This window comes from Thermococcus sp. MAR1 (genome assembly GCF_012027305.1).
In the GTDB taxonomy this organism is placed as follows: Archaea; Methanobacteriota_B; Thermococci; order Thermococcales; family Thermococcaceae; genus Thermococcus.
On sequence record NZ_SNUF01000001.1, the window covers coordinates 219,672 to 274,554 of the forward strand.

The 54,883-nt window shown below is 53.1% G+C and carries 60 protein-coding genes (1 of these 60 running past the window's edge); 28 read left to right on the top strand and 32 right to left on the bottom strand.

The features are described from left to right. Positions 1 to 2,613, top strand: partial view of a DNA polymerase domain-containing protein gene (locus tag E3E25_RS01240; RefSeq protein WP_167892568.1) — the 3' portion only. Its footprint begins 1,323 nt before the window's first position; 2,613 of the gene's 3,936 nt are visible here — the last part of the coding sequence; the start codon falls outside the window, past its left edge; the stop codon is at positions 2,611 to 2,613. 1 nt (position 2,614) lies between these two features. Here E3E25_RS01240 and E3E25_RS01245 read toward each other — a convergent pair whose 3' ends face one another. From E3E25_RS01245 to E3E25_RS01255, 3 genes are read right to left on the bottom strand one after another with little or no spacing between them, the layout of a single operon-like run. Then, positions 2,615 to 3,754, bottom strand: a complete 1,140-nt coding sequence (locus E3E25_RS01245) for a hypothetical protein (protein WP_167891518.1) — start codon at positions 3,752 to 3,754, stop codon at positions 2,615 to 2,617. Then, positions 3,672 to 3,935 carry a hypothetical protein gene (locus tag E3E25_RS01250; protein ID WP_167891519.1) on the bottom strand — a complete coding sequence of 88 codons (264 nt, stop codon included), beginning with the start codon at positions 3,933 to 3,935 and terminating at the stop codon, positions 3,672 to 3,674. The genes E3E25_RS01245 and E3E25_RS01250 overlap by 83 nt, the downstream gene beginning before the upstream one ends. Continuing rightward, entirely contained in the window at positions 3,936 to 5,264 is a 1,329-nt protein-coding gene (locus E3E25_RS01255; protein WP_167891520.1) for a hypothetical protein, read from the bottom strand. A 288-nt stretch (positions 5,265 to 5,552) separates the two neighbouring features. Between E3E25_RS01255 and E3E25_RS01260 the strand changes: the two genes are divergently transcribed. After that, positions 5,553 to 5,693, top strand: coding sequence for a type II toxin-antitoxin system RelE/ParE family toxin (locus E3E25_RS01260; RefSeq protein WP_167891521.1), 141 nt, complete (start codon positions 5,553 to 5,555; stop codon positions 5,691 to 5,693). 3 nt (positions 5,694 to 5,696) lie between these two features. Here E3E25_RS01260 and E3E25_RS01265 read toward each other — a convergent pair whose 3' ends face one another. The 6 genes from E3E25_RS01265 to E3E25_RS01290 all read right to left on the bottom strand — a co-directional run bounded on the left by E3E25_RS01265 (position 5,697) and on the right by E3E25_RS01290 (position 8,846). Then, positions 5,697 to 5,945 carry an addiction module protein gene (locus E3E25_RS01265; protein WP_206204597.1) on the bottom strand — a complete coding sequence of 83 codons (249 nt, stop codon included), beginning with the start codon at positions 5,943 to 5,945 and terminating at the stop codon, positions 5,697 to 5,699. Positions 5,946 to 6,061: 116 nt separating this feature from the next. Continuing rightward, positions 6,062 to 6,316, bottom strand: a complete 255-nt coding sequence (locus E3E25_RS01270) for a type II toxin-antitoxin system RelE/ParE family toxin (protein ID WP_167891522.1) — start codon at positions 6,314 to 6,316, stop codon at positions 6,062 to 6,064. Between the two features lie 3 nt (positions 6,317 to 6,319). Further along, positions 6,320 to 6,502, bottom strand: coding sequence for a hypothetical protein (locus E3E25_RS01275; RefSeq protein WP_167891523.1), 183 nt, complete (start codon positions 6,500 to 6,502; stop codon positions 6,320 to 6,322). A gap of 31 nt (positions 6,503 to 6,533) precedes the next feature. After that, on the bottom strand, positions 6,534 to 7,238 hold the full coding sequence (locus E3E25_RS01280; RefSeq protein WP_167892570.1) for an HAD family hydrolase: 705 nt from the start codon (positions 7,236 to 7,238) through the stop codon (positions 6,534 to 6,536). Between the two features lie 39 nt (positions 7,239 to 7,277). Then, on the bottom strand, positions 7,278 to 8,306 hold the full coding sequence (locus E3E25_RS01285; RefSeq protein ID WP_167891524.1) for a DUF3226 domain-containing protein: 1,029 nt from the start codon (positions 8,304 to 8,306) through the stop codon (positions 7,278 to 7,280). Continuing rightward, positions 8,307 to 8,846 (bottom strand): DUF2391 family protein, encoded by a 540-nt coding sequence (locus E3E25_RS01290; protein ID WP_167891525.1) that lies wholly within the window; start codon positions 8,844 to 8,846, stop codon positions 8,307 to 8,309. It abuts the gene before it with no gap. Positions 8,847 to 8,910: 64 nt separating this feature from the next. Between E3E25_RS01290 and E3E25_RS01295 the strand changes: the two genes are divergently transcribed. From E3E25_RS01295 to E3E25_RS01305, 3 genes are all read left to right on the top strand, one after another. After that, positions 8,911 to 10,377: an S-layer protein gene (locus E3E25_RS01295; RefSeq protein WP_167891526.1), complete on the top strand. Its 1,467-nt coding sequence runs from the start codon at positions 8,911 to 8,913 to the stop codon at positions 10,375 to 10,377. Positions 10,378 to 10,549: 172 nt separating this feature from the next. Further along, entirely contained in the window at positions 10,550 to 11,728 is a 1,179-nt protein-coding gene (locus E3E25_RS01300; RefSeq protein ID WP_167891527.1) for an MFS transporter, read from the top strand. Positions 11,729 to 11,762: 34 nt separating this feature from the next. Next, on the top strand, positions 11,763 to 13,988 hold the full coding sequence (locus E3E25_RS01305) for a DHH family phosphoesterase (protein WP_167892571.1): 2,226 nt from the start codon (positions 11,763 to 11,765) through the stop codon (positions 13,986 to 13,988). 2 nt (positions 13,989 to 13,990) lie between these two features. Here the strand turns inward: E3E25_RS01305 and E3E25_RS01310 are convergent, their stop codons facing one another. Further along, complete coding sequence (locus E3E25_RS01310) at positions 13,991 to 20,329, bottom strand: NosD domain-containing protein (protein WP_167891528.1); 6,339 nt, start codon at positions 20,327 to 20,329, stop codon at positions 13,991 to 13,993. A gap of 230 nt (positions 20,330 to 20,559) precedes the next feature. Between E3E25_RS01310 and E3E25_RS01315 the strand changes: the two genes are divergently transcribed. Next, a complete protein-coding gene (locus E3E25_RS01315; protein ID WP_167891529.1) occupies positions 20,560 to 20,814 on the top strand; it encodes a hypothetical protein in 255 nt (84 codons plus the stop codon). Positions 20,815 to 20,853: 39 nt separating this feature from the next. After that, positions 20,854 to 21,069, top strand: coding sequence for a hypothetical protein (locus E3E25_RS01320; protein WP_167892572.1), 216 nt, complete (start codon positions 20,854 to 20,856; stop codon positions 21,067 to 21,069). 46 nt (positions 21,070 to 21,115) lie between these two features. Here E3E25_RS01320 and E3E25_RS01325 read toward each other — a convergent pair whose 3' ends face one another. From E3E25_RS01325 to E3E25_RS01335, 3 genes are read right to left on the bottom strand one after another with little or no spacing between them, the layout of a single operon-like run. Next, a complete protein-coding gene (locus E3E25_RS01325) occupies positions 21,116 to 22,294 on the bottom strand; it encodes an MFS transporter (RefSeq protein WP_167891530.1) in 1,179 nt (392 codons plus the stop codon). Positions 22,295 to 22,297: 3 nt separating this feature from the next. Further along, on the bottom strand, positions 22,298 to 22,585 hold the full coding sequence (locus E3E25_RS01330) for a PadR family transcriptional regulator (RefSeq protein WP_167891531.1): 288 nt from the start codon (positions 22,583 to 22,585) through the stop codon (positions 22,298 to 22,300). 49 nt (positions 22,586 to 22,634) lie between these two features. Beyond that, a complete protein-coding gene (locus E3E25_RS01335; protein WP_167892573.1) occupies positions 22,635 to 23,051 on the bottom strand; it encodes a PaaI family thioesterase in 417 nt (138 codons plus the stop codon). A gap of 98 nt (positions 23,052 to 23,149) precedes the next feature. Here E3E25_RS01335 and E3E25_RS01340 point away from each other — a divergent pair, with 98 nt between their 5' ends. Next, positions 23,150 to 23,548 carry a DUF2240 family protein gene (locus E3E25_RS01340; RefSeq protein ID WP_167891532.1) on the top strand — a complete coding sequence of 133 codons (399 nt, stop codon included), beginning with the start codon at positions 23,150 to 23,152 and terminating at the stop codon, positions 23,546 to 23,548. Here E3E25_RS01340 and E3E25_RS01345 read toward each other — a convergent pair. Next, positions 23,545 to 23,982, bottom strand: a complete 438-nt coding sequence (locus E3E25_RS01345) for a type II toxin-antitoxin system VapC family toxin (protein ID WP_167891533.1) — start codon at positions 23,980 to 23,982, stop codon at positions 23,545 to 23,547. The two genes, E3E25_RS01340 and E3E25_RS01345, sit on opposite strands and share 4 nt — an antisense overlap. After that, positions 23,960 to 24,136 carry a hypothetical protein gene (locus E3E25_RS01350; protein ID WP_167891534.1) on the bottom strand — a complete coding sequence of 59 codons (177 nt, stop codon included), beginning with the start codon at positions 24,134 to 24,136 and terminating at the stop codon, positions 23,960 to 23,962. The genes E3E25_RS01345 and E3E25_RS01350 overlap by 23 nt, the downstream gene beginning before the upstream one ends. Before the next feature lie 83 nt (positions 24,137 to 24,219). Between E3E25_RS01350 and E3E25_RS01355 the strand changes: the two genes are divergently transcribed. After that, the gene (locus E3E25_RS01355) at positions 24,220 to 24,756 is read left to right on the top strand and encodes a nicotinamidase (protein ID WP_167892574.1); all 537 of its coding nucleotides are present in this window, start codon (positions 24,220 to 24,222) and stop codon (positions 24,754 to 24,756) included. Here the strand turns inward: E3E25_RS01355 and E3E25_RS01360 are convergent. Then, positions 24,692 to 25,735 (bottom strand): AI-2E family transporter, encoded by a 1,044-nt coding sequence (locus E3E25_RS01360; protein WP_167891535.1) that lies wholly within the window; start codon positions 25,733 to 25,735, stop codon positions 24,692 to 24,694. The two genes, E3E25_RS01355 and E3E25_RS01360, sit on opposite strands and share 65 nt — an antisense overlap. A gap of 54 nt (positions 25,736 to 25,789) precedes the next feature. Between E3E25_RS01360 and E3E25_RS01365 the strand changes: the two genes are divergently transcribed. Continuing rightward, positions 25,790 to 26,110, top strand: a complete 321-nt coding sequence (locus E3E25_RS01365; RefSeq protein ID WP_167891536.1) for a hypothetical protein — start codon at positions 25,790 to 25,792, stop codon at positions 26,108 to 26,110. Here the strand turns inward: E3E25_RS01365 and E3E25_RS01370 are convergent. Beyond that, positions 26,076 to 26,555, bottom strand: coding sequence for a hypothetical protein (locus tag E3E25_RS01370; protein ID WP_370456631.1), 480 nt, complete (start codon positions 26,553 to 26,555; stop codon positions 26,076 to 26,078). The two genes, E3E25_RS01365 and E3E25_RS01370, sit on opposite strands and share 35 nt — an antisense overlap. A 57-nt stretch (positions 26,556 to 26,612) precedes the next feature. Between E3E25_RS01370 and E3E25_RS01375 the strand changes: the two genes are divergently transcribed. Together E3E25_RS01375 and E3E25_RS01380 are read left to right on the top strand one after the other, a co-directional pair. Then, complete coding sequence (locus E3E25_RS01375; RefSeq protein ID WP_167891537.1) at positions 26,613 to 27,296, top strand: DUF4152 family protein; 684 nt, start codon at positions 26,613 to 26,615, stop codon at positions 27,294 to 27,296. A 37-nt stretch (positions 27,297 to 27,333) separates the two neighbouring features. After that, on the top strand, positions 27,334 to 27,696 hold the full coding sequence (locus E3E25_RS01380) for a hypothetical protein (RefSeq protein WP_167891538.1): 363 nt from the start codon (positions 27,334 to 27,336) through the stop codon (positions 27,694 to 27,696). On the opposite strand, the gene iorA is transcribed toward E3E25_RS01380, so the two are convergent. The 3 genes from iorA to E3E25_RS01395 form a co-directional block, all read right to left on the bottom strand. Next, positions 27,693 to 29,591 carry an indolepyruvate ferredoxin oxidoreductase subunit alpha gene (gene iorA, locus E3E25_RS01385; RefSeq protein ID WP_167892576.1) on the bottom strand — a complete coding sequence of 633 codons (1,899 nt, stop codon included), beginning with the start codon at positions 29,589 to 29,591 and terminating at the stop codon, positions 27,693 to 27,695. The two genes, E3E25_RS01380 and iorA, sit on opposite strands and share 4 nt — an antisense overlap. 85 nt (positions 29,592 to 29,676) lie before the next feature. After that, positions 29,677 to 29,955, bottom strand: a complete 279-nt coding sequence (locus E3E25_RS01390; RefSeq protein ID WP_167891539.1) for a hypothetical protein — start codon at positions 29,953 to 29,955, stop codon at positions 29,677 to 29,679. 5 nt (positions 29,956 to 29,960) lie between these two features. Further along, positions 29,961 to 30,212, bottom strand: a complete 252-nt coding sequence (locus E3E25_RS01395; protein WP_055429830.1) for a hypothetical protein — start codon at positions 30,210 to 30,212, stop codon at positions 29,961 to 29,963. Between the two features lie 91 nt (positions 30,213 to 30,303). Between E3E25_RS01395 and E3E25_RS01400 the strand changes: the two genes are divergently transcribed. Genes E3E25_RS01400 through E3E25_RS01410 form a run of 3 tightly spaced genes read left to right on the top strand, consistent with a single transcriptional unit; the run spans position 30,304 to position 33,387 of the window. Further along, positions 30,304 to 30,591, top strand: a complete 288-nt coding sequence (locus tag E3E25_RS01400) for a hypothetical protein (RefSeq protein WP_167892577.1) — start codon at positions 30,304 to 30,306, stop codon at positions 30,589 to 30,591. A 14-nt stretch (positions 30,592 to 30,605) separates the two neighbouring features. Further along, entirely contained in the window at positions 30,606 to 30,938 is a 333-nt protein-coding gene (locus E3E25_RS01405) for a nucleotide pyrophosphohydrolase (RefSeq protein ID WP_167891540.1), read from the top strand. Positions 30,939 to 30,969: 31 nt separating this feature from the next. Beyond that, positions 30,970 to 33,387 carry a glycoside hydrolase family 38 C-terminal domain-containing protein gene (locus E3E25_RS01410; protein ID WP_240910769.1) on the top strand — a complete coding sequence of 806 codons (2,418 nt, stop codon included), beginning with the start codon at positions 30,970 to 30,972 and terminating at the stop codon, positions 33,385 to 33,387. A gap of 26 nt (positions 33,388 to 33,413) precedes the next feature. Here E3E25_RS01410 and E3E25_RS01415 read toward each other — a convergent pair whose 3' ends face one another. Next, a complete protein-coding gene (locus tag E3E25_RS01415; RefSeq protein WP_167892578.1) occupies positions 33,414 to 33,863 on the bottom strand; it encodes an HIT family protein in 450 nt (149 codons plus the stop codon). A gap of 55 nt (positions 33,864 to 33,918) precedes the next feature. On the opposite strand from E3E25_RS01415, the gene E3E25_RS01420 reads away from it, so the two are divergent. The 9 genes from E3E25_RS01420 (at position 33,919) to E3E25_RS01460 (ending at position 39,513) form a co-directional block, all read left to right on the top strand. Further along, the gene (locus E3E25_RS01420; protein ID WP_167892579.1) at positions 33,919 to 34,140 is read left to right on the top strand and encodes a hypothetical protein; all 222 of its coding nucleotides are present in this window, start codon (positions 33,919 to 33,921) and stop codon (positions 34,138 to 34,140) included. 78 nt (positions 34,141 to 34,218) lie between these two features. Next, a complete protein-coding gene (gene psmA, locus E3E25_RS01425) occupies positions 34,219 to 35,001 on the top strand; it encodes an archaeal proteasome endopeptidase complex subunit alpha (protein WP_167891542.1) in 783 nt (260 codons plus the stop codon). Positions 35,002 to 35,012: 11 nt separating this feature from the next. Beyond that, positions 35,013 to 35,723, top strand: coding sequence for a ribosome assembly factor SBDS (locus E3E25_RS01430; RefSeq protein ID WP_167891543.1), 711 nt, complete (start codon positions 35,013 to 35,015; stop codon positions 35,721 to 35,723). Then, positions 35,720 to 36,490: an exosome complex RNA-binding protein Rrp4 gene (gene rrp4 / locus E3E25_RS01435; protein WP_167891544.1), complete on the top strand. Its 771-nt coding sequence runs from the start codon at positions 35,720 to 35,722 to the stop codon at positions 36,488 to 36,490. The genes E3E25_RS01430 and rrp4 overlap by 4 nt, the downstream gene beginning before the upstream one ends. Continuing rightward, positions 36,487 to 37,236 carry an exosome complex exonuclease Rrp41 gene (gene rrp41, locus E3E25_RS01440; protein WP_088179804.1) on the top strand — a complete coding sequence of 250 codons (750 nt, stop codon included), beginning with the start codon at positions 36,487 to 36,489 and terminating at the stop codon, positions 37,234 to 37,236. The genes rrp4 and rrp41 overlap by 4 nt, the downstream gene beginning before the upstream one ends. Before the next feature lies 1 nt (position 37,237). After that, a complete protein-coding gene (rrp42, locus tag E3E25_RS01445; RefSeq protein WP_167891545.1) occupies positions 37,238 to 38,047 on the top strand; it encodes an exosome complex protein Rrp42 in 810 nt (269 codons plus the stop codon). A 30-nt stretch (positions 38,048 to 38,077) separates the two neighbouring features. Continuing rightward, positions 38,078 to 38,374 (top strand): hypothetical protein, encoded by a 297-nt coding sequence (locus tag E3E25_RS01450; RefSeq protein WP_167891546.1) that lies wholly within the window; start codon positions 38,078 to 38,080, stop codon positions 38,372 to 38,374. Between the two features lie 51 nt (positions 38,375 to 38,425). Next, the gene (locus tag E3E25_RS01455) at positions 38,426 to 38,821 is read left to right on the top strand and encodes a cell division protein SepF (RefSeq protein WP_088179807.1); all 396 of its coding nucleotides are present in this window, start codon (positions 38,426 to 38,428) and stop codon (positions 38,819 to 38,821) included. Positions 38,822 to 38,886: 65 nt separating this feature from the next. Further along, positions 38,887 to 39,513, top strand: a complete 627-nt coding sequence (locus E3E25_RS01460) for a ZPR1 zinc finger domain-containing protein (protein WP_167891547.1) — start codon at positions 38,887 to 38,889, stop codon at positions 39,511 to 39,513. Here the strand turns inward: E3E25_RS01460 and E3E25_RS01465 are convergent. Further along, a complete protein-coding gene (locus tag E3E25_RS01465; RefSeq protein WP_167891548.1) occupies positions 39,510 to 40,034 on the bottom strand; it encodes an ASCH domain-containing protein in 525 nt (174 codons plus the stop codon). The two genes, E3E25_RS01460 and E3E25_RS01465, sit on opposite strands and share 4 nt — an antisense overlap. A gap of 71 nt (positions 40,035 to 40,105) precedes the next feature. On the opposite strand from E3E25_RS01465, the gene E3E25_RS01470 reads away from it, so the two are divergent. Both E3E25_RS01470 and E3E25_RS01475 read left to right on the top strand, forming a co-directional pair. After that, positions 40,106 to 40,480: a hypothetical protein gene (locus E3E25_RS01470; RefSeq protein WP_167891549.1), complete on the top strand. Its 375-nt coding sequence runs from the start codon at positions 40,106 to 40,108 to the stop codon at positions 40,478 to 40,480. Then, the gene (locus E3E25_RS01475) at positions 40,477 to 40,890 is read left to right on the top strand and encodes a hypothetical protein (RefSeq protein WP_167891550.1); all 414 of its coding nucleotides are present in this window, start codon (positions 40,477 to 40,479) and stop codon (positions 40,888 to 40,890) included. The genes E3E25_RS01470 and E3E25_RS01475 overlap by 4 nt, the downstream gene beginning before the upstream one ends. Here the strand turns inward: E3E25_RS01475 and E3E25_RS01480 are convergent. The 9 genes from E3E25_RS01480 to E3E25_RS01520 all read right to left on the bottom strand — a co-directional run bounded on the left by E3E25_RS01480 (position 40,877) and on the right by E3E25_RS01520 (position 52,691). Then, positions 40,877 to 41,887 carry a homoserine dehydrogenase gene (locus tag E3E25_RS01480; protein ID WP_167892580.1) on the bottom strand — a complete coding sequence of 337 codons (1,011 nt, stop codon included), beginning with the start codon at positions 41,885 to 41,887 and terminating at the stop codon, positions 40,877 to 40,879. The two genes, E3E25_RS01475 and E3E25_RS01480, sit on opposite strands and share 14 nt — an antisense overlap. 40 nt (positions 41,888 to 41,927) lie before the next feature. Continuing rightward, positions 41,928 to 42,773, bottom strand: a complete 846-nt coding sequence (locus tag E3E25_RS01485; protein ID WP_167892581.1) for a CBS domain-containing protein — start codon at positions 42,771 to 42,773, stop codon at positions 41,928 to 41,930. An 80-nt stretch (positions 42,774 to 42,853) separates the two neighbouring features. After that, complete coding sequence (locus tag E3E25_RS01490; protein WP_167891551.1) at positions 42,854 to 44,059, bottom strand: sodium ion-translocating decarboxylase subunit beta; 1,206 nt, start codon at positions 44,057 to 44,059, stop codon at positions 42,854 to 42,856. 6 nt (positions 44,060 to 44,065) lie between these two features. After that, entirely contained in the window at positions 44,066 to 44,530 is a 465-nt protein-coding gene (locus E3E25_RS01495) for an acetyl-CoA carboxylase biotin carboxyl carrier protein subunit (protein ID WP_167892582.1), read from the bottom strand. A 2-nt stretch (positions 44,531 to 44,532) separates the two neighbouring features. Continuing rightward, positions 44,533 to 44,901, bottom strand: a complete 369-nt coding sequence (locus tag E3E25_RS01500; protein ID WP_167892583.1) for an OadG family protein — start codon at positions 44,899 to 44,901, stop codon at positions 44,533 to 44,535. 18 nt (positions 44,902 to 44,919) lie between these two features. Continuing rightward, complete coding sequence (locus tag E3E25_RS01505; RefSeq protein WP_167891552.1) at positions 44,920 to 46,488, bottom strand: carboxyl transferase domain-containing protein; 1,569 nt, start codon at positions 46,486 to 46,488, stop codon at positions 44,920 to 44,922. A 139-nt stretch (positions 46,489 to 46,627) separates the two neighbouring features. Next, positions 46,628 to 47,059 (bottom strand): translation initiation factor IF-2 subunit beta, encoded by a 432-nt coding sequence (locus E3E25_RS01510; RefSeq protein ID WP_167892584.1) that lies wholly within the window; start codon positions 47,057 to 47,059, stop codon positions 46,628 to 46,630. A 68-nt stretch (positions 47,060 to 47,127) separates the two neighbouring features. After that, positions 47,128 to 52,197 (bottom strand): LAGLIDADG family homing endonuclease, encoded by a 5,070-nt coding sequence (locus E3E25_RS01515; protein WP_240910737.1) that lies wholly within the window; start codon positions 52,195 to 52,197, stop codon positions 47,128 to 47,130. Next, positions 52,197 to 52,691, bottom strand: coding sequence for a hypothetical protein (locus tag E3E25_RS01520; protein WP_055429612.1), 495 nt, complete (start codon positions 52,689 to 52,691; stop codon positions 52,197 to 52,199). The genes E3E25_RS01515 and E3E25_RS01520 overlap by 1 nt, the downstream gene beginning before the upstream one ends. Positions 52,692 to 52,811: 120 nt before the next feature. Here E3E25_RS01520 and E3E25_RS01525 point away from each other — a divergent pair, with 120 nt between their 5' ends. Together E3E25_RS01525 and E3E25_RS01530 are read left to right on the top strand one after the other, a co-directional pair. Next, the gene (locus E3E25_RS01525) at positions 52,812 to 53,324 is read left to right on the top strand and encodes a metallophosphoesterase (RefSeq protein WP_167891553.1); all 513 of its coding nucleotides are present in this window, start codon (positions 52,812 to 52,814) and stop codon (positions 53,322 to 53,324) included. A gap of 111 nt (positions 53,325 to 53,435) precedes the next feature. After that, the gene (locus tag E3E25_RS01530; protein WP_370456632.1) at positions 53,436 to 54,284 is read left to right on the top strand and encodes a hypothetical protein; all 849 of its coding nucleotides are present in this window, start codon (positions 53,436 to 53,438) and stop codon (positions 54,282 to 54,284) included. Here the strand turns inward: E3E25_RS01530 and E3E25_RS01535 are convergent. After that, positions 54,265 to 54,882, bottom strand: a complete 618-nt coding sequence (locus tag E3E25_RS01535) for a hypothetical protein (protein ID WP_370456633.1) — start codon at positions 54,880 to 54,882, stop codon at positions 54,265 to 54,267. The genes E3E25_RS01530 and E3E25_RS01535 overlap by 20 nt on opposite strands. Position 54,883: the final 1 nt, after the last annotated feature.

Sequence of the window (54,883 nt, forward strand, 5' to 3'; positions counted from 1 at the left end):
TGTAAAGACGTCCCGGGGTTCATCCCGAGCCTTTTGGGTTCCCTTCTCGACGAGAGGCAGAAGATAAAGAGGAAGATGAAGGCCACGATAGACCCAATAGAGAAGAAGCTCCTCGATTACAGGCAAAAAGCTATCAAGATCCTGGCGAACAGCCTGCTTCCAGAGGAGTGGGTTCCAATACTCGAAAACGGTAAAATCAAACTGGTCCGCATAGGGGAGTTTGTTGATTCACTTATGGAGACTAATTCGGAGTTGGTGAGGAGGGAGAGTGACACGGAAGTTCTCGAAGTTGAGGGTATCAAAGCCCTGTCCTTCGACAGGAAGTCCAAGAAAGCGCACACGATGCCTGTGGAGGCCGTAATCAGACACAGCTATTCCGGGGACGTTTACGAGATAGTCCTTAGCTCTGGGAGGAGGATACGGGTAACGAGAGGCCACAGCCTCTTCGCGTACCGGAACGGCGAACTCGTGGAGGTAACAGGTGGTGAAGTCAAACCCGGGGATCTCCTGGCGGTGCCGAAGATAGTAAACCTCCCAGAAAGGAAAGAAAGGCTCAACATCGTTGAACTGCTCCTTGAACTCCCGGAAGAGGAAACAAAGGACATCGTCATGACGATTCCGGTGAAAGGCAGAAAGAACTTCTTCAAGGGGATGCTGAGAACCCTCCGCTGGATTTTTGGGGAAGAGAAAAGGTTAAGGACCGCCAGACGCTACTTGGAGCACCTTGAAAGGCTCGGCTACGTAAAGCTCAGGAAAATCGGCTACGAGGTCATTGATGGAGAGGGACTCGAAAGTTACAAGAAACTGTATGAAAAGCTCGTCCAAACGGTTCGCTACAACGGCAACAGGAGGGAATACATAGTTAATTTCAACGCCATCCGCGACGTTATCCACATGATGCCCGGGGAGGAACTTAGGGAGTGGCTGATTGGAACCAGAAACGGATTCAAGATGAAACCGTTCATAGCGGTTGACGAGAACTTTGCGAGGCTCCTTGGCTACTACGTGAGCGAGGGGAACGCGAGAAAGTGGAAAAACCATACTGAGGGCTGGAGCTACACGGTAAAGCTTTACAACGAGGAGGAGAGCGTTCTCAACGATATGGAGCGCCTCGCAAGAGAGCTCTTTGGAAGCGCAAGGCGTGGAAAGAACTACGTTGAAATCCCGAGGAAGATGGCTTACATCATCTTCGAGGGACTCTGCGGGGTGCTGGCTGAAAATAAGAAGGTTCCAGAGGTTATTTTCACATCGCCGGAGAATGTGCGCTGGGCCTTCCTTGAGGGATACTTCATCGGCGACGGTGACGTTCATCCGGGCAAGAGGGTTCGGCTCTCAACGAAGAGCGAGCTTTTGGCAAACGGCCTCGTCCTGCTCCTCAACTCGCTGGGCGTTTCGGCAGTTAAGCTCCGCCACGATAGTGGGGTCTACAGGGTCTACGTGAACGAAGAGCTCCCGTTCACAGAATACCGGAAGAAAAAGAACGTCTACTACTCCCACGTCATACCCAAGGAAATACTCAAAGAAACCTTCGGAAAGGCCTTCCAGAAAAACATGAGCCATGAAAAGTTCAGGGAGCTCGTTGAGAGCGGGAAGCTTGACGAAGAAAGGGCCGAGAGAATAGAGTGGCTTCTCGATGGGGACATAGTTCTTGACAGAGTTGTTGATGTTAAGAAGGAACACTACGATGGCCACGTCTACGACCTGAGCGTTGAAGGTGATGAGAACTTCCTGGCCGGCTTTGGGCTCCTCTACGCCCACAACAGCTACTACGGCTACTACGGCTACGCCAGGGCGAGATGGTACTGCAGGGAGTGCGCCGAGAGCGTTACGGCGTGGGGCAGGGAGTACATCGAGATGGTGATCAGAGAGCTTGAGGAAAAATTCGGATTTAAAGTCCTCTATGCCGACACCGATGGTCTCCACGCCACTATTCCCGGAGCAGACGCCGAGACGGTCAAGAAAAAGGCAATGGAGTTCTTGAAGTACATCAATCCCAAACTCCCGGGACTTCTCGAACTCGAATACGAAGGCTTCTATCTCAGGGGGTTCTTCGTTACCAAGAAGAAGTACGCCGTCATAGACGAGGAGGGCAAGATAACCACGCGCGGGCTTGAAATAGTCAGGCGCGACTGGAGCGAGATAGCGAAGGAGACCCAGGCAAGGGTTCTGGAGGCTATTCTCAGGCACGGTGATGTTGAGGAGGCGGTGAGGATAGTCAAGGAAGTAACGGAAAAGCTGAGCAAATACGAGGTTCCGCCGGAGAAGCTGGTCATCCACGAGCAGATAACCAGAGAGCTGAAGGACTACAAGGCCACAGGCCCGCACGTGGCCATAGCGAAGCGCCTGGCAAAGCGGGGAATAAAGATACGCCCCGGCACGGTGATAAGCTACATCGTCCTCAAGGGCTCCGGGCGGATAGGCGACAGGGCGATTCCCTTCGACGAGTTCGATCCGACGAAGCACAAATACGACGCGGAATACTACATAGAGAACCAGGTTCTGCCGGCTGTGGAGAGGATTCTAAGAGCTTTTGGCTACAAGAAGGAGGAGCTCAGGTATCAGAAGACAAGGCAGGTTGGACTTGGCGCGTGGCTGAAGGTGAAAAAGGGGTGAATCACCGGAGGTAAATTCTCAGTGTTCCTCTGAGCTTTTCGTGGATTTTTCTCACCTTATCGAGCGTGACCACGTACCTGTCGCTCACTCCGAGGGGGCGGGGGTTCGGGGCTAAGTATTCGGGGGTCCCTGTGAGCTCCCCGATGGACTCAAGTGCCTTGGATATAACAAAGAGCTCGGCGTGGAGCCTCAGAAGTGCCTCTTCCACGCTCATCTTCCCTTCCTTCACCGCCTTCCTGATGTTCTCCAGGTCCTCGAACATCTCTGGAGTATGCTCCCTCACCAGCGGCAGCATCTTCCCCTCCACGTGCCTTTCCCCAATCTTCACGTGGTTGTTCCTCGTCCAGTGTTCCTCCATGACCTTCGCTGCGTTCTCTAAGAGATGCTTCTTCGCCAGTATCATGTTCCTCAGGTTCTTGATCTCGTCCAGCGGAACCCCACCGAGCTTCTTGTACGTGTAGGACTTTACAGCGTTCTCAAACCACTTATCTAACCACACCGCCGTCGCCAGCCGAGGAGCAACGACCTTCACCTTCTCCTCAGGTATTCCTGCCTTTCTCAGTTCCTCCTCGACGGCCTTTTTCGTTTCGGGGAATTTTGGTTTCTTCGGTTCTATCTTCTTCCCGCTGATCCCCGCCAGGAACTGCCGGAACTCTTCAAGTTCTGGCTCTATGTCGATGCCTGCGTTTCGGAGAATCTGGAAAGGATCTTCAGCATCATTGGCAATTGCTCGAGATGTTGCGTCGAGGTGTCTAACGCTTGATACATCTGGAATGAGTTTGTCAGCTATCTTTATTGACTTTTCTAGTGCTTCTCTGATAGTTTTCTTTACATTATCATCAACGTACATACCTCTGTCCTGTAGAATTTTTGCCAACAAGTCAACGAATTTATCTGGGTTTTTCTTGATGTCGGGATATCCCCCTCGGGTGAGCCACATGCTCAGTGCTTCTGCAACACCATGCCCGATTGTGTGGTTCGTGTTCCCAAGCTTCCTAGCGATTGCTAAGGTCAGAAATCCGTGAACTATGGGGTAGTGGACGCCATGCGGAGGGTTTTCATCTAGCCCCTTTTTGAAGTAATGGGAGTTCTTGATGCTCCTTATATATATAATCTCCTCTATCCTCCACGTCCAGGGCATTCCAGGCGTACTTCTCCGTGTGCTCTGGATCTACACTCTTTAGTATTTTTATCAGGCCCATTCCAGCACTTGCGTAAACGTATCCGATTTTTTTTACGGCCTCCTTCGGTAAACCCCACTTCCTTGAAAGATCTTCATACACATCTCGCTTGGGTTTTTCCTTCTTTTTCCGAAAGAACATCTACTTCGCCTCCACATACGTGTTTCTCGCAGGCGCGTGATTATCCCATATCAATCCCTTTCCCGTATTTATTACTACTGCAGGGCGACTATATACCTTCACGTCCAATGTCTGCGGGTGCGCAACCTGTGCCATTACATATAAGGACCCGGATACGGCACCGACTGCATTTGCCAGCGGAGCGCAGATCGACGACTTCTTAAGTCTGCTTATTTTGTTTTTCAGGGCCTCTGGAAGGTTCTTTATCTGCTGGGCGCTGTTTTTCAGGAGATTTTCCGCCTTTGTAAGAGCATCCATTATCTTGTCTGGTTTTTGTGAACTGATCGCGCTGTCAAGCACCTTTGCAACGTCATCTAACTGGTCTGCCAGCTCGTCGTCCCCCGCAGCCCGCGCAACCTTTGCCAGATTGCTGAGCCTGTTTCGTAAATTCTCCGAATACTTCAATACCGCTTCACTTTCACAGGATTGCGGCGATCCGCTTACGCAGCTGTGGACTAGTTCGCCCACCGTTCGTGTACCCGTGTCTAAGCCACGTGCTACTGATGTAAGAGTATCCCATCTAAATTTGTCTGCTTTTTCAAACCACGGCACAGCAGCTGCAAACTCCTGGGCAATGCCTTCTCCGCTTTTAGCCGCGAATCTAACAGCTTGCCAGTATTTATATGATCGGTACCCATAGTATCCTGCGGTAAGTCCGAGTAGCCCAGCACCTGCTGCCGCGTATTCTGGCTCAATCAATTTGTCTTTAGTAAGATACGCGAGCCCTATTGATAGTGACGGGCCCAGCACACAGCTGAACACACCCTTTCCCGCATCACCAAGACCTCCACCGATACCCCCAGTAAGGTATGCACATCCAATATATGTGGCGATACATGCTGATGCCCACGCGCCGCCTGTGCTGAGTAACCTGGGGCCCTCTAACGCCCTGCTCAGCTCCGTCTTCTCTGCTATCCCATAGCTCTTCTTGCAGTCATTCCCGTTGATTATCAGGTGCAGGTTGTAGGACGTGTATAGACTCTCTTCCGGCAGGTTCACCACATCACAGCTCGCCTTCTCCGCATCCTCCACCCACACCCTCGGCTCTCCACCATCAAACTCTATCATGAAATCATAGTCCCTCGGTCCTGCCGGCCCTCCCTTCTTGGCGTAGTAGACGAGTTTCTGACCGATCGTGTAGTTACAGTCGTATTCTTTCGTCTCGAATCCCCCGTTCTCTGCACCGACGCCATCACAGGGATCCTCTGCACCGAGCGCCGCCTGCATCACGGACTTCGCCACGCCCTTGCCAAGTCCATCGCCTTGCGGAGGGGTGAAGACTGGTATCACCCTTTTCTATACTCTCACAAATCCTAAAAAAGCTTTCCCGGTGTTGTGGGTTTTCGATGGAAGACCGTTAAGCTTGAGAGCACCTGTTTTCTGGTTTAGAGACTCAATTTATTTAAACTCAAGTTGTCATAGAATAGTAGCAGGTGGGAGATGTGTTCAGGGTTGATGTTGATAAGAGGGTTTTTAGAGAGGCTAAGAGGTGGCTAAAACCGGCTCACCGCAAAAGGTTGATAAATTTATTGAGGCTCTAAAGGTGGATCCCGATTCCCCGTTCCGTCGGGTTTCGACGTGAGGAAAGTTAAAGACATGACCATAAAGGGTTTTCCGGCCTACGCGTTGAGACTTGGAGATTACAGGGTCCTTTATGGGGTTGATTGGGAGAATAAGGTTATTTATCTAGCCGAAATAGAGCCAAGAGATGGCATATAAGCGTTAATCTTCCAGCATCTCCGAGAGTATCTTAATGGCATCATCCCCACTAACTACCCCAGCTTTCCCGCTCTTATACTCCTCGAACCTCTTTTCGAGCTCCTTCAGGGTTTCTTCGTCAACCTCTTCCACCGGAAGGCTTTCGGCCTTCATCTTCAGGACTTCAATCTTCAACCTCTCCAGCTCATTCTCCATCTCATTGATCCTTTGGAGAATTGAGTTAACGTTCTGAATCGCCTCGCTCATACCCATCGTTTAAGGAATGAGCCTATAGGTTAATTGGGTTTTCGGTGGTGCTTCATCGCAATGAAGATGCTCCTTTGTGCGGAATAGTGGAAACCCCGAGTATGTAGCCAAACCCATCGGAGCTAACGGTAGGCTCGCTCCCTTCTCTCAATCTTGAAGATTGTGACCCTGAAGTTCTCATCGTCGACCTCGTAAAGAATTCTGAACGAACCCACCCGGATTCTGTAGGTATGCTCTTCTCCTCGAATCTTCTTATAGGGGTATGAGAAAGGGTTTTCAGACAACCGGAGGATTATCTCCTTCAGCTTTCTTTTATGGGCAGGTTGTAATGACCTTACCTGCTTGGCGGCTTTCTTGGTAAAGACTACCTCGTACATATTTCACTCCTCAAAAAGCTCCTCAAAGCGAACGAACTCTCCTCCCTTGACTTCCTCGCGCATTTTTTTGAGTTCGTCTCTTTCTTTTTCCGTCAGATCTTCATAGCCAAGAAAGTTGTCTATCTTGGCGTTTAGCGTTACAAGTAGTCGCTCAATGCGCTCCAACCTTTCAACTACCTCGCTCATGATCTCACCAATCATACTTTTCCTACCAACCTTAAATACTTCCCGCTTCTATCATCTCCAGCACCTCTAAAATCCCCTCAACGTTTGGCACCTCAAAGCCCCTCTCGTGGATCTTCCTTATTTCCTCGGCTTCGGGGTTTATCCAGACCGCCCAGAGACCGGCCCTTAAAGCACCCTCGAAGTCCTCCGCATAGGTATCGCCTATGTGGATTGCCTCGTCCGGAGAAACATTGAAAACCCTGAGCAGCTTCTCGAACATCTCCGGCATCGGCTTGTAAGCTAAGACCTCGTCGGCGAAGAAGGTTTTGTCAATGTAGTCTGTAAGCCCGAACCTTTCGAGCAAAAGCCTCGTGTAGGAGCCGGGCCAGAACATCACGTTTCCTGTGAGGGTGACCTTCAGGCCCTTTCTCTTAACGCCTTCAAGGGCTTCCTTTGCCCCGGGGAGGACTATCCCCTCATCGACTCTCAGAAGGGCCCTCGCTCCAGCCCTCTTGACGAGTTCCACATCTATCCCCAAAAGTTCCGCCAGCATCTCCTGGCTCTCTTCGAGTGCCCTGGCCGGATTTCCTGCGGTTTTCGCGCGTATTCGCTTTATCCTCTCACGGGTGAGCATCATTCCCTCGACGACGTCTATTATGCACGCTCCCATCAGCTTGGAGAGCTCAACGGCCATAGAATCCAGCATGACGTTGATGTCCAACAGCGTGTTCCAGACGTCGAATGAAACGAGCTTCATGCTCATCACCGGTTTGGATTCCCTTCGGAGGATAAAAACTCAACGGTCATTCTCCCTGCCCGCGAGATAAATGAGGCCCTTCATGAGGCCCGCCTCCCTGAGAACCGTTTTTAGATTCCTGAACCTGGAACGCATGACGAAGAGCTCGTAGAAGCCCTCCAGATTGCCCCAGTGGCCGTAGGCACTCAAGGCTAAGTACATAACCTCCTTGGGCTTGAGCTTTCTCCCAAGGCTTTCGTTCAGGGCTTTAAGTCCCGGCTTTATCCTCTCAAGAAGTCCCTCCCTCGTTATGAGGTGGAGCATGAGGTCTTCAACCGTGGGCTTCTTCCACTCTATTGTCTCGTCCTCGAAGGGCAGGCCGATTATCAGAGGAACCACCTCGGTTTTCCCCACGATGTAGCCAACGGATGTTCTCCTGTGTTTAAAACCCGAGAGCTTTCCGGCTATCGAGGCCAGAGCAATCTCTCTGCCCTCATCGACGTCGATAGCCACTCCGATCCTCTCAACGGTGAAGTCGAATACATCCATGGCTTTAATGAAGTTCCCGAGGTTCCTTATGACGCCGGAGTTTCCTTCGCTCGGAATTATTGCTAGGTAATAGCCATCCTCCCGCTTCAGCAGGTCGAAGTTGTCGCGCTCAAAGACCCTCTCTATAAACCTCAGGCTGTAAGGTGCCTTCCTACTCTCCTTGAACTCAAAGAGCTTCTTGAAGACTGCCTTGAAGAATTTGGCGTCGGTTTTCCCCTCGACGAAGAGGACGCTTGTCCTTGCTTCTTCCCCTGAAAAGTTCCCCCTCACATCGAAGTCGAGGTACTTCCTCAGCTCATAGGTCTCCTTGAGGGTGAGGCTCTTCCCCGTGTCGGAATATATCAGGACGTTCTCCTCGCCCCGCCTGAACTTCCAGGTTATCAAGTCGATAAGCTCAAGGCTCGCCGTAACGACGGTCTCCTCCCCCCTTAGGGAATCCACGAAATCGATGAGTTCATCTCGGTTTTTCCTGTATTCGGGAAATAGGATGGCCTTCTCGTCGGCGAAGGCCTCGAAGCGGTTTCCAGTTATGAGCTTCATTCACTTCACCATGTCAACGGTTATGGCACCTATCACCGCGAACGTGCTTATAAGTATGGTCGCGTTGACGTACTGGCCGGGTGTGAAGTCGGCCAGGCTGTTGATTCCGTACACGTATATCAGAACGGCCGATATTAGGTAGGCTATAGCAGTTACTGTCAGGAGTCTCTTCGGGATATGGAAGAGCTCCTCCCTCTTTAGGTTCCCTATCCTGGATTTGGTTATGAACAGGTACGCAACCCCTAACGTCATGAGGAGTACCGCGATTGAACGTTCAACTGAGATGTCCTTGGCTATCTCCCACAGCTCCTCCGTGAAGAGAAATGGAAGGGCGAAGGTGACCGCTCCAATGATTTCCTGGGCTATGTCATCCCAGCCGAGTTTGTCGGGGGTTTTCCTGGCCCTGCTCTCTTTCCGCAGCTCTTCTATACTCTCGTATATCTCTTTCAGCTTCTCTTCCATCCCGGTTCGCCTTTCGTTTTCAACCCGGTGCTCAGGTTCGGGGTTCATCATCCGGTCAGCATTGGATTCACTCATCATCGCAGAAGTAACTTTCGGGGAAAGGTTATAAAGGTTGAGATGCACTTTAAATCGGTGATAGACGATGAAAAGGGCTTTGGTTCTGTTTATGGGCCTGGTGGTTCTGGGCCTGCTCCTTACGCCGATTAACGCAGCGGTTACTGGCATCAATTCCTCGAACACAGTGATAGTCCTTCCAACAACTAAGATAGTTAACGGCGTGCCGCTTCACATAGGTGAGGATGCCATAACGGGTTCGAGGCTCGGTGCATTCCTGGTTCTCCAGGGGGTTTCTCAGGGTACGTACACGAAAACTGTTTCCGTGCCGGTTGAGTACCACAGCGTGCTCATTCCCGATGAAAACCAGACCTACAAGCTCAACCCCACCGACATGCCCGACGTCGGTGTTAACGTCAGCGACGAGCCGGTGGGGCATGGCATAGTCATCCAAGTAGACTTCTCGAGGATCGGGTTTAACTCCACTAAAAAAGCCGCCGAGTTTACAGACAGGAGCGTGGAGATAATCTTCAACGAGAACACCACCCCACTCAACATCGGCGGGGATTACAAGGTCATCTCAACAACGGTTGATGGGAAGGACACGATGTACTTTTATTCATACTTGGAGATGACGGGGATTTCGAGTTCCCTCGGGGATACCCTTAGTGTTGGAGAGTGGAGCATAAAGTTCGTGGACATAAACGTTAACCAGGAAGAGATGCTCATCGACCTTACATATCCAAGCGGCCTTCTAAAGCAAAAGACCATGGAAAAGGACTATTACTACCTGATGTACGTCGATGCTGAAGGAAACGAGGACTTTGAGCCATTCAGCACCTATCCCGAGAGCAGGATAAACGAACTTCTCGAAAGTGGTGTTAGGAATCTATTTGTCTTTACACCAACCAGCTTCTTTATAGGTGTGGGCGGCACAAAGAGTGTCATCTATGACTACTGGTACTATGAGAAGGTCAGACAGTACCAGGACGGGGATGTATACAATGGCCAGTGGGTCTGGGATATTGATCCTGACAACAACCTTTACATACTCTACCTCCACGTCAACGAGAGTGCGGGCTTCAAGAGGGTTTTCATCGGCGAGGGCTCCTCCTTAAAACTGCCCACCGACTGGGGCCTGGAGATAACACCGACCTTCACAAAGAACAACGACGGTGAGATAGCCGGTGTGGAGGGCTACCGCTTCGTCCGCGTTGCCTCTGTTACAAAGAAAGTCTCCATAACCGCGCCAAAGATCGAGGCCACCGATGACGTCTACGACTTCATAGTCGAGGACACTCAGCTCAAGGACTTCCCAGCTGACAAGAACGTCATCATCGTCGGCGGCTGGGTCAGCAATAAAGCGTGGGAACTGCTGGAGCAGGCCTATGGCAAGGACACGGTCAACGCGATCAAGGACGAGATTAACCAGAAGGGCTACATTATAAAGGAGCTCCCCAATCCGAACAACGGGAACTACAAGGTTATCATCCTCGCAGGAAAGACGTACGCCGAGACAAGGCTCGCAGTGGAGAAGTTCATGAAGAGCCTGTGAAAAGAAAATCCATGCCTTATTTTATCTCGTTTTCCCGATTTTACGCTCTTAAATTTGAGCCAGGAATAAGCTGTATTTTTGATTTAAACGCTGAGTAATTGCCCGTTTTTTTAATAAACTTTTCGGTTGTGTGAGGGGTAAGTTTATATACTCGACAGCGGTCTGAACGTTCATGTCGTTGCAGAACTACAGGGGATTCAGTAAGGACGCATGGCTGCTCGTGGGTTACTCTTTCATCTCCTGGCTTGGGGGCAACATTGCGTGGTTCATCCTCCCGTTTTACCTGAAATCCCTCGGCTTCAGCTACACCGACATAGGGATAGTCTTCTCCGTGTCAACAATGGCTCAGGCTGCAGTTCTGTTGTTTTCCGGTCCCCTCGGTACGAAAATGGGCTACAAAAGGGCGGTTCTCATGGGCGTTTCCCTGATGTTTCTCGGGAGACTGATCCAGGTGGCATACCCCACTATAGCCCTTCTGACGCTCGGTAGCGTTCTTGTGGGAACGGGGATGGCCTTTGAGGGGCCATCATATATGGCACTGCTGAGCGGCGAGGTGAGTGATGAAAAAAGGCACTACCTCTTTAGCCTCTCTTCAGCAATGGGAACGATTGGTTCAGCCGTTGGTCTGATCCTGGCTGGTTTCATGCCTCGATATCTTTCGTACAGAGAAGTTTTCGCTTTGGTTCTTGTGATAATCCCCATAAGGTTTGCATTAGTGCTGTTCGTCAGGTCCGTTCTGGCTGAGACTGAGAAGAGGCTCAAGCTCAGCAAAACCCTCCTCGTCCGCATAGGGCGCTTTGCTCTCCCCAGTGCACTCATCGGCCTGGGCGCGGGGGTGACGATACCCTACATGGGGCTCTGGTTCAGCCAGCGCTTTGGAACCGGTCTGGAGAGCATCGGATGGCTGTTCGCCTTTCAGCAGTTCATCATGGGCCTGGGGACCTTCCTGCTCCCTATGATAGCCGACAGGTTCGGCAGTGTTAAGACCATAGTATCCTTCAACGGGAGTGCCAGTGTCCTTATAGCGGCGATGCCTCTCTCCCCAACCTTCCCCATAGCCGCGGTGATTTACACCGTCAGGACGGTTCTGATGAACATAGTCAATCCCATCTGGAACTCCTTTATGGTAGGCTTTTTCAAGAAAGAGGAGCGCTCAACGGTCATGGCCCTCAACAACCTCTCATGGACGGCTACATTTGGGGTGGGACAGTACCTGGGCGGCAGGCTCTTTGATTTCTCCCTCACCTGGCCGTTCCTGATAACTGCCCTCCTGTATGGCCTCTCCATGGTGGCCTTCTGGGGCTTCTTCGGTAAGGCGGAGACAAAAGGTTATAAGCCGGAGCAGGCCTAGGTCTCTCAGACGAGAGATTTCTAGGGTGATGCTCATGGTGGTTAAGGACTGTCCCGAGTGCCACGGAACCGGGAAGGTTAAGGTTGGCGAGAAGGAGTGCCCCGTTTGTGAGGGCTGGGGCTACGTTCCTGCCGACTTCAAGATAGGAGACAAGCTCAAAGGGTACAGAAACCTCGATTACATAGGAGTCGAGGATGAGGTTGACGAGATACCCTGTCCGGAGTGCCACGGCAAGGGTGTAGTGCCGGTTTACGATACCTGCCCGACCTGCGGTGGGACCGGCCGCGTTCTGGCCTGTGACATCTGCGGCAAGGTGAAAGAACCCTGGGAACCGGGTATGGAGACCACCTGGGTCTGTCCGGACTGTATGCGCAAGTACAAGGTCGTCTACGTTCTCGACAAGACCTGCGACGTCGAGGACATAGAAGTTGGGAACATCTACAAGGGGATCATAGACCGAGTGGAGCGCTTCGGCGTCTTCGTCAGACTCAACCCGCACGTTAGAGGGTTGATACGCAGGAAGGATCTCCTCGGCGGCAGGGAGTACAAGCCAGGCGAAGAAATCCTCGTCCAGGTTCTCGACGTCAGGCCCGACAAGGGCGAGGTGGACTTCATCGAGTCGGCACTCAAACACTACAAGACCGTAACCGTCCGGAAGGAGCTCCCGGTGACGCTCATCGGCGAGCTGAGCAAGGATATGGCCGGTCAGACGGTCAGGCTTCGCGGTAAGGTGACCCAGATACAGGTGACCGGCGGTCCAACGGTCTTCACGATAACGGATGGAACCGGAATAACGTGGGCCGCCGCCTTTGAGGCCCCCGGCGTCAGGGCATATCCCAATATCAACGTGGGTGACGTCGTCGAGGTAATAGGCAAGGTCGCCTTCCACTCGGGCGAGATACAGATTGAGGTCAGCGACATGGCCAGGCTGTGGGGGCCCGAGGCGGCGGAGGTGAAGAGGCGTATAGAGGAGGAGCTTGACAGGCGCGCCCAGCCACAGGACGTCGGCTTCCTGGTGGAGAGCGAGGTTTTGGAGAAGCTCAAGCCCAAGATAATGAAGGCGGCATTCATGATACGCAGGGCGATATACGAGGGCAGGCCCATCCTCCTGAGGCACCACGCAGATGCCGACGGCTATACCTCCGGTCTGGCGCTTGAGTACGCGATAGTCCCGCTCATCGAGGAAGTCTCTCCGGATTCGGGGGCCAGATGGAAGCTCTTCAAGAGAAGGCCGAGCAGGGCGCCCTTCTACGAGCTGGAGGATGTGCTCAAGGACATTATCTTCATGGTCGAGGATCACGAGAAGTTTGGCGACCCTCTTCCACTTTTGGTCATAGTTGACAACGGCGGAACGAGCGAGGATATTCCGGCGTACAGGCGTATAAGGGCCTACGGCGTGCCCATAGTCGTGATAGACCACCATGACCCGCGTGAATGGGTGAGCGAGGACAGGGCAAAGGTGGACGACTACGTTGACGTCCACGTCAATCCCCACCATATAAAGCGCGGCTACTACGAGCTAACCGCGGGAATGCTGGCAACGGAGGTGGCGCGCTTCATCAACCCTGAGGTTGAGGACAGGATAAAGCACCTGCCGGCCATAGCCGGAACGGGCGACAGAAGCAAGGCCCCGGAGTTCTACAGGTACCTTGAGATAGCGAAGAAAGCGAAGGGCCTCAACGAGGAGGATCTCAAGAAGATAGCCGAGGTGATAGACCACGAGGCCTTCTACTGGAAGTTCATGGATGGTCACGGCGTAATAGACGAAATACTTCTCCTCACCGGCAACCTCCAGAGACACAGGGAGCTCATCAATGCGATATATCCAGAGGTAAAGGAGAAGCAGGAGAAGGCTCTAAAGGCCTCACTGCCCCACGTCAAGAGCGTAGTCCTGCCCAACGGCATAAGGTTCAACACGATAGACATCGAGCTCTTTGCCCCGAAGTTCTCCTATCCAAGCCCCGGCAAGCTCTCCGGCCTGATACACGACCACTTCAAGGAGAAGTACGGCGAGGACGCGCCGATACTGACTTTAGCTTACGGCCCGGACTTCGCAGTTGTGAGAGCCGCCGACGGCATGGCAGCTTACGGCTTCGACCTCAACGAGATAATCCCGAAGCTCCAGGAGGCCCTGCCGAGCGCCGGCATAGAGGGCGGCGGCCACAGCTACGCTGGCTCGATAAAGTTCTTCGAGGGCATGCGCAAGGAGGTTTTGGAGGAGTTTGCAAAGCAGGTGCTAAAATTGAAAAAAGCGGGGTGATGCTACCCCTTTCCTCTCAGGCCCAGGCATGCGAGGAGAATAAGCAACAGCATTCCAGTTCCACATATCTTTCCTTCTTCAGGAGCTCCTGTTGGGATCTTCTCAGTTTCCTCTGGGCTGCTGGTCGTTGTTTCAGATGGGGATGTAAAGGTGGGTTTCTCCTCAGATTCGGGTTCTTTGGCTTTCACCGTAATCATCATCTTAGTTTCCGAGCTCAGTCCGTCCGAGTCAACAACTTTGAGCCGGACGATGTAGGTCCCTGCGTTCTGATATTTGTGGGTTGGATTTCTTTTCCTTGATATGTACCCGTCTCCGAAGTCCCACTCCCATGAGACTATTTCCCCGTCGGAATCTGAGGACATATCCATGAACCTAACTTCCGTGCCTACATTTGGATTTTCAGGGGAATGTGCAAATCTTGCCTTCGGTGGTGAAGCAAAGGAGAACCTCAGCACAGCGGGCTTGCTCATTTTTCCATCGTAGAGGACATAACCTTTAACCTCCGCCCCAGATTTTCCAGCATGAAAAGTTCCCTCAATTGTGACGTCTTCCTTTGGATTGAGAGTTACGTTCTTGATTATTTCTTTTCCTCCTGATGTTAGATGAACTTCACCCTTTACGGGCAGGTCTCCAGTGTTGATGACCCTCAAAACTGCGGTAAATTCCTTCCCGGGAGTGGGAGTTTCTGGGACGGTCAGAACATTCTCCACGTGTCTGATGCCAAGCTGGAAGTGCAGGAGCTTTCTGTCGAGCAGGTTGCCATCCATATCATTAGCAAGAAGTTCAACGTAGTAGTTCCCTGCTCTCAGGTTTTCCGTTGAAAACTCAAATGAGAATCGTCCTACTCCAGTGAGGTCATTAAGGAGGATGGGCTTGAGTCCTCTAACAGCTTTTCCGTTGGCTCCATTCCTGAGGACAGCTGTCAGAACAACGTCAGCCTTTTCTCCTTCGCTGGTTACTATCCCCGCTACCCTGACCCGTTCTCCAATATGATAACCACTTTTATCGAGCCTCGCCCTCGATATTTCGACGCTTGTTTTCACGTAACTTATGCTGAACTTATGGCGTCCATAAACGACTGCCTTCTTCGTGAGGTTGTTGTATTCCACCGGGAAGATCCTTATGAAGAGTGTGCTGCTTCCGTCGAAGTTCTCGATAACCCGCCACTGGTAGGGTATGAAGGTGAAGTTGACCACAGTCCAGTTCTCCTTTTCTTCACCTAGTTTCCCTACCCTGAATGGGGCCATTTCTATGTCCATAGTCTCCAGAACTTCCCTTTCTGTGAGTTCGACGTTTTGGACGCGCGTACCCTTCGGAATCCGGATACTGTATGTGTAGTACGGAATGGGAGATTGTCCCGGCAAGAGAAGAACGCCTCCGTCTTCGAGTTCTATAAGAGAACCCTCGTCGGTTTTTTGAATGCTGTAAGTTGGAGTATCCAGTTCGAGACTTTGCGGGGTTCCTTCCGGCTCCCCCGAGGGCGTGCCAATCCCAAGACCGAGCTTAGGATCGCCGTAGAGGTGCATGGAGATGACCCACAGCATATCCATATCGTCCTCGAGCTCCCAGGCCATACCTATCCCCATGTCTCTCTTGAGCTTCCTGAGCGCCTCCCCAATGGACATTCCTGATTCCCAGCGGTTGTAGAGCCTCTTTGCCCTTGCCGTCCATGGGGCGGAGTACGTGCTTTCTGTCGACCCGAGATATACTACAGCCCCCGCCTGCAAGAAGGCTTCCGCCATGCTCTTTCCCTTCGTGTAATCCCCTGTCAGACAGGATTCGGCATAGACGAGGGGGCATGTGTTTCCAAAGGGATTCCTCCTGCTGCTCACATCGCTCGCGTATATATCATCGATAACATTGGTATTCCCGTGGCCCTCAAAGTGGATTATGTCCTTTTCGGGGGTGTTGTTAAAGAACGCCTCAACTGCTAGTCTTCTGCCGTTCACAACTATTCTGTCCCCCTCTTTCACGTCCGGGTAGTCTGTGGTGTAGATAAGGGTCACCGCCGTACCCTGCCTCTCCAGGGCTCTCTTGACCGACCTGCTGCGTTCTCCAAAATCTTGGTCAGCACAGCCTCCACCTCTGCACTCAGACCATCCGGAAAGTATAAGTGCGTGGGAGCGGTCAAAGGAACATTCTCCCCTCAAGTGTCTTATAGCATTCCTTATAGCTATCTCAAGGTCACTCGCTGTGTCCCCAACTATCCTTCCAACCATGAGCTCTGGATCAAGGACATCACCTTCAGTGTTTGCGTACGGGAGGTCTGTCACTCTGACATGCATGACATCTCCTCCCTCCAGCCACAGGGGATCAAAGCTCATCTGTTGGGCAGGGACTATTTCTGTCTCTCCAACTATGAGGAGATATCCTTTAGAGAGCCAGCCGGGCTTCATCATCTGGCCCCAGCGCTTTATCAGCGTTGTTGAGAAAACGCTACCTTCCTTGAGCTCATTCCAGGTGAGGAACTCAAAGTTCTCGCCGTTGGTCACTACAACCTCATCTTCAGAACCCCCTATGATGTCTTCAAGCATTGCTTTGCCGGAATAGAAAAATAGGTGAGTCTCTCTAAGCCCATTGGTGTCGTACAATTCCACGGTGCCGGTGCCTTTCTTGAAGACCACCAGCTCCCCGATGCCGTCCCCATCCACATCTCCCCAGTCGACATCGTCTCCCTGCTGGTAGGATGTCTGGACGCTCCCGAGAAGGTTAATTTCCCCTCCTACAGTGAGCTCGTAGAACTCCAGCGTGCCGTTTGGCCTTAGGATTATTACCTCTTCTGGTTCTCCAGGATAAGCCTCGCCCATAAAGAGAATGCTGTCTCTCGGAATGGGTAGGGGATGTATGGTCCACCCCATTTCACCTGAAACCGGGTTGTAGCCAAATTCCATAATGCCACCATTCGTGGGATACAGGCACACTGGATAGTCGTACTCCTCCAGAACGCCCGCATATGGAAAACCGCAGTCGAGACATTTTTCTACAGGCGGTATGCCAGAGAGCTCGAACTCCTTTACGTACTCCTCCCGTGGATTCCCTCTTTTATCTGTAATCGTATTCCTTCCATAGATGGCTACCGTCCTGTTTTCAAAGACTAAAATGACTTCATCCTTGCCATCTTTATCGAAATCCACGAGCGCCATACTCTTTGCCGGCCCGATATTTAGTAGTGAGGGTCCGAACTTCTGGATGGGCTCATAAGTCCTCATTCCGTACGTAATGTTGAAAGGACTACCGTCCCTAACTATCTTGGCATAGTAGGCCACAACTTCCCTACTTCCATCCCCATTGGTGTCTCCTGTGGAAACGAGACGGGGATTTCGGTCTCTCATCCTTATCGATCCGCTGAAATCCACGTATCCAATGATGCCATTCCTGTACACCGCGAGCTCCGCCATTGCTGATAGCAGGTTGTGAACGCTTTCTTCGTTGTTCAGGACGTATAGGTTTGAGGGGTCAGTAACTATCAGGTAGTCACTCTCCCTAATTGCGTTTCTCCGTGCCTCTGCTATATCCTCAACTCTCCAGACTCCGTTCTCAAGAACCGTGGCATAATATCCCCTGTAGAACCTTTTCATGCTGGACTCGGTCTCGACGGTTATTCCTCCGCATCCCATACACACATATATTGGATGGGGATACATGACAGGAACCGCAAGATAGCTCACCTCAAGACGTTCTTCGGGTTGGAGTGTTACCGAATCAAAGTCTAAGTAAACCGTGGCTACTTCCGTTTCAGAGTCAAAAAGTGATTCCATGTTGTAATTACTGCCGTCGCTCTCAACGGGCTGGAATCCTTTGAGGCGTTGTGTTATCCGTTTCAGATCGATTGGAACATCCCCTGTGTTATGAACCCTGAGGGTAACGTTGAAGTAATTTCCATGGCGCACTGTTCTTATGTCGAGAGAGTAGTCCTCTTCCATCTCCTGCACTTCTACTGTTACCGCCCTCGAATAGTGGACACATCCATCGGTTGAATTTGCCACTGCAGCTATCAGGTATAAGCCAACGGGCAGGCCGCTCATGTCCCAGCTGTAGGAGAAGCTTAGGTCATCGTCAGTTCTTGGCCTAAATGTCTCGGAAACATTGTAGTCCCCGGGGCCCCAGATGTAAAGGGTGACCTCTCCGATGGCGTGAGGGATAAGCTCTGAGGGGTTGTTCATGCACGCCAACTGTCCCAGCTCTGAGCCCGGACAGTCCCTTATCGCGAGCTCGTACTCGGCGGCGTACACCTCTATATCTAATGTGGTTCCTGAAGGCACTCCATCCCGCCCAGCCTTTAGTGAGTAACGGTCCGGGGGCGAGGTTATCCTAACCTCTGCACTGTGAACCTCATACTCCGGTCTCCACAGTTCGCCACCGATTTCACAGACACCGGTCATGTCACAGACCTTTACCGTTATCTCGTGGTCTCGGAAGAAGGACGGACCGCTCATCCCCAGTGTCCTTGGGTTAAAAGAGGCAACCGCCAAGTTTTCGGGGCCGTAGTCAATTCCAATCAGTTTCCCGTCCAAGTAAAACTCTACCCGTGAGATGCCACTCTCATCATTAACCGGAACTCTAATTTCATAGTAGTTGCCCGAGCCTATAACCAGAACGTCTCCAACATCAGGCTTCTGTCCGTCTGGAACAGATTTCGTCTCAAAGAACATCTCTGCACTTATTGCTGTGTTGCCGCTTTCGTCCGTGACTGTGACCACGTAGCGATATAGAGCCGAAGGGGTGAGTCCTTCCACTCTGATAAGATGCTCCGCTGATGGAGTACTGACCCTTACCATACCCTCTAAGCTTAGGCTGTTTCTCCCATACCTGAGCTCCACCTTTACTGGTTCGTTTGTAGTTACTCTAATATCCGCGTAATCCTCTCCAACGTCCTCCACCTCTACGCTCAATATTCTCGGTGCCTCCTCGTCGCACTTCCATTCTTCCTCTCTGATGTTGTTGTTCTCTTGGATCTCCCTAATATCGTCTCCTGAATCGGCCCATATCCCTATCGTAAACGTCAGCCATAGACATTCCGAAAGTTCAAAGCTGCTCTCTTCTCTCTCTCCAGGTTTTAGCCTCTCAAAGGACGTTTCCTTCACGGGCTCGCCGTTTATCATCAGAGCCACTCTGAACTTCCCTGATGCCTCGTCTCCGGAGTTTATTACCTGGAAGTACACTCGGCTACCCTCTCTCCAGATGTCAGTTACCCTTAAATCAGGACCGCTGGCAGGCTTTGGAAGAACCAAGGGAAGCCAGTCTCCATTCTTCAGGTTTCCTCTGGACGTGTGAGGCACATCTGTATTTCCGATACCATCTCCATCGGTGTCTTTGCCGTAATAGTCGCTCCAGTAGTTGCCCCCTATGTAATACCCTCCAACTATGTTTCTTCCACTCTTTTTGGTTGTGTTCCAGTAATTTTTACCAAGATCGATAGCGTTCTGGACGTTAGAGAGGTAGTTATTGTAGATGAGATTTCCGGATGTGTCTGCAATGTATATACCAACACCATTATCCGTGATGATGTTGTCCTTTACAGTGTTGTTCGAGCTCGAACCTATAATCATAATTCCCCTTCCGTTTTCAGAGATAACGCTGTCCTCGAGTACATTTCCATCGCTTGACTGGATTGCAATGCCAATTTCTCTTCCATCCTTCAGTGTGTTATTGGGAAGTACATTGAAGTTTGAGGCGTCTTTCAGCAGGATGCCTGTGTATATTGGTGATATAATTGTGTTGTTGGAAACAATGTTCCTGGATGCAGAGTTCAAAAACACTCCCCTTTCCGGACCATTCATCTCGTTGAACAAAACTCTGACATTCGATGCCCTGTAAATCATCACCGGAATAGCAACGCTCTCAAAGTGATTAAGGGAAACTTCATGCCCAGTTCCCTTCTCTCCAATATAGACTCCCCCATAGTCGGAGACAATTCTGTTTCCCAATATCTTGCATCCTGAGGTGCCCTTCTCTATGACCACAGCATAAATGCCCTCTTTCTTGACCCCGGTTATTGTTAGCGCTTTAATGACCACCCCGTCGCTTCTAATCCTGAAAACGGGCATCCCCGGTTCAGGAGTTTCTACAACGACATCCTCTGGGTTACCTGAGGCGGAGCTTATCACTAAGGGCTTTGTCACATTGACACTTTCCCTGTAGTATCCAGGATCCAGAAGGAGCACATGCCCGGCTTTTGTATCCGGATCATCTATGGCCTCTTGTATCTTAGAGAAGAGTTCTCCCGTGTTTAGGTTTCTCACAACGGGCACAGCACCAGCGCGGGCATATCTTGGGATTCCCAAGGCTGAAATAATCAATAATAGAAGAATGAGAAGGGAAACAACCTTTTCCAATCTCATCTCATTCCCCTCTCAGACCTTTTTAGATTATTGAAGAAGTTTTGTTTCTCTGAGGAACTTAACAAAACAAGTAGAAACTTCCCCAGAGGCGATAATTTTACCTTGCTATACTATGCAATTTTTCTATAAATAATTTTTGAATTATCCTTCATCAATTTGACAAAATTCTAGAGATGACTTTTTAAAGGATTATGGATAAGGTTCTTGAAAATAAAAAGGGAGGAATGTTGATGAGAATAGTTCTTGAGGTTACCTTCAGAATGGGCGGCGTTTCTTACCGCAGTTATCGCTGGGAAGATGATGTCCTTGTTTTCGAGTTCGAGCGCCTTGGGGATGCATTCATTCAGGTCCTCAGCACTCGGAAGGTTGAGGAGGAAGTTGAGAAAAGGCCATCAGCCGTGATCGTCGAACTGAAGACGAAGGAAGGCGGGAAAATCTTCGAAGCTAGGGAGGAGGGAGGAATCTACCGGGCGATGGAGCCTTAGGTTTTTATACTTCCTTTCCAATCCCCTACGGTGATGCCCATGTACATGGCGGAGTTCAAGCTTCGCTTTGGTGACATGAAATGGTACGTCAGGAGGATCGTCGAGGCTTCCTCACTTGAGGAGGCGGAGGAAATCGCCGAGCGCTACGCAAAGGCGATGAACAAGGGCGAAGTTAGGTGGGAGCTCAGCTACGTCATTGAGGCTGAGAGACCCCTGCTCATTGGAAAGAAAGAGCTTGAGAAGATGGGCGCATGATCTTCAGTCTGCCCTTACCTTTTCTCTCAAAAATTTGAGAGAGAGGTCACTCCCTCACGAAGGCCATTAGGAGCATGGCAACGAAGTTCATCAGAGCTGCGAAGGTGAAGGCGTAGGCCAGTGAGTAGCTCCCCCAGAGCCAGCCCGCTATCACTGACGCCGGAAGGACAAAGATTCCGAAGACCGTGTGGTATGCCCCGATTATCGTGCCCTTCTCGTATTCCCTCGCCAGGTCCGCCATGTACGCCCTTGGGACCGTGTCCTCGATGGCGATGTAGATTCCATAGAGCACGAAAGCCGCTATGAGCGTGTAGAAGTCCCTCGCGTAGGCGAAAGCCAGAGCCGCCAAAGCCGCAACGCCGAAGCCCAGGGTTATCATCCTCTTCTTTCCGAAGGTATCGGAGTAGGTTCCAAGGGGATAGGCCGAGAGGGCGTAGATGAGGTTGAAGAGTGCGTAGAATGCCATGCTCTGAACCACGGAGTAGCCGAGCTCTTGAGCTTTCCACATCGTGAAGGCGTAGCTGTACCTTCCGAGTGCACCTATAGCCACCACCGCGAGGAAGAGCTGCAGGTTCCTGTTCCTCAGCGTGGATATGCCCTTTATCTTCTTCTTGACTTCACCTCCCCGGTCCTTCACTAGGAGGATTATCACGAGGAGCGATATCGCGCCAGGAACCGCGGAGAGCAGGAAGATGTAGCGGTAGGCCGTTTCAGCTGGCAGGCTTTTGAGAAGCTCTATCAGGCCGATTGCAACGAGCGGTCCGGCGACGGCTCCGAGGGTGTCCATCATCCTGTGGAAGCCGAAGGACTTTCCGGTCTTCCCTTTTTCGCTCGATTCCGCTATAAGTGCATCTCTGGGGGCTGTTCTTACCCCCTTTCCTATCCTGTCCACCGCGCGCAAGAGGAGGAAGTCCCACCAGTAGCGGGTGAAAGCTAAGGCTCCTTTGGCGAGGGTTGAGAGGGCGTAACCGGCGAAGACAAAGGCCTTTCTCTTTCTAAAGCGGTCGCTCACGTAGCCAAAGGCAACCTTGAACAGCGAGCTCATGCTCTCTATCGCGCCCATAACGGAACCGCCGAGCAACTTCCCGGTACCGAGGACCTCCATCAGGTAGCTCGGCATTATCGGCATTATCATCTCGCTGCTCATGTCGTTGAGGAAGCTGACGATTCCAAGTAAGAAGACGTTCCAGCTTATTCCGAATATCTTCTTCTCCCTTTCCTCCATCCCTTATTCCCCCAGCAGTTCCGTGCAGAGCTCCTTCAACCTTTCCCTGCCCTCGTCTAGGGTTTTCCGGCCGATTTTCGTTATCTCGTAGACCCTAACCCGTCTCCCGCCCCGGACCTCCCAGTGGCTCTTAAGGAGGCCTTCCTTCTCAAGGGCGTGGAGGAGGGGATATATGGTTCCAGGGCTGACGTGGTAACCGTGTCGCTCAAGTTCTTTCATCAGAAACGAGCCGGTAACCCCTTCGCTCGCGTGGTGGAGTATGTGCAGGGTGAGAAAATCTCGGTACTTCATATCTAACACCGATATCGAAATACGATATTTTGGTTTAAAAAATTTTGGCTCATTCGAGCACGTGCTTCTCTAGGACGTAGCAGTGGAAAATGCCTTCAAAGACCTTCTCGCTCCTCTCGTTGAAGACCTCTGCATTTACGATTTTCTTCCTCCGGGGGGACGTTCCGTCCCTCACACCCCCTCCAGACTCTTCTATAACCTCTGCTTTGGCTATCAGCTTTTCACCGACCTTAACTGGCTTCAGGAACTTCACTTCAGCCTTCCCGAGCACGACCGTTGGCTCGTTCACAGCGAGCATTGCCGCGTAGTCGGCTAAGCCGAAGGTGAAGCCCCCGTGAACCAGCCCGTACTCATCGACGGCCATCTCTTCAGTCGTCTCCAGAAGGACTTCCGCGTAGTTCTTCTCGATTTTCACGGGCTTTCCAACCAATCTTTTGGAGGCCAGCCTGTGAGTCCTCTGCTCCATCGGCATCACCGTTTAGGGTTCTCGCGGGTGCTTAAACATCTAACGGAGTTATGCAAAGGTTTATTTATTCCAGCACCCTAAAAAAGTTAGGTGATAGCTTGCACCCGATAAAACGCGCGGTTGAGTACAAGGGTTCAGTTGAGTTCACCCGGAGCGAGCTCGTTGGGATACTGGCCTTCAGCCTCCGCCTGATGGATGTAAAGACCGCGAAGGAGCTTATAGCGAAGTCCCTGGAGGAGGGCCTCCTTGAGGAAAAAGATGGGCTTCTGGTGGTCAACAAAAGCCTGCTCGCGGAGGAAGAGGCCGAGGAGGACCTCTTCAACGAGATGGTGACTCATATCGCAGATTCCCTAGGCTGGGAGCGGGAGGAGGTTCTTGAGGGAATAAAAGCCCTCCGCGAGCGCTACGGCGACCTCGACGAGAAGGTTCTCGCCTATCTCCTCGGCATGGACAAGGGGGTGGATATGTCGAGGTTTAAAGAAAAGCTTGGGGTTTAGGGCGAATAAAGGGGAACACCCTCCTCTTTGGCAGGCCCTCCAAAATCGGAATCAAGGGTTGCAAGAGTCATATCGTAAATCTTGGCAGTGGCAAGGATTATGGCGTCGTTTGGGAGAAGGCCATGTCTTGTTATTATCTCTGATGCCGTCTGAAGAACCACCTCGTTTATCTCTGCAATCTTAAATTGCTGAAGGAGGGCAAGAACCTTTTCTACGCCGCTATTAACAACCGCAGGGGGTTTCTTCTTGAGGGCAAATGCCGAGAGACCCGTTGTCTTTGAAATGAAGAGAAAAACTACCTCGGAGTAGACGATTGCGTTTATAAAAATCTCGTATTCGCTGGAGAGGAGTGAAGAGAGAACTTTCATAGCCTTGGGATTTCCTTTGAGGTACTCAACAAAAACGTTTGAGTCAATAAGCACTCGCTTGGTCATAAGTTTCCCCCTCTAGTTCTTCCCACGATTCTTTTCCTTTGAGCACTCCATAAAGCTCGCTTAAAAGGACTTCAAGCTCTATAATCCTTCGGAGCTTTTTTTTGAATAGTTCCTCATCGACACCGGGGGGAAGTTTTACAGTAATCTCTGACATGTTATCTGGTTGGTATTCTCTTCTATTAAGCTTTGTGGGCAAGGATTTAAACCCTAAACCTAAGACGTTTAATGGTGGTGGCCATGCCCGAGGAGGCGCTCATAGTTGTGGATATGCAGAGGGATTTCATGCCCGGGGGCGCTTTGCCGGTTCCGGAGGGGGACAAAATAATCCCCCGGTGCAACGAGTACATCAGGGAGTTCAGAAAAAGGGGGGCTTTAATAGTCGCCACCCGTGACTGGCATCCCGAGAACCACGTCAGCTTTAGGGAGCATGGAGGAATATGGCCGAAGCACTGCGTTCAAAACACTCCCGGGGCGGAGTTCGTCGTTGAACTGCCCGCCGACGCGGTGATAATCTCGAAAGCTACGGAACCGGATAAGGAGGCCTATTCGGGATTTGAGGGAACGGACCTGGCCGAGATACTGAAGAGAAACGGGGTAAGGAAGGTTTACATCTGCGGCGTCGCCACGGAGTACTGCGTTAGAGCCACCGCCCTCGACGCTTTAAAGCACGGCTTCGAAGTTTACCTGCTTCGCGATGCGGTGAAGGGAATCAAACCCCAGGATGAGGAACGGGCTTTGAAGGAGCTTGAGAATGCCGGCGTGAAGGTTCTTTAGAGACCACCCTCTTCCATTCTTTGAGGAGGACGAGGAGAAGATTGAGCACTATCGGACCTATTATGAGGCCCTTCACTCCCATGGCCCACGTTCCGCCTATCATTCCGATGAATACGAGGGTCTCGTCGAGGTTCGCGTCTTTGGCGACCATCATGGGCCTTATCGTGTAGTCCGGCATCGGGGAAACAAGGAGGAAGCCGTAGATCGCTATCCCAATTGCGTGGAGGTACATGGCATCCTTGGCGAAGTACGCGGCTGCGATTAGCCATATCATCCAGCCCTCAAAGAGGGGAACAAAGGAGAAGATGAAGGTCAGGAAGCCCGCCACTATAGCTGTGTAGAGGTCGGAGACCCCGAACAGGAGAAAGCCAAGGCTCATCAGAACACCTTTTATGACGTTTAAGACCAGCCAGGCCCTCACCAGCGCTCCCAGGGTCTTATTGAGGCTTTCGAGTATTTCCTCGCCCAGGCGGCGGTTTCTATCAGGAATCGCCAGCCGTATCTCTTCCGCTATCTCATGAGCGTTCGACAGTGCGTAGTAGAATGTGAAAAGGAAGACGACGAGCTGGAGGAGGTACATGGGAAGGGAGAAGGCCTGCTTCGATATGTACTCCGACAACCGTGGGATGAGCTGATTGAAGAAGTTCTGGAGGAAATCTAGGACCTCTGGAGGCAGAGGCTGGCTTATGAGCCACCGGAAGAAATCAACGACGCTCTGGTAGAAAGAAGCCGCAACCTGGACGGATATCATCAGAAGCTCGAAGGTTACTACACCGCCGAGCCCCAGCATCCCCACCGTGAGGAGCATCGCGGAGTGCATCTCACCAAGCTTGGGAGCGAGTCGCCTCTGTATGGGATAGGCTGCATAGGCCAGAATCAGGCCAAAGAATATCGGCGTTATCAGTGGGCTGATAGCCTTCCACGTTATGTACGCTATGATGAGCACGACAGCGATCCAGGCGAGTCTCTCCGCCTTCATATCCCTCGACAGATTTATTAGGTCTCCCCTTATAAACCATGCGTGCTGTCGGGGATGGAAACTGCTCTGAGGGAAAAAGCTCTGGCATATATAAGCCGCGCAGAGTATTATCTGGAGGAAAAACGCTTTGAAATGGCATACAACGCCTATATGGATGCCCTACATACCATTGGGGCCTATCTAGTTCACCGAGACACAGGGATTCTCATGTCCGCGAACGAGATGATGGGGATCCTTAAGAGCCGGCATCCGAAAATCCACGAGGTTATAGTCCGATATTCCCGACTGACTAGTTTTGATGAAGGAACGATAAAGGCCATGGGAAAAGATGTGGAAAAGCTCAGAGATGTGATGTTTCCCACTGTGGGGGAATAATCGATATAACCCCCAACATTGAGGACATAATCTTCTCTTCTTCCCTGCTCTTCCCTCTGCAGTCCCTAACCGCGCTTTCGAGAGTCTTCGCCAGCCCCCCGTTCCCGTAGAGGGTGACCAACACTATACCGCCCTCCGAGGGGTGGAAGGTTATGTAGACGATGTCCCCGTCCCTCACCTCTATTCCGGAGGGAACCATCTTCAGCAGAAACGCCCCACTCTTGCCGTCACGGTTCCATATTCCGGTTATCTCAAGCATCCCACGGGAGTAGAAGACGTTGAGGAACGGTAGGGGCTCCCCTGGGGGTGTTAGCGGATACGTTCCCATCCTGTATAGGACGACCTTCCCCCTAGCGGTTCCCAGAAATGCCGAACCACAGAGGTCATCTATGTAATGACCCAAAGCTTCATAAACAATATCGCCTGACCCATCCAACGCTATCACCACTGTATATGTTGGCTTCCGTCCTATATTGGTAATTGGTCCTTAACGGTGGTCGCGATGAGAATAGTCGCCGCTGACACGGGTGGTGCCCTGCTGGATGAGGAGTACAATCCAATAGGTCTAATAGCCACGGCGGCCGTTCTTGTGGAGAAGCCATATAAGACGGCAACGACAAGCATGGTTAGATACGCGAATCCCTTCGACTACGACATGAGCGGAAGACAGGCCGTTCGGGAGGAGGCTTTTCTGGCCGTTGAACTCGCGAGAGGGGTAAAGCCCAATGTGATACACCTCGACTCGACGATAGGTGGAATCGAGGTGCGGAAGCTCGACGAGCCGACGATAGAGGCACTCACGATAACAGACAGGGGCAAGGAAGTGTGGAAGGACCTCGCTAAAGACCTTCAACCCTTGGCGAAGAAGTTCTGGGAGGAGACTGGCATTGAAATAATTGCCATCGGCAAGTCCAGCGTCCCAGTGAGGATAGCGGAGATCTACTCGGGCCTCTACACGGCCAGGTGGGCGATTGACTACGCTAAGGAGCACGGCAAGGCCATCGTCGGCCTGCCTAGGTATATGGAAGTTGAAATCCGACCCGGAAAAATTTACGGGGAAAGCTTAGACCCGCGCGAGGGTGGCCTCTTCGGGGAAATTGAGGCAAACACTGAAGGGATCGGCTGGGAGCTGTATCCAAACCCCCTTGTGAGGCGCTTCATGGTGCTGGAGGTATGGAGGGAGTGATATAAAGTTTTTAACCGATTATTCATTACTTCTTTTGATGGCTGGGCTGGAAGTTCCCTTGTTGTATACTTTCGTGATACTTTTGAACGTTGTCTTGGTCTGGATTAGAGCCACGGAGTTCTTCTACTACTTTCATGACTGGTTTGCTACTGAAAATCTTGGGGGGCTAGATTACATGGATCCAGAAAACTGGAGGGCCGTTCTCAGGGGGGCTTTACTTCTCGCGATTCCTGTGATACTCGTTATCTGGTTGTTCAATTCCGTAGATAATGTAATTGGCATCGTGGGGGGATTTGGAGCCGTTGTTTTGTATCAGCTTCTTCTCGGCGCCATGGTCTCCGACGAAATAGAAAAATCAAGAAGGGAAAGGAAAGATGGCTGGCGCTACGGCTGGTATTAGTCCAGCTCGCTCGGGAACTTTATCGCATCGAAGGGACACGTCTGGTTGCAGACGCCGCAGCCGGTGCAGAGCAGGGAATCTATGCGCACCTTGTTCGTCTCCGGGTCATAAACGAGCGCCGGACAGCCGGTTAAGAGTATGCACGCCTTGCAGCCGGTGCACTTCTCCTCGATAACCAGGGGTATCTCCCCTATCTCGCCGCGCCTTATGACCGGAATGACGCACTCCTGCTTGGCTATTATCACCGCCGGCCCCTCAACCTGCATGGCCTCCTTGATGGCTTCCCTTGTTGCTTTGAGGTCGTAGGGGTCAACTGTCTTAACGTACTTCACCCCGAGAGCTTTGACGAGGGCTTCAATGTCAATCTCGTTGAACTTCCTGCCGGTTTCACTTCCGCCCGTCCCGGGGTGGGGCTGGTGGCCGGTCATCGCCGTCGTCCTGTTGTCGAGTATCATGACGAGAACGTTCAGGTTCTTGTAGACGGCATCGACCAGCGGCTGGATTCCGTTGTGGAAGAACGTTGAGTCGCCGATGGTGGCTATCACCTTCTTGTTCAGCGCCACGCTCTGGCCGTTGGCAAGGCTTATGCTCGCGCCCATAACGTATTCCGTCCATATCGCCTCAAGCGGCGGAAGGAGCGACAGTGCATAGCAGCCTATGTCGCCGTGAATCGGGAGGGAATAGCGGCCCAGCTTGAGGTCTCTCAATGCGTCCAGCGCGGCGCGGTAGCTCCCCCTGTGCGGACAGCCGGGACACATCACCGGCGGCCTCTTTGGGGCGAGGCTTTCGGCGTATTTGACTTCCTCCGGCTTCTTGTAGGTCTCCCCCTCCTCGCCGATAAGTCTTAAGAGTGCGTTCCTGACGAGGCTCGGCGTCAGTTCGCCCTCGAGCGGGAAGTGGCCGGTTCTCTTGCCGTAGACTGGGACGCTTAATCCTGCCTCGTAGGCCGCTATCTTGACCTCCTCCTCGAGGAAGGGCGCGCCGTCCTCAATCACTATCGCGAAGTCCACTCCCTTTAGGAACTCAACGACGAGCTTCCTCGGGAGCGGGTGGGGAGTTGAGAGCTTGAGAACCTTGAAATCTCCGCCGATCTTCGGGAGAATTTCCCTCACGTAGTTGTAGGGCGCGCCCTCGACGATGATTCCGATTCTTCCCTCGCCCTCGACCCAGTTGAAGGGCATCGAGCTGAACTCCTCCTCTATCTTCGCGAGGGTCTCGTTCAGCCAGCGGTGCCTCCTCCTGTTGCCCTCCATGCTGGCTCTGACATAGCGCTCTATGTCTTTCTTGAAGACTGGCTTCCTGTCAAGCTCGATGAACTCGCCGACCTCCACGTCAGCTGTGGTGTGGTTAACCCTGGTAGTCGTCCTGAAGATTACCGGGACTTTGTATTTCTCGCTCAGCTCGTAGGCGTAGATGATTAAATCGTGGGCCTCCTGAGGACCGGCGGGCTCAAGAACCGGGAGGAGTGAGATTTTTCCATAATAACGGTCATCCTGCTCGGTCTGGCTGGTGTGCGGACCGGGGTCATCTGCAACGAGGATGACCAAGCCACCCTCAACACCGGAATACGCCAAACTCATGAGCGGGTCGGCGGCAACGTTCAGGCCCACGCACTTCATCGTGACTAGCGCCCGGAGGCCAGTGTATGCAACGCCTGCCGCTTCCTCTAAAGCCACTTTCTCGTTGGGTGCCCACTCCGCAAAAACCTCGGGCTTCAGATGGGCTATCGTCTCGATGACCTCAGTTGATGGAGTTCCCGGATAACCTGTCGCAAAGACAACACCGCTTTCGAGGGCACCATAAGCAATGGCCTCGTTGCCCATGAGAAGCTTTTTTTCACGTTTTCTGGACTTGGACTCAACCGAATCAGAAGGATAAGCCTTAACCGCTTCCATGATAACCACCGTAGTTTCTTTGCGAAGGGGGTTAAAACTCTACCTTCAGAAAAGTGTCAATGAAAATTGAAAAATTTTCGAAAAACTACTTCCTCTTTTTCTCGTTCTTTTCGTAGTAGACCTCGTTGTGTGTCCGGAACCAGGTTCTTGTTATGGTCTCCGAGCGCCATTCCTTGGGGGCCATTATGAAGAGAACCCCGAGGGTGAACGCCACCACGGTGATAACACCGGCAACCGGTGCATAGCCTGAAAAGCCCCAGAACATAATGAGAAACGGAACACTGATAATCCCGACCACGATGGAGGCGAAGAGCACCGTGAGGATCTTGTATCCGTACCTCTCCATAAACAGACCCAAATCCATCTTCTTCACCTCTTGGGCCGGTCATCGTAAAAGTACTTTGCGTGAGCCTGCGCTTGGGCGTCCATGACGCGTCTCTTTACTGTGAAGGCGTAGAGGATTCCAAACAGCAGGAGCAGCCCCCCGGCGAATAGGCCAAAGAGCTTGAGAACTGCATAGACAGAGAACGCCAGAACTCCAAGTATCATTAAAAGGACGAGCCCAAATATGCCGAAGAGGATTTTGTACCCGTACCTCTCCATGAAGAGGTCGAAGTCCATCTCTGCCACCGGGTAAAATTTTACCCCTTCGGTGTAAAAAGCTTTTGGGGAAGCTTAAATACCCCGGTGCATAGGTTATGACGTGGTGATTATGAAGGTCAGAGAGCTTATTGAGATGGTCGATGAGACCATAGCCAACCTGAAGATAGCGATAATCGCGAACCAGAACAGGGCCTTTGAGAGCCCACACACGAGCTACGAGTTCACGCAGAGGGCGATTGAGCTCCAGGAGGATTTGAATGACCTAATGAAGGCGAGAGAGATGCTCGTCAAGCTCGACCCCGAGAGCGAAGTCGAGGGGCACTTCTCCAGGGAGGAGCTTGAGGAGTTTTTAAAGCTCCTGGAACTTCTTAGGAAAGCCGATGCGCACGCCTTCTAAGCCGGGGTGGTGGCATGGACTTCCGAGAGCTTGAGGAGAAGCTCGTGGCATTCCGCGATGCACGTGGCTGGGGGAAATATCACACACCGAAGAACCTGGCGGTATCTGCCGCGGTGGAGCTGGGCGAGCTTTTGGAGCACTTCCAGTGGGAAAGTGATTGGGAGATACTTGAGGCTGTGAAGGACCCGGCCAAGAAGGAAGCCATAGCGGATGAAATAGCCGACGTCGTGATATACCTAACCCTCCTCGCCCACGAGCTGGGCATAGACCTCGGCGAAGCTGTTGAGAGGAAGCTGAGGAAGAACGAGAGGAAGTACCCTGGAAAATCCGTAAAAGCCGGGGATTGAATGGTCTTCCTGAGTTGTGAGAGTGATAATCATGACCTTGGAAAAGAAACTTCGCAGGAGCCTCGGTATACCCGATGACGCGGAGAAGGTTCTGATCTTCACTGAATCGAGCCACTGGGACCCAAACTGGCTCTACACGTCGAAGGAATACTTCAAAAGGTTCGTTCAGAAAAACCTTGACATGGCAATAGGCGAGCTCCAGAAAGAGCCCCGGCGGGTTTATTCAGTTGAGAACGTCTTCTTTTTGAAGATGTACTGGGACCACAACCCGGGAAAGAGGGACGCCCCGAGGGACCTAATTAACGAGGGGCGCCTTCGCCTCATGAGCAGCGCCGTTACTTCGGCGGATACGATTCTCCCGAGGGTGGAAGCTATTTTGAGGGACATGCTGATAGGACAGGAGTGGCTTCGCTCGAACGGCATTGCCCGGGAGCCCAAACTCGCCTATTTCCCGGACAGCTTCGGTTCGTCCCCGTTCCTTCCCTCACTCCTGAACGCCGCTGGATTTGACCGCACGGCAATCACGCGCCTGGACGGGATGTACTTCCCTGGATGCGACCTTGAACCAAAATGGCGCTTTCCCCGCCCAGGCTCCAGCGCAGAGCTGCTCCTCAAAAAAGAAAGGAGTCTCGACTTTGTGTGGCGCGATAAAAATGGAGGGGAGGTCTTAGCCCACTGGAACGCCTTCACCTATGGCCAGGGAGATATGCTCGCTTATCTTGGAATCAGCCGCGTCTACCTTGCGAAACTGGCGATCTCACTGCGAACCGGCTGGCACATAGCGCGGAGAATCCACCAATACGTCAAAGCCCTTTCCCCCTTCAGCCGAACCCCTTACATGCTCTGTCCCATAGGCTTTGATTTTGTTGAACCCATCCCGGATTTAATTTCTCTGCTCGACCGCTATAACAGGGAATATTACCCCAAAACGGGAATATGGGTTGTGAATGCTGGCCTTGACGATTACCTCGCGCTAATTGAGAACTACAGGGACCGGCTCCCGGTTTTGGAACTCGACCCCAACCCGTACTGGACCGGATTCTACACATCGAGACCAAAGCTCAAGAAGCGCTGCTACCTTCTCCTTGAAAAGCTCCTCCTCGCGGAAAAACTTGCCTTTCTCCCGGAAAACCGTGGCGCAGAGAAAAGAATCCTGCAGGAGCTTGAAGAACCCTGGTGGTGTGCGGCGGTTTCCAACCACCACGATTTCATCACCGGAACTTCCACGGATAGAGTGGTCGAGGGGGAGCAGATCCCCTGCCTTGAGCGGGCGATAAAGACGGCCGATGAAGTTATCGAGAACCTCACGCCGCCCCTGAAAAAAGAACACAAAGATAACGGCTTATCTCCTCCAAAATGGTTCAGAGATGGAGATAAAATCCTCATCGAAACGGCCCATTACAGAATCGAAATCGGCGAGTCCCGCGGCGGTGCCATCACCGACCTCAGGTTCAAGGATGGTGTCCCCCTCTTAACAGGCGTCTCAAATGACCTCGTAAGCTACCGCGATTCAGGCGGCCTGTGGAGGATGGGGTACGAATTCCTCGGAGGAGTATGGAAAGAGTCCATGAAAGCCAGCAACAGCAGGGTAAAGGTTGAGGTTGTTGAGCACGATGGTGCCGTTGAAATCCTAAGCTCTACTTTACTCAACGGCGAGGAGATTTTAGGGAGAATATGGCTGGAAAACGATTCTCCCCTGATTTACTTCCGCGTTGAGGGGAAGATGAAGGAAGGCTACTCCCTAATCGTCCGCTTTATGACGACGGTATCCTCGGAGAGGATTTCAATGCATGCCCCCGGTGGGGTCGTGGATCGCCCCTGGAGGAGAATTTACAACCCCACCTTCTGGCCACTCCACCGTTTTGCCCATATACGGGATGACTCAACCGGGCACGGAATCGCTATCCTTCAGCCTTTTCCGGGTGCAATCTCTTACAGCCCCGATGGAAAAATTGAGCTTGTCGCGATGAGGAGCGCCGTTCGCGAAAAAGCCTTCGGGATCCTCGGCATCCCCGGAAACCCAGTCAGTGCCCACAAACATGAGAGGTACGAGTACGAATACGCGGTCCTTTTCACAAAACGTGGCGACTGGAAGGAGAACAAAATTCACCTGCTCGCAAAGAACTTGTCCACGCCTTGGAGGGAAGCTGAAGAGAAGGATTTGCTCAAAATCGCCGATTCGGTGGTGGAAGTAGACCCTCCAGATGTTGAAGTGGTGGCGGTAAAACCAGCCTCACGGGGGGAGGGGGTAATAGTTAGGCTGTATGCGCCGTTTGTTCCAGAAAAAACGGTTAAAATAAAGCCCAGCTTCGGCGTAGCAAAAGCTTTCCTTTGCGATGCCCGGGAGCGTGATGTAGAAGGGCTGAAAGTGGAGAATAACAGCGCTTTTGTAAAAATGCCCGGTTCCATAGCCACAATAAGGTTAATCCCGGAAGAGCGGTGTTTATAGCGAGTCCTTAATCCAACAACGAAAGATTAGCCGCCGAATGCCTTCCTGAGTCGTTCCACTTCCTCTCGGCTCAGCCTGTTCTTCTCCCATCTCTCCTTCAGGCTCAGGTTCTCGTCCTCCAAATCAAGGACTGCCTTCCTGACGCCGCCCCGCGGGTGAGCGCAGTCCCCCTCCCAGCGGGGAATCACGTGGAGGTGAATGTGCGGAACGGTTTGACCTGCGGCCTTTCCAAGGTTCATCCCCACGTTGAACCCGTCCGGCTTTAACACCTCTCTCAGCTTCTCCATCGCCAGCTCCATGCCCCTTATCAGGGCGGCCTTTTCTTCCCCGCTCAGCTCTTCCCAGCTCTCGACGTGTCTCCCAGGAACCACCAGCAGGTGGCCCCGGTTCGCCGGATATGAGTCAATGAGTATCCTGATGATCCCGTCATCGTAAAGAATCGCCTCACGCTTTGCATTGCAGAACGGACACTCCATCGGCAACACCAAAGACTTAAAACGGGTTCCAAATAAAAAGCCCTCGGTGGGAGGAATGGAAGAGACCCTTGAGGTAATGAACAAAACCTATCGGAGGTTCCTCGCGCTTGGCATGGGGTTTCTTGTAGTGGCTTTCGGCATGATGATACTTCAACCTCTCGGCCGTGAGTCCTCGCTGATTCTGGCCGCGATACTGTTTGTGATAGCGTTCATTCCCCTGGAGTTCGCCAGGAGAATAGCCAGAAAGATGGCGATGCTCGCCTTGCGAGGTGAATAGAAAAGCTTAATTATGCCGCCCGAGAATTATGGCCAGAGAGTAGGAGATATGACGATAATACGTTAGAGGTGATGTAAAATGGCGTTTGTACCACCGCAGGCAGGTTACGACAGGGCCATTACCGTTTTCAGCCCTGACGGAAGGCTCTTCCAGGTAAACTATGCAAGAGAGGCCGTTAAGAGGGGAGCCACCGCTGTAGGAGTCAAGTGGAAGGAAGGTGTCGTTCTCGCCGTCGAGAAGAGGATAACCAGCAAGCTCATCGAGCCGAGCAGCTACGAGAAGATTTTCCAGATCGACGACCACATTGCGGCCGCTCCGAGCGGCATAATAGCTGATGCGAGGGTTCTCGTTGACAGGGCCAGGCTTGAGGCCCAGGTTTACAGGCTTACCTACGGCGAACCCGTTCCACTCACCGTTCTGGTGAAGAAGATATGCGACCTCAAGCAGGCCCACACCCAGTACGGCGGTGTGAGGCCATTCGGTGCGGCTTTGCTCATGGCTGGCGTGAACGACAAACCTGAACTCTACGAGACCGATCCGAGCGGGGCCTACTTCGAGTGGAAGGCAGTTGCCATAGGCAGCGGCAGGAACACGGCCATGGCGATCTTCGAGGAGCACTACACCGACGACATAGACATGGAGGGTGCGATAAAGCTGGCTATAATGGCGCTCGCAAAGACCCTTGAGGAGCCGAGCCCGGAGAGCATAGAGGTCGCGTACATAACGATGGAGGACAAGCGCTGGAAGAAGCTCGGAAAGGAAGAGCTGGCTAAATATCTCGATGAAATCCTCGAAGAGGTCAAGGAAGAGGAAGTCGAGGAGAAGGAAGAGGACTACTCCGAGCTGGACAGCAACTACTGAGGTGACGGGCGATGCCCATAAGTGTTGATAAAGCCGTCATCGCCCGTCTGAAGACGCATGGCGAGACCTTTGAGATACTCGTTGACCCGTACTTGGCCAGGGACTTCAAAGAGGGCAAGGAGGTTCCGATAGAGGAGATACTCGCCACTCCTTACGTTTTTAAGGACGCGCATAAGGGCGATAAGGCCAGCGAGCACGAGATGGAGAAGATATTCGGCACCAGCGACCCCTACGAGGTGGCAAAGGTAATCCTTCGCAAGGGAGAGGTTCAGCTGACGGCGGAGCAGAGGAGGCAGATGCTTGAGGACAAGAGGCGCTACATAGCGACGATAATCCATCGCCACGCCGTCGACCCGAGAACCGGCTACCCACATCCGGTTGATAGAATCCTCCGGGCGATGGAAGAGGCTGGAGTCCACGTTGACCTGTTCAAAGATGCAGAAGCGCAGGTTCCTGGAGTCATCAAGGCGATAAGACCCCTTCTCCCGATAAAGCTTGAGATGAAGGTTATAGCAGTCAAGATACCCGGTGACTACGTCGGCAAGGCCTACGGGGAGGTCAGGAAGTTTGGAACGATAAAGCGCGAGGAGTGGGCCAGCGACGGTTCGTGGCTGTTCCTCATCGAGATTCCTGGTGGAATCGAGGACGAGTTTTATGAGAAACTTAACGCCCTCACGAAGGGCAATGCGGTAACTAAACTGATAGAGAGGAAGGGACTATGAGACGGATTTTTGTAAAGAATAGGGAACTTGTCGTCCCTGGGACTCTGCTTGCCCAGGGACCGTTTAAGAGCGGAAGAGGGACGTTCAGGGAAGGCAACAGGATATACTCAACGGTCGTTGGGCTGGTTGAGATCAGGGGGGACGCCATAAGGGTTATACCCCTTGAGGGCCCGTACATCCCAGAGGTTGGCGACAACGTTCTCGGCAAGATAACCGACGTCAGGTTCTCCAACTGGAGCGTTGACATAGGAGCACCCTATGAGGCCAACCTGCGCGTTCAGGATGCCACAGAGGAGCGCATAGACATACTGAAGACAGACCTGAGGAAGATATTCGACATCGGCGACATAATCTACGCTAGGGTAAAGGCGTACAACGAGATAAACCAGATAGACCTCACAACTAAGGGCATGCCCTTCAAGGGTGGCCCGCTCAGAGGGGGGCAGATAGTCAAGATAACGCCCTCCAAGGTGCCGAGGCTCATAGGTAAGGGCGGTTCGATGATAAACCTCATCAAGAAGCTGACCGGGACGAGGATAATAGTCGGCCAGAACGGCTGGGTTTGGGTCAGCGGCAGAAAGGAAGAGCTTGAGAAGCTCGCGATTGAGGCGATACTCAAGGTAAACAGGGAGAGCCACACCCAGGGACTTACCGACAGGGTCAAGGAACTTCTCATGACGAGGCTTCGGGAGCTCAAGGAGCGGGGAGTCGTTGAAGAGATACCCCAGATTGAAGAGCCAAATGCTGGAGAGGGTGAAGGAGAATGATGGGCAAGCCAGAGGGTTTAAAGCTCATAGATGAGAACGGAAAGAGAATAGATGGGAGAAAGAAGTACGAACTCAGACCTATAAAGATGGAAGTCGGTGTGCTGAAGAACGCCGACGGTTCTGCCTACGTTGAGTGGGGCAAGAACAAGGTTCTGGCGGCTGTTTACGGCCCGAGGGAGATTCACCCCAAGCACCTTCAGAGGCCGGACAGGGCCATACTCCGTGTCAGGTACAACATGGCGCCCTTCAGCGTGGAGGAGCGCAAGAAGCCAGGTCCGGACAGGAGGAGCGTCGAGATAAGCAAGGTTATACGGGGTGCACTAGAACCTGCGCTCATACTCGAGATGTTCCCGAGAACGTCCATAGACGTATTCATCGAGGTCCTTCAGGCCGACGCGGGAACTCGCGTGGCAGGAATAACGGCAGCGTCACTCGCCTTGGCGGATGCGGGCGTGCCCATGAGAGACTTGGTCGCTGCCTGCGCCGCCGGCAAGATAGAGGGCGAGATAGTCCTCGACCTCAACAAGGACGAGGATAACTACGGCGAGGCGGACGTTCCGGTCGCGATAATGCCCCTCAAGAACGACATAACACTGCTCCAGATGGACGGCTATCTCACCAAGGATGAGTTCGTCGAGGCCGTTAGACTCGCCATCAAGGGCGCCAAGGCGGTCTACCAGAAGCAGCGCGAGGCGCTGAAGGTCAAGTATCTCAAAATAGCCGAGGAGGTCGGTGGAGGTGAGTGAAATGGAAGTGATGGCCAGCATAATGCGCGACCACATCCTGAGCCTCCTCAAGGAGGGCAGGCGCATAGACGGCCGCGCTCTTGAGGATTATCGCGACCTCGAGGTCAGGGTCAACGTCATTGAGAAGGCCGAGGGTTCCGCTTGGGTTAAGCTAGGCAACACCCAGGTCTTGGTTGGCATAAAGGTGGACATGGGTGAGCCCTTCCCCGACCTCCCGGAGAAGGGAGTCATAACGACTAATGTCGAGCTCGTGCCCCTAGCTTCCCCGAGCTTTGAGCCCGGACCGCCTGATGAGAACGCCATAGAGCTGGCCAGAGTCGTGGACAGGGGCATAAGGGAGAGCCAGGCGGTGGAGCTGGAGAAGCTCGTCATCGTCCCCGGCAAGCTCGTAAGGGTGGTCTTCATAGACGTCCACGTTCTCGACCACGACGGCAACCTTCTCGACGCCAGCGGAATAGGTGCCATAGCTGCCCTGCTGAGCACGAAGATTCCGAAGGTAGTCTACAACGAGGAGAAAGATGAGGTCGAGGTTCTCGACGAGTACGAGCCCCTGCCGGTGAGCAAGATACCGATCCCGGTTACCATAGCCAAGATCGGCGGCAACCTGCTCGCCGACCCGAACCTGGACGAGGAGCGCGTCATGGACGGCAGGATAACCATAACCACCGACGAGAACGGCATGATTTCCTCTGTCCAGAAGAGCGAGGGAGGCAGCTTCAAGCTGGAGGAGGTTATGTACGCAGTTGACCTCGCCCTGAAGAAGGCCGCCGAGATAAGGGAGAAGGTTCTTGAGGCCGTCAAGGCCGGGTGAACCTTTTCTTTTCACTTCCCGGTGGTTGCTATGGGGGCGTCCCTTTTCGTTGACGTCATAGCCCTCGCGGTGCTGGTGCTCTTCCTGCTCCAGTTTCTCAGGCTGGCTGTTGCCGGTGGCTCCAGGAAGGAGCTCTACCTAACGCTCGCCCTTTTCTCGATTACTCTGGGCGTCTGGCTCATCTACAACGCCTCCTTCACCTGGGGGTGGGACTTCTACACTTACGTGCCCCTGGCTTTCGCGGTTGCCACCTTCCTCCTCAGCGTCTTCGGGCTGTTCCGGCTGCGGGAAGAGGAGGGGTTGGGGGGTTTTCAGAAAGAGATATAAACACCAATGCCCAAATTAATCCAGCCTTACGATTAACTGGGGGGAACAGTTATGGGATTGTTTGACAGCCTCAAAAAGAAGGACGAAAAGGCCAAGAAGAAGCCGCCCGCGGCGATTAAAAAGGAGGTAGCTCCCAGGCGTGACATCGATGTCATTCCTCTTGAGGAGGATGTTCTTGCTAAGGAGATAGTCAAGCCCCAGGTCAGGTACCTCAAGAAGATCGTCGTCACCAGCTACGCCGACCTTGAGAGGATCTCGGAGGAGCTCCAGAACGGCAACATAATCCTGGTCGACCTCACCCCGCTCGAGGTCAAGCCGGAAGTTCTTGAGAAGGTTGCCGAGCAGATAAAGGGAATGGTCAGCGCCCTTGGCGGACAGGCCGCTAAAATCTGCAAGCACGAGATAAAACTGATTCTCGTTCCGGCGGACATCAGGATAACCAAGTGATGCTTTCTTTTTCTATCCTACGATTTTATAAGGGGTTAACTGAGTCTATTCTTCGGTGATGAGAGATGACCGAGAGGAAAGGAGAGATTCAGGAGATCCGGCTGGGAGACTGTCCAATCTGCGGGGGTAAGGGCACGCTCAAGGCCCTTCAGTACGTTCACGACATCCCCTACTTCGGGAAGGTCATGGAGAGCACGATAATCTGTGAGCGCTGTGGATATAGAAACGCCGACGTCATGATACTGGAGGACAGGCCGCCGAAGCTCTACAGCGTAAAGGTTGAGGAGGAAAAGGACCTCTTCACCCGCGTTGTGAGAAGCAAGAGCGGAACCATCGAGCTGGAGGAGATAGGGGTCAAGATAGAACCCGGGCCTGCTGCTGAAGGTTTCGTCAGCAACGTTGAAGGCGTTTTAGAGCGCGTCAGGGAGACCCTGATGATGGCCAAACACTTCAGGCAGCAGGAAGGCGATGAAGAAGCTGTTAAAAAGGCCGAGGAGATACTCCAGTACATCGAGGAGGTCAAGGAGGGTAAAAAACCCCTCACAGTGAGGATCATGGATCCCCTCGGCAACAGCGCCCTCATCGGCGAAAAGGTGAAGAGCAGGCTTTTGACGCAGGAGGAAATCAAAAAGCTTAGTCTCGGTCCCTACGTAATCGTTGAGCCGGAAGAAGGCGAGGGAAAAGAGGATTAGAGATACACGGCCTCCCGCGCCAGGAGGTCCTCTATCAAAGCTTTAACCCATGGTTTTCTGGTTTTCCTTGAGAGGTGGATTATCCCCTCAACGTGGACTCCATAGCGCTCCTTCATCTCCTCCTTGCTCATCGGCTCTTTGAAGAGGAAAGGCCTCTCTATTGTGAACGCATAACCGTACTCCCTGATGTATTCCCCCAGCCAGCGCTTCCCGTTATCGCCGTGAACAATGGCCAGCCCGCTGGTTTCCTTCGTCATCTCCCAGAGCGTGTCGAGGTCTGCCTTTATTACCTCGCCCACCTCGAAGCCTCCTGCAATGGTTCCCCTCCTCGTTAATGTCTGCTCCTCGTGGAGGCCGAGCCTTCTCAGGGTGTCCCTCAGCTCGTAGGGGTTTCCCCTGGCAACATAGAGGAAAACGGTGTCCCCCTCACTGAATGCCCTGGCTTTCCTAAGCTCTACCGTCTTGAGCCCCCGGAAGATGAGCTCCGCGTAGACTTGGTGGAGCGCTATCACGTGCTCCATAGTTTCACCGCACACACTTTTGAAAAAAGGTTAAAAATCTTGGCTTCTTAATTAGGATTAGTGGTGGTAATATGTCCTCGGTGAGAAGGGTGACGGCATGGAGGATGGGTTATCTCTCCATCGGAGTAATCTTTGTGCTGATTGGGGTTCTCGTGGGCCATTATGTGGAAGAACTCTTCGGCATGTTCTTCGGAATATTCGGCCTCTCCCTCCTGTTCGAGGCCTGCAGGAAGAGTGCTCTCCTCGTTTCCTCTGGTAAAGACGAGTTTAAAGTTATCGTCAGGGGAAGAAAGCCACCTTTCAATGTCATTATCCAGAAAAACGGCAAATCCCTCTGGAAGGGAAAGGTTACCGACTACGTGGAGGTTGGGAATTTCTCCTTTGACCTTGTTGATGGAAAGCTCCTCGTGAGGTTTAGAGGTAAACCGCTGGGGAGGCTGCCTTGATGAGGCTCGAAAAAGTTTACGTGAAGAGTGAACGGCTATGGAGGTTGGGGCTATTCTACCTCGCGCTGTCAATTCCGTTCTTCGTCATAGGTTTGGCTACAAACCGGGCGGTTTTCCCAGTGGTGAATGTTTCCATAGCTCTTCTTTTCCTGGTTCTGGCGCACCGGCTTCGAGCGATTAGAGTGTCGTGCGAAGGAAAGACCTTCCTTCTCGTCCCTGACTACTTGACTTCAAGCCTGGTTATCAAAGATTCCTCCGGCGAAATCTTCAGGAGGGAGTTGTTCCCACCGGTTGGGAAGAGGGAAATAGAAACTCCCTGTGGGAAAATCATCGTTGAGGTGACCCCCCATCGCTTCGGGAAGGTGGACTTGGTAGTAAAAGCAGGAGAGGGGAGAATCAGGATTCCCTAAGCTTCATCGAGGCCTTTATGATGTCGCCCACTACTCCGCTTGCCGTCTCCTTCAATCCCGCACCGGCTCCCTTGATGACCAGCTCGCCGAGCAGATCGGTCTTTATTACCGCTGCATTCTCGTGGCTTTCCACAGCCAGGGGATCCTTCTTCGGAACTTCTCTCGGCTCTACTGTGATTTCTTCTTCTCTAACCTCTGCCACGAGCCTTATGGTATTGCCTCTCTCGCGGGCCCGTCTAACCTCCTCGGGGGTTATCTCCGCTATGCCCTTGGCATGAGCGTCGTTGAATGTTACTGGGTAGAATGCTAGGCAGTGGAGTATAGTTGCCTTGTAGCCTGCGTCTATGCCCAGCACGTCTCCGCTGGGGTCGCGCTCGGCTATTCCGAGCTTCTGGGCTTCTCTCAAAGCGTCTTCAAAGTCCAGCCCTACCTCCATCCGACTCAGAATGAAGGTCGTTGTGGCGTTTAAAACCGCCTCTATCCTCTCAACGGTGTCCCCCTTCAGCCCATCCTGGAGGACGGTTATTATCGGCGTCCCCGCCATAACTGTTGCCTCGAACCGGTAGGGAACGTCTCTCCTCTCCGCCTCCTTGGTCAGCTCGGCGTAGTGAAAGGCCAGGGGCGGCTTGTTGCTCGTGACGACGGCTTTGCCGTCCCTCAGCGCCGCCAAGTGCCAGGTCTGGGCGTTTTTATCGTTGGTGACGTCCACGACGATATCTGAATCTATCTCCCTGACTGCCTCCTCGGGCGTGAAGTTGTAGACCTCGTAGTCGTTCGTCCATGAGGAGAGTCTTCCGAAGTTCTCCTTTACCATGAGTGCTTCCCTGAGGGCCATACCCTCAGGAAGCCATACGACGGCGCTGGTGTCAGCAATGCTCACGACCTTGAACTTTAACCCGTATTTTTCGCGGAAGAGTAACTCCTTCTCCAATAAAACCCGCGCAACGGCTCTTCCAACGTTTCCAAAACCAAAGAGAGACAGCCTTACCTCCCTCACAGACACCACCCTTAAGAAAAGAGAGATTAATGCAGGGAACTCACTTGTTGAGGATGACTTTTATAATGTCCATGTCCCTGACGATGCCAACGAGCTCTCCTTCTCCCTTGATGACGGGCAGCTGCTCGATGTGGTACTGAACCATCTTCTGGGCCACGTCGTAGATGCTCATGTGGGGCGTTGCAACGACGAGTTCGCGGTTCATTATCTCCGAGACGGGCTTCTTGGGGAGCTGGAGCTCGGCCTTCTCGAAGAGGAGCGTGGGGTTGCTTTCGAGTATCCAGTCCTCCTCGCTTGATGCTGCCAGTGCAGTCTGCTTCATGACCCTCACGACCTCGCTGTCCTTCAGGAGGTCGGTCTCGTCAACCATGCCCACGAGGTTGCCCTCGTCGTCGATAACAGGGATTGCCATGGCGTTACAGAGCAGGAGCGCCTTGAGGGCGGCTTTGAGAGGCGTCCCATGCCAGACAACGCCGACGTTTTTCTGGTAGTATCTCTCGATGGTAACGTTCTTCAGCTTCTCGTTCTTCGCCAGGTAGCGTCTCACGATGTCCCCAACCGTGAGGATTCCCAGAACCTTGTTCTCATCGTCAACCACAACCACGCGCCTGTAATCCATCTCGAGCATGGCCCTAACGGCCTTCTTCAGATCATCGTTTGGTTTGACGGTGGGAACGTCCCTCTTAACGAGCATCGCGAGCTGCTCTTCATCAGGGTGAAGCAGAACACGCTTTATGCTTATTATTCCGACGAGGGCTTTCGTGTTCTTGTTGATGACGGGGAATGACCTTACTTTATGCTTCCTGAAGAGGCTGAGGGCGTACTCCCTCGTTGCCGGAAGCTCTATCACTACTGGGTCTGGGGTCATTAAAGTCTTCACGCGCATTTCCTTCACCACCGCTTTAACCTAAAGCGCTCTTCTCCTATTTTAAGCTTTTCATTTAAAAATTGGCAAAAAGGAGAGGGTCACCCAAGAACCGCCAGGAAAACTCCAGCGGCCACTGCGGTCCCTATTACTCCGGCGACGTTCGGACCCATCGCGTGCATGAGGATGAAGTTTCCGGGATCCTCTTCGCTGGCCATTCTCTGAACGACGCGCGCGCTCATTGGAACCGCCGAAACCCCTGCGGCGCCTATCATTGGGTTTATCCTTCCTCCTGAGAGCTTCATCATGAGCTTTCCGAAGAGCACTCCTCCTGCTGTAGCGCTGGCGAAGGCAACTATTCCGAGACCGAGTATCATCAGGGTCTCCTGGGTGAGGAAGCTGTCGGCCCTCATGGTCGAACCAACGCCCAGGCCGAGGAATATGGTGACGATGTTCATGAGCTCCTCCTGTGCCGCTTTGCTGAGCCTCTCGACGACGCCGCTCTCCCTGAACAGGTTGCCTATCATGAGCATTCCAACGAGTGGTGCTGCACTGGGAACTAAGAGCCCGATGACGATCATGCTGATTATCGGGAAGATTATCTTCTCCCTCTTTGACACGGGCCTGAGCTGCTCCATTCTGATTTTTCTCTCCTCCTTGCTCGTGAGGGCCTTTATGATGGGTGGCTGGATCAGCGGAACCAGGCTCATGTAGGAGTATGCCGCAACCGCCGTCGCTCCAAGTATCTCCGGTGCGAGTTTTGTGGTCAGGTATATCGTTGTCGGACCGTCAGCGCCACCTATGATGCCTATCGAAGCAGCTTGGTGGAGGTTGAAGCCGAGGGCCAGAGCCGTTAGCATCGCTATGAACACACCTATCTGGGCGGCGGCACCCATCAGGGCGGTCTTTGGATCGGCTATCATCGGACCGAAGTCCGTCATCGCTCCCAGACCGAAGAATATCAGGAGCGGAACTATTTCCGTCCTTATAAGGGTGTAATAGATGATATCAAAGATTCCGGGCGGGCCGTACTGCTGGTTTAAGTAGCTCATGGTGGCGAAGATGTTGTCCGCTATGTTCTCGGGGAGGTTGGGAGCTATCGGCCAGTTGGCCAGGTGGCCGAGAGGTATGTTAACAAGCACCGCGCTGATACCTATCGGGAGCAGCAGGAGCGGCTCCATCTCGTATCTTATGGCCAGATAGACCAGAGTAAGGCCGACTATTATCATTATCACGTTGCCCACCGTGAGGTTCAGCAGGCCCATGCCCTGAAAGAACGTTATTATCGATTCCACGAGTCCCGCCATGGCCCTTCACCCTAGTTCGATTAGTGTTTGTCCGGTGTCGACGGTGTCGCCTTCTTTGACGAGGATTTTTTTAACCACTCCGTCTTTTGGTGCTGGAATCTCGTTCTCCATTTTCATTGCTTCCAGGACGAGTAATCCCTGGCCGGTTTTGACCTGCTCGCCCTCCTTCACGAGGATTCTCAAAATCTTGCCGGGCATTGGGGCGGTGACCGCTCCTTCACCAGCCGGAGCTGGGGTTGGCGCTACCGGGGCAGGGGTTGGAGCAGGGGCCGGAGCAGCAACGGGTGCAGACGAAGGAACAGCGGCTACAGGGGCAGCACTGGTGCTCAGGGCACTCATGTCGATTCCCAGGCCCTTCGCCTCGACGGTGTACTCCCTGTCCTCAAAGGCAACCTTAAAGCGACCCATTCCAAGCTCCTCAACCTCAACCTCGTACTCAATACCATCCACGATGACCTTGACCTTCGCCATCTTCACCACTTCCCGAGCTCGTAGTTGAAGTCCTCAACTTCCTCCATGCTCGACTGGACGCCGTAGAGGCGCCAGGCATCTGAAACCTTCCTCTTGAACGGCAGGGGCCTGAGCTGTGAGGCCTTCTCGGCAGTGTATGCCAGCACAGCGGCCGTTATGACCGCGAGGTCCCTCGGGGGTATGGCCGGCTTTTCCTCCTTGGCCTCCGGGGCAGGAACGGGAACCGGAGCGGAAGCGGGCTTTTCCCGCTCCACCAGCCTTCTCTCGGTCCAGCCAACTGCGTAGAGAACGACCGCCAGGATGCTGAGTACCATGAAGACTATGGTAACACCCAGCACCGTCAGGTTCAGGCCCTCCATAAACTCGCTCATCACGACCATGCTAACACCTCACAGCGGTATGTTGCCGTGCTTCTTCGGGGGCAGCTTAACGCGCTTGCTCTCCATGGCCTCAAGTGCCATGATGACCTTTGCCCTCGTCTCTGCCGGGTCGATGACGTCGTCGATGTAGCCACGAGAAGCGGCAACGTACGGGTTGGCGAAGCGCTCGCGGTATTCGGCTATCTTCTGCTGGCGAACCTCCTCCGGGTTCTCGGCTTGAGCTATCTCCTTTCTGAAGATGATGTTGGCCGCTCCCTCCGGCCCCATGACCGCTATCTCCGCGGTAGGCCAGGCGAAGACGAAGTCAGCTCCGAGGTGCTTGCTTCCCATCGCGAGATATGCTCCACCGTAGGCCTTCCTGAGGATAACCGTCACCATCGGGACGGTCGCTTCCGCGTAGGCGTAGAGAACCTTTGCACCGTGCCTTATGATTCCGCCGTACTCCTGCTGGGTTCCAGGTAAATAGCCCGGAACGTCAACGAGGGTAACTATGGGTATGTTGAATGCGTCGCAGGTTCTTACAAAGCGCGCTATCTTATCTGAGCTGTCTATATCAAGAACGCCGGCGAAGTGTATCGGGTTGTTGGCGACTATGCCGACGGTCTGGCCGTTCATCCTTCCAAATCCAACAACCGCGTTCGGGGCGAAGTATGGCAGGATTTCCAGGAAGTCTGGGTTGCCGTTCTCGTCCCTGTCCACTATCTCGTAGATCACCTGCCTCACGTCGTAGCCCTTGTTCGGGTCGTCCGGGACGATGGAGTAGAGGTTCTCGGTCTTCCTGAAGGGCAAATCGCTCGTCTTGACCCTCGGCGGTTTCTCCATGTTGTTGGAGGGCAGGTAGCTCACGAGACGCCTTATTAAGGCAAGGACTTCCTCATCGCTCTTGCCCACGAGGTGGGCCTGTCCTGCTCTCTGGGCGTGAACCATGGCTCCACCGAGCTGTGTTGGCGTGACCTCAACGCCTGTCACAGCTTTAACGACCTGCGGCCCGGTGATGAACATGAAGCTCGCCGGGTTGTCCACCATGAGTATGAAGTCGCCGATGGCAGGGCTGTAAACGGCTCCACCGGCGCAGGGGCCCATTATCGCGGTTATCTGTGGGACGACACCGCTGAGGATGGTGTTCATCTTGAAGATCTCGCCGTAGCCCTTGAGGGAATCCACACCCTCCTGGATTCTTGCTCCACCGGAGTCGTTGAGGCCTATCACCGGCGCTCCGGCTTCAAGGGCAAGCTCCATGATGCGCTTTATCTTTGCCGCATGCATCTCACCGAGGGAACCGCCCATGACCGTGAAATCCTGGGCGAACACAAAAACGAGCCTTCCATCGATGGTACCGTAGCCGGTGATGACGCCGTCGGCGGGCAGCTCCTTCTTGTCGAGCCCGAATTCAGTACCCCTATGCCTGACGAACATGCCTATTTCAACGAAGCTTCCCGGATCGAGGAGCTTCTCAATCCTCTCGCGTGCGGTTAGCTTCCCCTTAGCGTGCTGTTTTTCGACGGCCTTTTCGCCGCCCATCTCAAGAATCTTCCTTTTTCTCTCATACAGATCGTTAACCTTCTCTTCCATGCTCATGAGGACTCCCCCTGACTGCTGAGAGTGTCGCCTACTTGTAGTTTGTAAAGTTTAAAAGGGTTTTCAAAATCGTTAGGGATGCCGAAAAATGCCGCCTAATGTGCATAAAAATACAGGGAACCGGAGAAAAAAGACTAAGTCAGAGGTGCTGAATAGGCGTTTCGGCACCGCAGGCCTCGCACTTGAGGAAGTGGAAGCGTCCGCGCTTGATAATCTTCGTATCCGGACTTCCACAGACCGGACAGATGACGTAGTCCTTGAGGTACTTCTTCATCTTGTTGCCTATCAGGTATGGTGTGAATCGCCCCTGCAGGACGGCACGCCTTCCTTCGAGACTTCCGGCTGTTGCCACCTCACGCAGGATGAACTTGAGCAGATGGTTCGGGTCGCGGTTCATGGCTTCGGCTATGTCCACGAAGTTCTCGATTATAGTCCTGTTTCCGGCTATCGTGACTATCGCTGCTGGAACCTCGAAACGGGAAGTGTGATGCTTGACGTTCTCAGGAAGCTCCTCGTAAGCCTTATCGAGTAAGCCTTCGAAATCGTAAAAGTCAACCTTCTTCTCGCTCACTTTCCTCACCTCCACTTTAACTACCGGAAGACGTTTATAACCTTTTGGAGTGGGGAAAGGGAGGGGAATCAGAGCACGCGGTAGAAGCCCGCGCGCGGCTCGTATATCCTGGCGTCGCGCTTGAGGTCGTTAATGAGCTTCTTTATCTCGTTCTCCGAGCCGAGGCCGGCCTGCTTCGCCGCCTCAATTATCCTGTCCTCCGGTGCCCCGAACTCTCCCTCGCTCTCCAGACTCTTTATGATGTCGACCATCCTGTCGATCTTGTTTATCTTCTTGGAGCTCTTGCCGACCTCCAGTATCGAGACGTCCAGCGTTCCCTCCTCATCAACGGCTATCTTCCTTATCATGTCCTCGATTATTGCTATCGCTGCCCTCGCGTCCTCCCGGGTGACTGTTTCACTGAGGCGCATTCTCGCGTGTGCCTCACTGAGCCTTATCAGTGCCTCAAGCTGTCTCGCGGTTATGGGAATCGGCTGCACGCCGTCGTCCTCGCCGGGCCTCTTAAAGCCCTTCCTCATCCTGACATAGTAGCGCTTTATCTCCTCCATTGCTTCCCTGCTCAGAACGGGATGGACGTTCTTTCTCGCGTAGGCTATGTACTTTTTAAGCAGGTCGTAGGGTATCTTTGGAGTAACCGCCTCCGCCTCTCCCCTGCGCACCTTGAGGATATGTTCGGCTATGCTGGCATCCACCTTCTCGTCGGGCTCATCGAGGAGGAGAAATATCAGATCGAAACGGCTGAGCAGGGTCGGCGGCAGGTCGAGCTGCTCTGGAAGGGACTTGTGGCGGTTGAATCGTCCGTATTTCGGGTTTGCGGCCGCTATAACCGTCGTTCTCGCGTTGAGAGTGGCTGTTATGCCTGCCTTGGAGATGCTTATCGTCTGCTGTTCAAGTGCCTCATGTATCGCGCTCCTGTCGCGCTCGCTCATCTTGTCGAACTCGTCAATGCAGTTGTGGACTATGATTCCCTCAGCGAGGAAGTTGTGCTCGCCCGGCACATAGAGGTCGTAGACGTAGCCGTCGTAGGGAATGCGCTCGATGGAGACGATTTCATCGAGGAAGTAATCCCTCGTAGCGAGGACTTCAAGCTTAATCCGGATTTCTGGACTCAGAACATCGCCGAGCTTCTCAATGAGCTTTCTCAGCTGAATCCTGCTGGGCTGGTACCTGCCCCTAGCGTATGAATAAACGGTGCTCCACAGCCCCCGCTCCTGTAGTAACTTAGCCGGGACACTTTCGATGATATCCCTTGCGATTCTCTCAACGGGCTTGGTGGGAACTTTATCACTCCTCGACGAGACGAGGTGCTTTTTAACGGGTATCTCCTTAATCTTGACACTGTACGCCCTAACCGCGTTAAGGAGGTTTGCTACATCTTCTCTTCCTGTTATCTGAATCCTATTCACACCCTTTCCAGGAATTACGCGCGCGTACACGTCAAACCTGCGGAGCAGGAGTGCAAAGGCCCTGTCCATCTCCAGGTCGTTCGAAAGCAGAAAATCAACGTGAACAACACTTCCCCTCTTGCCACTCTTGATTGATACACAGCCGTCCGAGTCCAAGGCCCCGGCAACAAAGGCCTTCAGGGCCTCGTCGTCCAGGGAGAATGCATTCCTGAAGTTGTCTTTGGTGATGTATTCGTAAATATACGCGAGCAATGGTGAGCTGACGTGGAACGTAATCGTGTTACTCTCTATCTTGTTGCCCGCGAGTTTACTCCTCGTGGTCCTTTCGTACTCCCTCAGCCGTCCATCGTAGAAGCTCTTGAAGGCTCGCTTTAGGTTCTCAATCTGCAGGTTATGCACCTTTGACTGGACTATGCGAACGTGAACCTTCGAGCCGTTCCGTTTTATCCACCCGTCCCCGTAAAGGAAGCCAAGGAAATAAGCGAGTTCGGGGGTTATGTACGCGACTTTAAGGCGCTCCCTGCGATAGTTTGGACCGTACGTTAACGGCTTCTCGCTCCATTTCTCATAGATTCCCAGCTCAAGGAGTATCTCTCTGAACTTTCCAACACTTATAGAGCCCTTTCCGGAGAGGAAATCCCTCGAAACGTTGTACTTCCTGTTGAACTCGGCGAGGCTCTTAAATCTCTTAAGAACTTCGGCCTTCAGCTCTCTCTTCTCCTCGGGAGTCAGTTTGACCTTCCAAGTGGACGGCAAGATGTCAAGTATGTAAACCCTGTTTCTCACCGGGGGAAGCTTTAGCGGGGCAACTACCTTGTCTCCAGTCCTGAACTTCTCCGCCTCCTTCCACTCAAGGGTCTGGCCGTCTATGAGGAGATGGTCTGGAGTTAGGGTTACCTCGTTGCCGGAGCGGAACTTCAGCCTGAGTAGCTCGCCCTTCCAGGGCTTCCTGCGGATTATAGTGGCCTTGGAAGTCTTCGTCCTCATGCTTCCCAAGTCTAGCGCGGTAACTCCCATCTCCTTCTCCTGAATGTCCACAACCTGACCGTCGGAGAACGCCTTGTAGGATTTCTCAAGCTCAAAGAGGTCTTCGATGCGAACGTACTTCCCATCTACCAATACCCTCGAATCGGGGTGCAGGCAGGCGAAGCCACCATCCGCCAGAACCAAAACACCGGCTTCCAGAACCCACGAGCCGGTGAACTCGTCGCGGACCGCTGCAGCCGTCAAACCGGCTGCTGAACTGCTCTTACCGCTCGTATAAATCGCTCTCGGCGCTAAATTGGCAACGTAGCGGAGGAGCTGGCTGTTGTGGACGAAGATGTCGTTGGCTATGAAGTTATGGTGCTCAGGAACCTGCAGGTCGTAGACCCACTCGTGTTCGGGTTTGTACTCTTCAATCTCAGCTATTTTATCCCAGAAGATGTCCGACTTGGAGAGGAAATTAAGAAGATCAACCTGCGAAGACCCGGGCAGATGCTTGTTAAGGATATCCGCAATCACCTGCAGTTTCTCCCTGCTCGGGAGTCTATCTCCCCTCTCGTAGTGAAGGTAAGTTGAGCGGGGTATCCCCATCTGTGCCTGAGTAAGTCCTGTCCTAGTGCGAAGGTCTCTCAACAGCGAACCAACTCCTGGGACAACATCGATGTTAGTGTTTGTCTTTATGCTGGACGTCACGCTCTTGAGAAGATCCATTTTAGAGCGCAGACCAAAGCCAACCCTTTCTTTAAACTTAATGGCGTCTTCTCCTGTGATAAACAGCCGGTAGTATGTCCTTGGAGCCTTCATCTTGCCGTTGGTTGCGCGGGCCTTTGTTTCGTGTAACTGGGACTTTATCCCGAAGCGAAGGAGAAGATGTTGAACCCCTTTGAGCAACTCTTTTGATGCTGAAACAACCGTAACCTTTGGTCGCTTTTTATCAACGGTGCCCTCTGCGTCAAAGTACCCCCTGAGGAAACCTCTTATGTCCTCCAACTGCGCTCTGAAAAGTTGCAGTGGAACCTTCTTGTCCTTAGAACCTCCGGTTAATTCCAACCACTCCATCAAACGATAGAACTCTACACTACTCACGTACACTTCCTTGGCACTCTTACCTTTATGGCCATCTCTAATTGTCGGGTTAAGGCCAAGAACCTGAAGGTATTCGTAAACATATTGTATCAACCGTTCATCGTTGTTAGTGAAGTAGATGGTAGCACTTCCTCCCCTGTTCTGAGCGTAGCCTTCCCCAACCAGCAATCCTATTAGATACCAGAACTTTTCATCAGCGGTCTCAGGAAGTTTTAGCCTTGCCTTCGCGGTCTTTGGTTTCTCAATGGAGGTATCTGAGAGCCTAACCGGCTTCCCATCAACAGGAAGGACTCTCGGCACCGCTATAAAATCTCCTACCTTAAGCTCCCTTGCCTTCTTCGTCCGAAACTGGCCATCCTCAAATGTGAAGAACGGGTGGGTTGGAGTGGCCCTAATCTCCCTTCCGCTCGCGGTTCTTATCAGGTACATCTTTTCCGGGGCCTTCCTCTTCCAGGCGATGTTCGCCTTAACCTTCCTGACCTTCAACGTTTTCGCGTCGAGGGCGTATAGCTCAAGGTCAATCGGGGCATAGAGACCATCATCGACCTTTCCTAGGGTCCCCTTGGCCTTAGCTCTCTCAACGGCCTCCTCGACAACCTTACCTATTTCCCTCAAGCTTCCGTCGGCGAGGAGAACTTTCGTGTGATAATCAACGCACTTGGCAACACCAGGATCTCCAACAAGCAGAACGTGGCTCTCACCGCGAAGCTTCGTCCCGTCCGGAAGAACCCTTTGCACACCGCCGAAGAGGGCCAGAGCTATGCCCTTCTTAACAGTCTTGTGGCCCCATATTGCAGGGGCTATTGAGTCCACTATCGCATCAACGATGTCCTTCCTCTTCGCCAGCTCGCGTATCTTCTGCTCGTCCTCCGGCGAGATTTCAAGCTCCTCTATCTCCTTGCTGAGCTGTTCGATGTGGTTTACCTCCAGAACCTTCTTGAAAATCGGTCTCTTGTCCCTCTGCTCAAGGATGACGCGGAGGATTCCGGTAACTAAAACCCTGTCTCCGGGCAGGGCAGTATCCACCAGGTCATCGAGGAGTATCGCGTCAACGAAGCGGGGCATCTGGCCTCCCTTGAGGCTCTCCGGCCTGTCCTGAAGGCGGAAGCTCTGGAAGTTTATGAAGCGGCTCTTCTCGACGTCGAGGTCAACGTTCCTTGAGCCGCAGGCGTCGCATTTAGCTGGCTTGACTATGTTCTCGTAGGGCCTCTGTAGCCTTACCATCTCGTTGCCGCAGTCCTTGCAGACGAATACAGCTTTCTCGACGAAGGGCTTCACCTCGCTCACGCGCGTGATTATGCCCTCCACCTGAATGAGCCGGTTTATGTGCTCGCTCCCGAGTTCCTTGACGAGGAGAGTCCTCGGAAGGTTGTAGAACCTCGCGTGAACCTTGAACTCCTCCTCTTTGAGAAGGGGCGGCTCGCGGAGGACTATTTGAATGGCATCCTCCGCGGCGAGTATGCTCTCCTCGGGGTTTTTGAGGAGCTCGCCAGCAAGCTCCGGGTCGAAGGAGTTGAGGTGCGTCCAGTCTATCGCCAGCGAGCGCTTGGGGGTAACCGTAAGCAGGTCCTTGAGCTTGTTGAGATACACCTCGTTCCCGCTGTCGTCCACGTACTCCCTCAGAAAGCGAGCAAAGCGCTCTATCATGTCCTCCCTGTCCATTAGTCCTCACCCAACCATTCGTTTCTGATCTTGGACAGCTGGAGATATATCCTCCTCTCTTCCGGTGAGAGCCTCGACAGCAGCTCCAGGCTGTTCGGCCTCAGCATAACCGCCTTCAGGATTTTGTTGAAGCGTATCGTCTTCAGGTGCTCCAGCTTCTTCTTCAGGTTGGCGAGCTTGGTCAGCTTGACGTTTATCGTCTCTATACTCTCCCCCGCGTTCATCCTCACGTAGTTTTCCAGATAATACATGTAGAACTCGGCCCTCTCGTACAGCCCCGCGGGGAGGGGCATCAGGGGCTCGTTCTCCCGCTCCTCGGCTATGGCCCGGTCTATCTCACCTATGACCTTGTCGGTCTCATCGATGACATCAACCATCTTGGCCTCCCAGAGTTCCTTCGCCTTCCAGTCCTCAAGGAGAACGACATCGCCGGCGCTCCAGTCCCCAAGAGGACGGAGGATTTTAACCGCTATGACGGCTCTACCCGTGAACATGACACCACCCTCTCGAATATACCCATACCCCATGATGCTTTTAACTTTACCCTAAGACGATGGGCCGTAAATAACGGTTAACCCTATAAGCCCAGCGCCGTAGATACCTGTGGTGAGAGCATGCTGATAGGTATAATGAGCGATACCCATGACAACCTGCCGGCCATCTCCAAGGCGGTTGAGCTGTTCAACGGGAGGGACGTTGAGCTTGTAATCCACGCGGGTGACTACGTTGCCCCGTTCGTGGCCAGGGAACTCAAGAAGCTCAAGGCACCGCTCAAGGGTGTCTTCGGCAACAACGACGGCGAAAGGAAGGGTCTCTACGAGGCGCTGGGGATCTACGATGAGATACTGGAAATCGAGGCTGACGGCATGAAGATAGCGGTAACTCATGGCACCGATGAGCGCATCGTCCGTGCACTGGCCAGAAGCAGGCTCTACGACGTCGTCATAGTCGGCCACACCCACCGCTACGAGATACGCGAGGAGGGAAGAACCATACTCGTCAACCCCGGCGAGGTCTGCGGCTACGTCACCGGAGTGAAGAGCGTCGCCCTGCTTGACACCCGGAAAAGGGAGGTGCAGATAGTCAACCTCGACACCGGAGAGCTCCTGGGGGCAATGAGTCTCTAACGAGCGTCTCTAAAGAGCGTCTTTAGCGAGCGCCTCTGATGGACCTCTGAAGGCCCCCAACTTTCCGTGCTCTCGATTTTTGACCATCAAATCAGCAGAAACAAACCGGCGATGGGTATGGAGGAGATACTGATTCCGAAGGAAAGGCGCGACGCGGTCGTGCTGATAGGTGTGGACAGGGCTGAAAACGTGGAGTTCATCAAGGTCTACGCTGTTAGCGAGGAGAAGGCAAAGCAAACCCTAGAGGAGTTCTTCAGTGCCAAGGGCCTCTTCCCCGGCGACTACCGTCTCGTCAGTAGGGGGAGCGAGGAAGTTGGGGGGAGGAAGGCGATAACAACGAAGAGCGAGGAAAAACTGAGTTCGTCCCTCGCCAGGCTTGGCCTCAGGCTACTTTCCAACGGGGTTCTCTATCTGGAGGGCGTTGAGAGGATCTACCAGTTCACGCTCGTCAGCGAGGCTCTCTACCAGCGCATAACCTTCGAAAAGGGAAAGGATGTGAAGGAAGAACCCGTTTTCGAGTTCGAGCCACTGGATGTGTTCTCGCTCGGCGTTGACGTTCTCGTCGAAAATCTGAGGGGAACGGAGCTGGAAGAAGTCCTCCCTCCAGACGCCGTTCTTCTGAGGGAGCCGCCGCTTGAGGAAGTTTACGAACTGCTTGAAAAGGAGAGAGATTTTCCAATTGTTGTGGAAACGAAGGACGCGGGGAAGTACTCCTCCTTGGATTTCCCCGCCATCGTCCGCCTTCCGCCCCTCACCGCCGAGGAGTTCGCGGCAGAGCTATCGGTGAGACTGGGCTTCAGGGTTGAGCCGGAGCGTTTCCTCGACTATCCTCCTGAGAGGCTGAATCTGAGAAACGCTGATGCACTGGCCAGGTTGATCAGGGCCCTCATGGCACGGAAGCGGCTTTCTCCGGAGGAGGCCCTTTCCCTCGCGGTGAGGCTCAACCTCGGAGGGCCTTGAAGTACGCCTTCACTGCATTTCTGAATTCGGGATTGTGCTTGCCTAGGGCGGCGTTTACGAGCTCTCTGAGCCCGGCTTCGTCGGACAGATAGCTTAAGAGTAAAGCATCGTCAACGCTCAGCTCCCTCAGAAAGTCCGCCTTGGTCAGAAACTCGGAGCGGTCTGAAGTTTTCTCCCTTAGTTCCATAAGTCTCTTGAGGTGCGGTCGTATCTTCTCCTCCCGTCTCTCGAACTCCAGCCAGTCTATGGCCGTTGAGGCCTCCACCCGAATGTACTTCCAGGGTTCCCGAAGGTATTTTCCAACGGCGTTCCCCAGCTCTGAGCCCAGAATCTTCACCTTGAACTCTTCGAACCTTCGGTAATCGTCGCTCAGACGTTTCCTGTCCACCACGTCGAGGCTTGCGAAAACGAGAAGGGCCGTGAGATAGCATTGGGCTACCAGGGGAGCTTCCGGCACAACAACTCTATCCCTCGAAATCGTGGCAACGCGGCCCCTCTCCCTCCGGAGATTCTCGATGGGCATGCCCAGGGGATAGCTCATGCTCTTGATGCAGAACTCAAGTTCGTCCATGCTCACACCGCTTAGAGTTGGCTTCACC

Coding starts and splice junctions, on each gene's coding strand:
- E3E25_RS01245 (WP_167891518.1), bottom strand. CDS start 3,754: ATGCCCTGGACGTGGAGGATAGAGGAGATTATATATATAAGGAGCATC.
- E3E25_RS01250 (WP_167891519.1), bottom strand. CDS start 3,935: ATGTTCTTTCGGAAAAAGAAGGAAAAACCCAAGCGAGATGTGTATGAA.
- E3E25_RS01265 (WP_206204597.1), bottom strand. CDS start 5,945: ATGGGTATGAGCGAGGCGATTCAGAACGTTAACTCAATTCTCCAAAGG.
- E3E25_RS01270 (WP_167891522.1), bottom strand. CDS start 6,316: ATGTACGAGGTAGTCTTTACCAAGAAAGCCGCCAAGCAGGTAAGGTCA.
- E3E25_RS01275 (WP_167891523.1), bottom strand. CDS start 6,502: ATGAGCGAGGTAGTTGAAAGGTTGGAGCGCATTGAGCGACTACTTGTA.
- E3E25_RS01280 (WP_167892570.1), bottom strand. CDS start 7,238: ATGAAGCTCGTTTCATTCGACGTCTGGAACACGCTGTTGGACATCAAC.
- E3E25_RS01285 (WP_167891524.1), bottom strand. CDS start 8,306: ATGAAGCTCATAACTGGAAACCGCTTCGAGGCCTTCGCCGACGAGAAG.
- E3E25_RS01290 (WP_167891525.1), bottom strand. CDS start 8,846: ATGATGAGTGAATCCAATGCTGACCGGATGATGAACCCCGAACCTGAG.
- E3E25_RS01295 (WP_167891526.1), top strand. CDS start 8,911: ATGAAAAGGGCTTTGGTTCTGTTTATGGGCCTGGTGGTTCTGGGCCTG.
- E3E25_RS01300 (WP_167891527.1), top strand. CDS start 10,550: ATGTCGTTGCAGAACTACAGGGGATTCAGTAAGGACGCATGGCTGCTC.
- E3E25_RS01305 (WP_167892571.1), top strand. CDS start 11,763: ATGGTGGTTAAGGACTGTCCCGAGTGCCACGGAACCGGGAAGGTTAAG.
- E3E25_RS01310 (WP_167891528.1), bottom strand. CDS start 20,329: ATGAGATTGGAAAAGGTTGTTTCCCTTCTCATTCTTCTATTATTGATT.
- E3E25_RS01315 (WP_167891529.1), top strand. CDS start 20,560: ATGAGAATAGTTCTTGAGGTTACCTTCAGAATGGGCGGCGTTTCTTAC.
- E3E25_RS01320 (WP_167892572.1), top strand. CDS start 20,854: ATGTACATGGCGGAGTTCAAGCTTCGCTTTGGTGACATGAAATGGTAC.
- E3E25_RS01325 (WP_167891530.1), bottom strand. CDS start 22,294: ATGGAGGAAAGGGAGAAGAAGATATTCGGAATAAGCTGGAACGTCTTC.
- E3E25_RS01330 (WP_167891531.1), bottom strand. CDS start 22,585: ATGAAGTACCGAGATTTTCTCACCCTGCACATACTCCACCACGCGAGC.
- E3E25_RS01335 (WP_167892573.1), bottom strand. CDS start 23,051: ATGGAGCAGAGGACTCACAGGCTGGCCTCCAAAAGATTGGTTGGAAAG.
- E3E25_RS01345 (WP_167891533.1), bottom strand. CDS start 23,982: ATGACCAAGCGAGTGCTTATTGACTCAAACGTTTTTGTTGAGTACCTC.
- E3E25_RS01350 (WP_167891534.1), bottom strand. CDS start 24,136: ATGTCAGAGATTACTGTAAAACTTCCCCCCGGTGTCGATGAGGAACTA.
- E3E25_RS01355 (WP_167892574.1), top strand. CDS start 24,220: ATGCCCGAGGAGGCGCTCATAGTTGTGGATATGCAGAGGGATTTCATG.
- E3E25_RS01360 (WP_167891535.1), bottom strand. CDS start 25,735: ATGAAGGCGGAGAGACTCGCCTGGATCGCTGTCGTGCTCATCATAGCG.
- E3E25_RS01365 (WP_167891536.1), top strand. CDS start 25,790: ATGGAAACTGCTCTGAGGGAAAAAGCTCTGGCATATATAAGCCGCGCA.
- E3E25_RS01375 (WP_167891537.1), top strand. CDS start 26,613: ATGAGAATAGTCGCCGCTGACACGGGTGGTGCCCTGCTGGATGAGGAG.
- E3E25_RS01380 (WP_167891538.1), top strand. CDS start 27,334: ATGGCTGGGCTGGAAGTTCCCTTGTTGTATACTTTCGTGATACTTTTG.
- iorA (WP_167892576.1), bottom strand. CDS start 29,591: ATGGAAGCGGTTAAGGCTTATCCTTCTGATTCGGTTGAGTCCAAGTCC.
- E3E25_RS01390 (WP_167891539.1), bottom strand. CDS start 29,955: ATGGATTTGGGTCTGTTTATGGAGAGGTACGGATACAAGATCCTCACG.
- E3E25_RS01395 (WP_055429830.1), bottom strand. CDS start 30,212: ATGGACTTCGACCTCTTCATGGAGAGGTACGGGTACAAAATCCTCTTC.
- E3E25_RS01400 (WP_167892577.1), top strand. CDS start 30,304: ATGAAGGTCAGAGAGCTTATTGAGATGGTCGATGAGACCATAGCCAAC.
- E3E25_RS01405 (WP_167891540.1), top strand. CDS start 30,606: ATGGACTTCCGAGAGCTTGAGGAGAAGCTCGTGGCATTCCGCGATGCA.
- E3E25_RS01410 (WP_240910769.1), top strand. CDS start 30,970: ATGACCTTGGAAAAGAAACTTCGCAGGAGCCTCGGTATACCCGATGAC.
- E3E25_RS01415 (WP_167892578.1), bottom strand. CDS start 33,863: ATGGAGTGTCCGTTCTGCAATGCAAAGCGTGAGGCGATTCTTTACGAT.
- E3E25_RS01420 (WP_167892579.1), top strand. CDS start 33,919: ATGGAAGAGACCCTTGAGGTAATGAACAAAACCTATCGGAGGTTCCTC.
- psmA (WP_167891542.1), top strand. CDS start 34,219: ATGGCGTTTGTACCACCGCAGGCAGGTTACGACAGGGCCATTACCGTT.
- E3E25_RS01430 (WP_167891543.1), top strand. CDS start 35,013: ATGCCCATAAGTGTTGATAAAGCCGTCATCGCCCGTCTGAAGACGCAT.
- rrp4 (WP_167891544.1), top strand. CDS start 35,720: ATGAGACGGATTTTTGTAAAGAATAGGGAACTTGTCGTCCCTGGGACT.
- rrp41 (WP_088179804.1), top strand. CDS start 36,487: ATGATGGGCAAGCCAGAGGGTTTAAAGCTCATAGATGAGAACGGAAAG.
- rrp42 (WP_167891545.1), top strand. CDS start 37,238: ATGGAAGTGATGGCCAGCATAATGCGCGACCACATCCTGAGCCTCCTC.
- E3E25_RS01450 (WP_167891546.1), top strand. CDS start 38,078: ATGGGGGCGTCCCTTTTCGTTGACGTCATAGCCCTCGCGGTGCTGGTG.
- E3E25_RS01455 (WP_088179807.1), top strand. CDS start 38,426: ATGGGATTGTTTGACAGCCTCAAAAAGAAGGACGAAAAGGCCAAGAAG.
- E3E25_RS01460 (WP_167891547.1), top strand. CDS start 38,887: ATGACCGAGAGGAAAGGAGAGATTCAGGAGATCCGGCTGGGAGACTGT.
- E3E25_RS01465 (WP_167891548.1), bottom strand. CDS start 40,034: ATGGAGCACGTGATAGCGCTCCACCAAGTCTACGCGGAGCTCATCTTC.
- E3E25_RS01470 (WP_167891549.1), top strand. CDS start 40,106: ATGTCCTCGGTGAGAAGGGTGACGGCATGGAGGATGGGTTATCTCTCC.
- E3E25_RS01485 (WP_167892581.1), bottom strand. CDS start 42,773: ATGCGCGTGAAGACTTTAATGACCCCAGACCCAGTAGTGATAGAGCTT.
- E3E25_RS01490 (WP_167891551.1), bottom strand. CDS start 44,059: ATGGCGGGACTCGTGGAATCGATAATAACGTTCTTTCAGGGCATGGGC.
- E3E25_RS01495 (WP_167892582.1), bottom strand. CDS start 44,530: ATGGCGAAGGTCAAGGTCATCGTGGATGGTATTGAGTACGAGGTTGAG.
- E3E25_RS01500 (WP_167892583.1), bottom strand. CDS start 44,901: ATGAGCGAGTTTATGGAGGGCCTGAACCTGACGGTGCTGGGTGTTACC.
- E3E25_RS01505 (WP_167891552.1), bottom strand. CDS start 46,488: ATGAGCATGGAAGAGAAGGTTAACGATCTGTATGAGAGAAAAAGGAAG.
- E3E25_RS01515 (WP_240910737.1), bottom strand. CDS start 52,197: ATGGACAGGGAGGACATGATAGAGCGCTTTGCTCGCTTTCTGAGGGAG.
- E3E25_RS01520 (WP_055429612.1), bottom strand. CDS start 52,691: ATGTTCACGGGTAGAGCCGTCATAGCGGTTAAAATCCTCCGTCCTCTT.
- E3E25_RS01525 (WP_167891553.1), top strand. CDS start 52,812: ATGCTGATAGGTATAATGAGCGATACCCATGACAACCTGCCGGCCATC.
- E3E25_RS01530 (WP_370456632.1), top strand. CDS start 53,436: ATGGGTATGGAGGAGATACTGATTCCGAAGGAAAGGCGCGACGCGGTC.